Origin of the sequence: Vibrio sp. 1557, assembly GCF_033340175.1 — a bacterium.
GTDB classification, from domain to species: domain Bacteria; phylum Pseudomonadota; class Gammaproteobacteria; order Enterobacterales; family Vibrionaceae; genus Vibrio; species Vibrio alginolyticus.
The window spans coordinates 115,344-173,014 of record NZ_JAWOVZ010000006.1 but is presented as its reverse complement, the minus strand read 5'-3'; the positions used below and the strand labels follow the sequence as shown (position 1 = coordinate 173,014).

50 protein-coding genes and 1 pseudogene (1 of these 51 only partly in view) are annotated in these 57,671 nt (G+C 44.2%); 30 read left to right on the top strand and 21 right to left on the bottom strand.

What is annotated here, in order from left to right; genetic code table 11:
• A pseudogene (locus R7070_RS10700) lies at nt 1–2,647 on the top strand (cellulose synthase subunit BcsC-related outer membrane protein); it begins 1,123 nt to the left of the window's first position.
• A gap of 60 nt (nt 2,648–2,707) precedes the next feature.
• On the opposite strand, the gene R7070_RS10695 reads toward R7070_RS10700, so the two are convergent.
• From R7070_RS10695 to R7070_RS10685, 3 genes are all read right to left on the bottom strand, one after another.
• Nucleotides 2,708–3,562, bottom strand: coding sequence for a co-chaperone YbbN (locus tag R7070_RS10695; protein WP_017819961.1), 855 nt, complete (start codon nt 3,560–3,562; stop codon nt 2,708–2,710).
• 472 nt (nt 3,563–4,034) lie between these two features.
• Nucleotides 4,035–4,862: an SDR family oxidoreductase gene (locus tag R7070_RS10690; RefSeq protein WP_017819960.1), complete on the bottom strand. Its 828-nt coding sequence runs from the start codon at nt 4,860–4,862 to the stop codon at nt 4,035–4,037.
• Between the two features lie 44 nt (nt 4,863–4,906).
• Nucleotides 4,907–5,821: a TIGR01777 family oxidoreductase gene (locus R7070_RS10685; RefSeq protein WP_213905425.1), complete on the bottom strand. Its 915-nt coding sequence runs from the start codon at nt 5,819–5,821 to the stop codon at nt 4,907–4,909.
• Between the two features lie 255 nt (nt 5,822–6,076).
• Here R7070_RS10685 and R7070_RS10680 point away from each other — a divergent pair, with 255 nt between their 5' ends.
• The 6 genes from R7070_RS10680 to yfcE all read left to right on the top strand — a co-directional run bounded on the left by R7070_RS10680 (nt 6,077) and on the right by yfcE (nt 9,323).
• Nucleotides 6,077–6,811, top strand: coding sequence for a DUF1538 domain-containing protein (locus R7070_RS10680; protein WP_005382077.1), 735 nt, complete (start codon nt 6,077–6,079; stop codon nt 6,809–6,811).
• Entirely contained in the window at nt 6,808–7,599 is a 792-nt protein-coding gene (locus tag R7070_RS10675) for a DUF1538 domain-containing protein (protein ID WP_005382078.1), read from the top strand. Before R7070_RS10680 ends, R7070_RS10675 begins: the two co-directional genes overlap by 4 nt.
• A complete protein-coding gene (locus R7070_RS10670) occupies nt 7,589–7,939 on the top strand; it encodes a P-II family nitrogen regulator (RefSeq protein WP_005382084.1) in 351 nt (116 codons plus the stop codon). The genes R7070_RS10675 and R7070_RS10670 overlap by 11 nt, the downstream gene beginning before the upstream one ends.
• Nucleotides 7,936–8,343, top strand: a complete 408-nt coding sequence (locus tag R7070_RS10665; RefSeq protein ID WP_005382085.1) for a CBS domain-containing protein — start codon at nt 7,936–7,938, stop codon at nt 8,341–8,343. Before R7070_RS10670 ends, R7070_RS10665 begins: the two co-directional genes overlap by 4 nt.
• 149 nt (nt 8,344–8,492) lie before the next feature.
• Nucleotides 8,493–8,702: a hypothetical protein gene (locus R7070_RS10660; RefSeq protein ID WP_005382086.1), complete on the top strand. Its 210-nt coding sequence runs from the start codon at nt 8,493–8,495 to the stop codon at nt 8,700–8,702.
• A 75-nt stretch (nt 8,703–8,777) separates the two neighbouring features.
• Nucleotides 8,778–9,323: a phosphodiesterase gene (gene yfcE, locus R7070_RS10655; protein ID WP_017634822.1), complete on the top strand. Its 546-nt coding sequence runs from the start codon at nt 8,778–8,780 to the stop codon at nt 9,321–9,323.
• 39 nt (nt 9,324–9,362) lie between these two features.
• On the opposite strand, the gene R7070_RS10650 is transcribed toward yfcE, so the two are convergent.
• From R7070_RS10650 to R7070_RS10635, 4 genes are read right to left on the bottom strand one after another with little or no spacing between them, the layout of a single operon-like run.
• The gene (locus R7070_RS10650; protein WP_005382088.1) at nt 9,363–9,641 is read right to left on the bottom strand and encodes a SelT/SelW/SelH family protein; all 279 of its coding nucleotides are present in this window, start codon (nt 9,639–9,641) and stop codon (nt 9,363–9,365) included.
• 21 nt (nt 9,642–9,662) lie between these two features.
• Nucleotides 9,663–10,418: a sulfite exporter TauE/SafE family protein gene (locus R7070_RS10645; protein WP_182039206.1), complete on the bottom strand. Its 756-nt coding sequence runs from the start codon at nt 10,416–10,418 to the stop codon at nt 9,663–9,665.
• 46 nt (nt 10,419–10,464) lie between these two features.
• The gene (gene toxS / locus R7070_RS10640) at nt 10,465–10,980 is read right to left on the bottom strand and encodes a transmembrane regulator ToxS (RefSeq protein ID WP_005382091.1); all 516 of its coding nucleotides are present in this window, start codon (nt 10,978–10,980) and stop codon (nt 10,465–10,467) included.
• Between the two features lie 11 nt (nt 10,981–10,991).
• Complete coding sequence (locus R7070_RS10635) at nt 10,992–11,870, bottom strand: transcriptional regulator (RefSeq protein WP_017819958.1); 879 nt, start codon at nt 11,868–11,870, stop codon at nt 10,992–10,994.
• Between the two features lie 271 nt (nt 11,871–12,141).
• On the opposite strand from R7070_RS10635, the gene htpG reads away from it, so the two are divergent.
• From htpG to hemH, 3 genes are all read left to right on the top strand, one after another.
• On the top strand, nt 12,142–14,046 hold the full coding sequence (htpG, locus tag R7070_RS10630) for a molecular chaperone HtpG (protein ID WP_053303298.1): 1,905 nt from the start codon (nt 12,142–12,144) through the stop codon (nt 14,044–14,046).
• Between the two features lie 320 nt (nt 14,047–14,366).
• Nucleotides 14,367–15,011, top strand: a complete 645-nt coding sequence (gene adk / locus R7070_RS10625; RefSeq protein WP_005382094.1) for an adenylate kinase — start codon at nt 14,367–14,369, stop codon at nt 15,009–15,011.
• Between the two features lie 165 nt (nt 15,012–15,176).
• Entirely contained in the window at nt 15,177–16,139 is a 963-nt protein-coding gene (gene hemH / locus R7070_RS10620) for a ferrochelatase (protein ID WP_054575221.1), read from the top strand.
• Nucleotides 16,140–16,188: 49 nt separating this feature from the next.
• On the opposite strand, the gene R7070_RS10615 is transcribed toward hemH, so the two are convergent.
• The gene (locus tag R7070_RS10615) at nt 16,189–17,577 is read right to left on the bottom strand and encodes a peptide MFS transporter (RefSeq protein ID WP_005382097.1); all 1,389 of its coding nucleotides are present in this window, start codon (nt 17,575–17,577) and stop codon (nt 16,189–16,191) included.
• A gap of 333 nt (nt 17,578–17,910) precedes the next feature.
• Here R7070_RS10615 and rfaH point away from each other — a divergent pair, with 333 nt between their 5' ends.
• Nucleotides 17,911–18,411, top strand: coding sequence for a transcription/translation regulatory transformer protein RfaH (rfaH, locus tag R7070_RS10610; protein ID WP_005382098.1), 501 nt, complete (start codon nt 17,911–17,913; stop codon nt 18,409–18,411).
• Nucleotides 18,412–18,526: 115 nt separating this feature from the next.
• Here rfaH and asnB read toward each other — a convergent pair whose 3' ends face one another.
• The 4 genes from asnB to nagA all read right to left on the bottom strand — a co-directional run bounded on the left by asnB (nt 18,527) and on the right by nagA (nt 24,446).
• Nucleotides 18,527–20,191: an asparagine synthase B gene (asnB, locus tag R7070_RS10605; RefSeq protein ID WP_005384979.1), complete on the bottom strand. Its 1,665-nt coding sequence runs from the start codon at nt 20,189–20,191 to the stop codon at nt 18,527–18,529.
• Between the two features lie 230 nt (nt 20,192–20,421).
• Nucleotides 20,422–22,011: a cation:proton antiporter family protein gene (locus tag R7070_RS10600; RefSeq protein ID WP_005384981.1), complete on the bottom strand. Its 1,590-nt coding sequence runs from the start codon at nt 22,009–22,011 to the stop codon at nt 20,422–20,424.
• A gap of 81 nt (nt 22,012–22,092) precedes the next feature.
• Nucleotides 22,093–23,307 (bottom strand): DNA-binding transcriptional regulator NagC, encoded by a 1,215-nt coding sequence (gene nagC, locus R7070_RS10595; RefSeq protein ID WP_017634816.1) that lies wholly within the window; start codon nt 23,305–23,307, stop codon nt 22,093–22,095.
• A gap of 2 nt (nt 23,308–23,309) precedes the next feature.
• Nucleotides 23,310–24,446, bottom strand: coding sequence for an N-acetylglucosamine-6-phosphate deacetylase (nagA, locus tag R7070_RS10590; RefSeq protein WP_085569963.1), 1,137 nt, complete (start codon nt 24,444–24,446; stop codon nt 23,310–23,312).
• Between the two features lie 489 nt (nt 24,447–24,935).
• Here nagA and nagE point away from each other — a divergent pair, with 489 nt between their 5' ends.
• Together nagE and glnS are read left to right on the top strand one after the other, a co-directional pair.
• A complete protein-coding gene (nagE, locus tag R7070_RS10585; protein ID WP_042523155.1) occupies nt 24,936–26,429 on the top strand; it encodes an N-acetylglucosamine-specific PTS transporter subunit IIBC in 1,494 nt (497 codons plus the stop codon).
• Nucleotides 26,430–26,705: 276 nt separating this feature from the next.
• On the top strand, nt 26,706–28,376 hold the full coding sequence (gene glnS / locus R7070_RS10580; RefSeq protein ID WP_005382124.1) for a glutamine--tRNA ligase: 1,671 nt from the start codon (nt 26,706–26,708) through the stop codon (nt 28,374–28,376).
• A 222-nt stretch (nt 28,377–28,598) separates the two neighbouring features.
• On the opposite strand, the gene fcrX is transcribed toward glnS, so the two are convergent.
• Nucleotides 28,599–29,048, bottom strand: coding sequence for a ferric iron uptake transcriptional regulator FcrX (fcrX, locus tag R7070_RS10575; protein WP_005382141.1), 450 nt, complete (start codon nt 29,046–29,048; stop codon nt 28,599–28,601).
• Nucleotides 29,049–29,248: 200 nt separating this feature from the next.
• On the opposite strand from fcrX, the gene R7070_RS10570 reads away from it, so the two are divergent.
• Nucleotides 29,249–29,752, top strand: a complete 504-nt coding sequence (locus tag R7070_RS10570; RefSeq protein WP_005382144.1) for a DUF4442 domain-containing protein — start codon at nt 29,249–29,251, stop codon at nt 29,750–29,752.
• Between the two features lie 52 nt (nt 29,753–29,804).
• Here R7070_RS10570 and fldA read toward each other — a convergent pair whose 3' ends face one another.
• The 3 genes from fldA to R7070_RS10555 form a co-directional block, all read right to left on the bottom strand.
• On the bottom strand, nt 29,805–30,338 hold the full coding sequence (gene fldA / locus R7070_RS10565; protein ID WP_005382146.1) for a flavodoxin FldA: 534 nt from the start codon (nt 30,336–30,338) through the stop codon (nt 29,805–29,807).
• Nucleotides 30,339–30,386: 48 nt separating this feature from the next.
• Entirely contained in the window at nt 30,387–30,608 is a 222-nt protein-coding gene (locus tag R7070_RS10560; RefSeq protein ID WP_005393038.1) for a DUF2788 domain-containing protein, read from the bottom strand.
• A 112-nt stretch (nt 30,609–30,720) separates the two neighbouring features.
• Entirely contained in the window at nt 30,721–31,488 is a 768-nt protein-coding gene (locus R7070_RS10555; protein ID WP_017819953.1) for an alpha/beta fold hydrolase, read from the bottom strand.
• A 92-nt stretch (nt 31,489–31,580) separates the two neighbouring features.
• Here R7070_RS10555 and seqA point away from each other — a divergent pair, with 92 nt between their 5' ends.
• A complete protein-coding gene (gene seqA, locus R7070_RS10550) occupies nt 31,581–32,123 on the top strand; it encodes a replication initiation negative regulator SeqA (protein WP_005382149.1) in 543 nt (180 codons plus the stop codon).
• Between the two features lie 92 nt (nt 32,124–32,215).
• Nucleotides 32,216–33,862 carry a phosphoglucomutase (alpha-D-glucose-1,6-bisphosphate-dependent) gene (gene pgm, locus R7070_RS10545; RefSeq protein WP_025766986.1) on the top strand — a complete coding sequence of 549 codons (1,647 nt, stop codon included), beginning with the start codon at nt 32,216–32,218 and terminating at the stop codon, nt 33,860–33,862.
• A gap of 61 nt (nt 33,863–33,923) precedes the next feature.
• Here the strand turns inward: pgm and R7070_RS10540 are convergent, their stop codons facing one another.
• A complete protein-coding gene (locus R7070_RS10540; RefSeq protein ID WP_025766985.1) occupies nt 33,924–34,697 on the bottom strand; it encodes a DUF1853 family protein in 774 nt (257 codons plus the stop codon).
• Nucleotides 34,698–34,929: 232 nt separating this feature from the next.
• Here R7070_RS10540 and R7070_RS10535 point away from each other — a divergent pair, with 232 nt between their 5' ends.
• Nucleotides 34,930–35,688, top strand: a complete 759-nt coding sequence (locus R7070_RS10535; RefSeq protein ID WP_025766984.1) for a Nif3-like dinuclear metal center hexameric protein — start codon at nt 34,930–34,932, stop codon at nt 35,686–35,688.
• A 92-nt stretch (nt 35,689–35,780) separates the two neighbouring features.
• Here R7070_RS10535 and R7070_RS10530 read toward each other — a convergent pair whose 3' ends face one another.
• The gene (locus R7070_RS10530) at nt 35,781–37,070 is read right to left on the bottom strand and encodes a citrate synthase (RefSeq protein WP_005382163.1); all 1,290 of its coding nucleotides are present in this window, start codon (nt 37,068–37,070) and stop codon (nt 35,781–35,783) included.
• 396 nt (nt 37,071–37,466) lie between these two features.
• On the opposite strand from R7070_RS10530, the gene sdhC reads away from it, so the two are divergent.
• The 8 genes from sdhC (at nt 37,467) to sucD (ending at nt 47,176) form a co-directional block, all read left to right on the top strand.
• Nucleotides 37,467–37,859: a succinate dehydrogenase cytochrome b556 subunit gene (sdhC, locus tag R7070_RS10525; RefSeq protein WP_017634811.1), complete on the top strand. Its 393-nt coding sequence runs from the start codon at nt 37,467–37,469 to the stop codon at nt 37,857–37,859.
• Nucleotides 37,853–38,197 (top strand): succinate dehydrogenase, hydrophobic membrane anchor protein, encoded by a 345-nt coding sequence (gene sdhD / locus R7070_RS10520; protein ID WP_005382169.1) that lies wholly within the window; start codon nt 37,853–37,855, stop codon nt 38,195–38,197. Before sdhC ends, sdhD begins: the two co-directional genes overlap by 7 nt.
• A complete protein-coding gene (gene sdhA / locus R7070_RS10515; protein WP_005382172.1) occupies nt 38,198–39,964 on the top strand; it encodes a succinate dehydrogenase flavoprotein subunit in 1,767 nt (588 codons plus the stop codon).
• A gap of 15 nt (nt 39,965–39,979) precedes the next feature.
• Nucleotides 39,980–40,690 carry a succinate dehydrogenase iron-sulfur subunit gene (locus R7070_RS10510; RefSeq protein WP_005382174.1) on the top strand — a complete coding sequence of 237 codons (711 nt, stop codon included), beginning with the start codon at nt 39,980–39,982 and terminating at the stop codon, nt 40,688–40,690.
• A 171-nt stretch (nt 40,691–40,861) separates the two neighbouring features.
• On the top strand, nt 40,862–43,687 hold the full coding sequence (gene sucA / locus R7070_RS10505) for a 2-oxoglutarate dehydrogenase E1 component (protein ID WP_005382176.1): 2,826 nt from the start codon (nt 40,862–40,864) through the stop codon (nt 43,685–43,687).
• Between the two features lie 28 nt (nt 43,688–43,715).
• Complete coding sequence (gene odhB / locus R7070_RS10500; protein ID WP_005382177.1) at nt 43,716–44,924, top strand: 2-oxoglutarate dehydrogenase complex dihydrolipoyllysine-residue succinyltransferase; 1,209 nt, start codon at nt 43,716–43,718, stop codon at nt 44,922–44,924.
• A 213-nt stretch (nt 44,925–45,137) separates the two neighbouring features.
• Entirely contained in the window at nt 45,138–46,304 is a 1,167-nt protein-coding gene (gene sucC / locus R7070_RS10495) for an ADP-forming succinate--CoA ligase subunit beta (RefSeq protein ID WP_005382179.1), read from the top strand.
• Nucleotides 46,304–47,176 (top strand): succinate--CoA ligase subunit alpha, encoded by an 873-nt coding sequence (gene sucD / locus R7070_RS10490; RefSeq protein WP_005382181.1) that lies wholly within the window; start codon nt 46,304–46,306, stop codon nt 47,174–47,176. Before sucC ends, sucD begins: the two co-directional genes overlap by 1 nt.
• Before the next feature lie 119 nt (nt 47,177–47,295).
• On the opposite strand, the gene znuB is transcribed toward sucD, so the two are convergent.
• Nucleotides 47,296–48,081, bottom strand: a complete 786-nt coding sequence (gene znuB / locus R7070_RS10485; RefSeq protein WP_005382183.1) for a zinc ABC transporter permease subunit ZnuB — start codon at nt 48,079–48,081, stop codon at nt 47,296–47,298.
• A complete protein-coding gene (gene znuC / locus R7070_RS10480) occupies nt 48,074–48,862 on the bottom strand; it encodes a zinc ABC transporter ATP-binding protein ZnuC (protein WP_005382185.1) in 789 nt (262 codons plus the stop codon). Before znuC ends, znuB begins: the two co-directional genes overlap by 8 nt.
• A 78-nt stretch (nt 48,863–48,940) precedes the next feature.
• Between znuC and znuA the strand changes: the two genes are divergently transcribed.
• From znuA to R7070_RS10455, 5 genes are all read left to right on the top strand, one after another.
• Nucleotides 48,941–49,828 carry a zinc ABC transporter substrate-binding protein ZnuA gene (gene znuA / locus R7070_RS10475; protein ID WP_033906913.1) on the top strand — a complete coding sequence of 296 codons (888 nt, stop codon included), beginning with the start codon at nt 48,941–48,943 and terminating at the stop codon, nt 49,826–49,828.
• A gap of 202 nt (nt 49,829–50,030) precedes the next feature.
• Nucleotides 50,031–53,408, top strand: a complete 3,378-nt coding sequence (locus R7070_RS10470) for an AraC family transcriptional regulator (RefSeq protein ID WP_085569962.1) — start codon at nt 50,031–50,033, stop codon at nt 53,406–53,408.
• Between the two features lie 833 nt (nt 53,409–54,241).
• Nucleotides 54,242–54,469, top strand: coding sequence for a ferrous iron transport protein A (locus R7070_RS10465; protein WP_005382190.1), 228 nt, complete (start codon nt 54,242–54,244; stop codon nt 54,467–54,469).
• Nucleotides 54,469–56,745: a Fe(2+) transporter permease subunit FeoB gene (gene feoB / locus R7070_RS10460; RefSeq protein ID WP_053307516.1), complete on the top strand. Its 2,277-nt coding sequence runs from the start codon at nt 54,469–54,471 to the stop codon at nt 56,743–56,745. Before R7070_RS10465 ends, feoB begins: the two co-directional genes overlap by 1 nt.
• Nucleotides 56,742–56,972, top strand: coding sequence for a FeoC-like transcriptional regulator (locus tag R7070_RS10455; RefSeq protein WP_005426709.1), 231 nt, complete (start codon nt 56,742–56,744; stop codon nt 56,970–56,972). The genes feoB and R7070_RS10455 overlap by 4 nt, the downstream gene beginning before the upstream one ends.
• Nucleotides 56,973–57,080: 108 nt before the next feature.
• Here the strand turns inward: R7070_RS10455 and R7070_RS10450 are convergent, their stop codons facing one another.
• A complete protein-coding gene (locus R7070_RS10450; RefSeq protein WP_042523163.1) occupies nt 57,081–57,602 on the bottom strand; it encodes a YqhA family protein in 522 nt (173 codons plus the stop codon).
• Nucleotides 57,603–57,671: the final 69 nt, after the last annotated feature.

Genomic DNA, 57,671 nt, shown 5'->3' with positions numbered 1-57,671 from the left:
CGGCCTCAAAATGGGCAGCGCTAATCGAGACTTCTCAATATTGGGCGTATCTTGATCAAGGTGATGCCTTGGTCGAAAAAGGCCAGTTTAAGCAAGCAGAAAGCGCTTATCAAAAAGCGATTCAAGTAGATAAATCCCAACCTTATGCTTATTCATCATTAGGCTCTTTGTATCTGGTACAAGAAAATTATGCCGCGGCAGAGAAGGTTTTCAAACAAGCTTTGCAACTGGATAGCAGCAATAGCTCTGCATTGCGTGGTCGCTTAGATGTTCGTATTCAGCAGCAAGATTGGTCTGGCGCGGAAGCACTCGCGCGCAGTTACTCAGCCCCACAGCAGAAAGTGGTCGCTGAAAAAATAGCGAGCATCAAGTCGGAAGTTATTTTGACTCGTCTGCGGATCGCAATCGCTCAAAATGATCAGGCAACGATGAAAGCGTCCGTAGAGGAATTGATTGCGCTACAGCCAACCTCCCCATGGTTAAGGCTTGATATTGCTGACGTGGTTCATTCAATGGGCGACAAAGTACGCGCGGATACGCTGATGTCCGATTGGGCTACATCTAGTAATGACCCTGAAATGAAATTTGCTTACGCGCTTTATCTCGCGCAGGACTTCAACGTGAATGAGGCCATCGCTGAGCTAGAGAGTATCGCACAACATGATATGACAGACGCAATGCAGCGCAGCGCAATTTAACCCGCTTGAAGCTTGATGCTCAGTTGAGAGACATTCAAACGCGTTACTTAGCTTCTCCCGAATCAGTAATGGCGACATTACGTGCGCTAGAGTCGGATTATCAAGGTCAAATTCAACCGCTCGCTCGTCTAGTGAGTGCGTGGTTAGACATTGATGAAGTTAAGGAAGCTGAGAGGATTTTCCAAAACATTTCGCTTTCAGAAGATTGGTCAACCGATGACAAACTGGCTTACGGCAGCATGATGGTAAGCTTGAATCACTTTGAAGATTTTGATCGTTGGTACGCGGACTTAGCATTAAATTCCGCAACACAAGATTTAAGTGCTTCGGAAGCATTACAGCTTGATGAACTCAAAACCCGTCGACTGTTGAGTCAAGCGGATCTGATGCTGGTTAATCAACAGCCTAAGCTTGCGTTGGATTTGTATGAACAAGTTTCTTTAAAGCCTGAGCCATTTAAAACTCAAGCAGAAATTGGCATGTTGCAAGCTAGTGCTTTGACTGGATATGAAGCGACGTATCACGACATGCACCTCATTTTGAATAAAAAGCGCGATAGCTTAACTGCGGCACAGTTGATGACAGTGGCCGCGGTGTTTAATCAACAAGGCTATCGAAATGACGCTAATGCGCTAAATCAGTTGTTGGATGCGATGCCTGATGCTGACGCATTAGCATTTCGCAATAGCATGTCTATAGCAATGGAAAATCAACAGTGGGCGTTAGCTGAAACACGCGCCTATCAAGCCTTAAATCGTGACCGAATGGATAAAAATCGTGAACCTGAAGAGGCGAAAAAAGAACCCCTAAGCTTACGCGAGCTATATGATACTGCTGACGACTACTGGTTGACTCGTAACGTCAAATCGGACATCGATAAACTGCATGATCGGAGTGATGGGCATGTCATGATTGGCTGGGATTACAGTGCACGAGATGGCCGTAATACTTCGAATCAAGTGCCCATAGAAGCCCGAATCCCGATAGAGAGCTGGGATGGGCACCTATTGCTAAAAGCCGATTATGTTTCTATCGATTCAGGTCAGTTGGACTATTATGAAAAAACCACCGATTCTGACAGCACTTCGTTCCAAAATGACGCATCAGGTATGGCATTTGGAGTGGGCTGGCAGGCTGAAGATTGGTTGGTCGATATCGGCACGACACCAATTGGTTTCGACCATACCACATGGGTTGGTGGTGTGCGCATCAATGGGGACCTGGGTGAGTTCGGTTGGACGGCAGAAGCTTCGCGTCGCCCAGAGACCAGTAGCGCGCTTTCTTATGCTGGAATGTCTGTCCCTAGCGGCACGACTGACCCTCAAGGGACTAAATGGGGCGGAGTTGCTCGTACTGGTGTGAAGTTGAGCTCAAGTTGGGACATTGGTGGCCCTTACGGTTTTTGGAGTAGCTTGCAGTATCATGTTTTGACTGGTGAAAAGGTTGAGGACAACACTCGTTTAGGCGTGCTAGGTGGAGCGTACTACAAGTTAATTGCAACGGATGACCAGCGTTTAAGTATAGGTACGAACTTAATGTACCTTGATTACGACAAAAATCTGGGTGAGTACACGCTAGGTCACGGTGGCTACTACAGCCCGCAAAGTTACTTCTCGGTGTCTTTACCTATCAACTTTTATGGCCGATACAACAGTTCTTGGTCATATCAATTGAGTGCATCCGTCTCTAACTCTTGGACTAAGGAAGACGCGCCATACTTATCGACAGTAGCGGAGTCAGACAAAGGTGGTGGTTTTGGTACGTCGTTGCAAGCGGCGGTGGAAAAGCGAGTCAGCAAACGTTGGTATCTTGGTGCGTTAGTCGATGTACAACGTTCTGAGTTTTATACACCAAACCATTTCATGCTTTATGCCAAGTACACCTTTAATGATCGTTGGCAACCAATAGAGTATCCGCCAGCAGCACCAACGTTGTATAGCGACTTCTAACAAAAAACAAAGGCCGGAAATCCCGGCCTTTGTTGTCTTATTCCTAGAAGAATGCGGCGCTTAGTACAAAATTGAGTAAAGCTGGCGACGATATCTGCTTGCTAATGCGTTACCTTGACCTAGCGCACTGAGAATATCCATAAAAGTCTTCTTCACGTCACCGTCTTGGGCGCCCAAGTCTTTTTTAAGAATATTCCACAGCAGTTCCAACGCTTCTTCATCCCGACCAACTTGGTTGTATTGTACCGCCAATTCACAAGCGAGTTCGAAGTTTGCCATGTCTGCTGCGTATGCTTGTTCTAGTCGCTGTAACTCAGGGCTATCTGCAGCCTGCAAATGCAGCTCGAGCTTGGCTATTAGGCTCTTGTAGTAGTTATCTTGATACTCGAGAGGGATAGCGTTCAGTAGTTCTTGGGCAATATCAAATTGTTTGGTTTCTAGCAAACAATCAGCCATCGCGAGTTTCACATCACCACGCTCTTGCAGCTCTGGCGGCAAAGTGTGGATGATGCTCAAAGCCTGAGCATGCTCACCTTGCTGAAGAAGTTCACTGACTTGTTTTAATAGTTGCTCATCTGGGCTTGGCAAATGCTTTTGTAGCATGGTAGCAATGGCATCAATTGGCTGGGGGCCTCCCAGACCATCGACGGCTTGACCATTTATAAACAGCGCGATAGTTGGCAATACTTGCACGCCAAATTGAGACGCTAAAGCGGGCTGATCTTCACAATTTAGTAGAGCAAGCGTAAATGCACCGTTGTACTGTTGAGCAAGAGATTGCAACTCAGGGAGTATCTGTGCGCTTTCTGGCTGAGCGTTGGCCCAAAAGTGGATCAAAACGGGCGTGTTCATTGATCCTTCAAGCGTTTCGCGAAAGTTCTGTTCTGTTATCTCAACGATAAATGGGGATTGCATCAGAGTATCCTTGCCTTGTGTCTTGTCGTTGATATTAGATATGGAGTTGATTTAGGTGAAATTCAAGCGACATTCACCATCAATAATGAATCATTCTATTTTGAGAAAACGTGAGGTAATAGAGTGAGGTTATTGCTGCTCAGGTGTTAGATAAAAAGAAAACGCTGCCGAAGCAGCGCAATTCTAATGCTATTTGTTAGTGCGGTATCAAAATAGGATGAACATGGTCAACACTACACCCACACTAAGCCAGTTAAGCTGATTTAATGTCATTGTTGCCTCGCAGTAGTATAAACATTGCTACAAAACGTAATGGGTGGCGATACCAAATCTAAGCAACTCAATCACTTTGGGCGAAAGAATCCCCGCTGAATTGCGTAGAAATTGATTCGTTTAGTTGAGGTTTTTTTAACCTACATGTTCATAATGACATCACATTGTTACGGTGAAATTACATTTCGACAAAACTTTTTTATGCAGCCTGTCGCAAAATTTTATCAAGTGCACGGGTTGGTAATAGTCTTTTCAAGACTGCGAATAATTTAGTCGGTGTAGTAATTCGATAACGAATTTTCGGTGAAACGCTAGTTAATGCATGAAGAACTGGTGCGATGCAAGACTCTGCAGGCAAAACAAATCGATTATTAGACTTGTCGTTGTTGAGTCGCTCTCTTTGTCCTTCATAAGCATCACGATGGGGGCTAGATTCAATATCAACCCACTTCTCAAAGGCTCGTAATGCATTGTTTCTAAATTGAGTTTCGATCGGTCCTGGTTCTATCAATGCTACTTTGATATTCGTATCCGCAAGCTCTAGCCTGAGCGTATCTGTCCAGCCTTCTAAGGCAAATTTTGATGCATTATAGGCACCACGGTATTTCATTGCGGCAAAACCAAGAACAGAGCTGTTTTGTATGATGCGTCCTTCGCCTTGCTGGCGCATATGGGGAAGCACTTCTCTGACCAACTGGTGCCAACCAAAAAAGTTGGTCTGAAATTGATCTTGAAGAGCCTCGGTGGGTAAGTCTTCCAGTGCTCCGGGCTGACCATAGGCACCATTATTGAACACTGCGTAAAGCTTACCTTCTGCTAACTCTAGCGCTTGCTTCACGCCCGAAGAAATGCTTTCTGGGCTATTTAGGTCTAGATTGATGCAGGTTAGCCCTTCATTAATTAGGCGCTGGACATCTTGTTCTTTCCTACAAGATGCAATGACATTAAATCCCTTGTTTTGTAGGGCGTGAGCGCACACGTAACCGATGCCGGTTGAACAACCCGTAATGAGAATCGATTTTTTCATAATTTAATTTAAGACTCAGAAACATTGATTAGAGCCATCATTCATCAGCTCCGTTCATGAAGCAAGTGCTTGAGTGCTGGCTCTATTCTGGAGTAGCTAAATTTAAAGCCCAGTTCGGTGAGTTTTTTGGGTTTGGCTCTCATGCTATCAAACAACAAGCAGGAAGATTCTCCCATTAGGAGTTCCATCGCCCATTTAGGCGTGAACAAGATATGCGGACGTTTTAGCGTTTTAGCTAGTGTGCCGCTGAATATACGATTAGTCACAGGGTGGGGGGCGCACATATTGAATGCACCGTGGGCATGTGGTGTTTCAAGCAAGTACATGATGGCGCGGACCATATCTAGGATGTGAATCCAAGGCATGTACTGATTACCGTTCCCAAGTGGGCCGCCTACGCCAAGCTTGTAAGGTAATAGCATCTTTGCCAACGCACCACCATTAAGGCCGAGTACCACGCCAGTTCTCATTAGACAAACCCGAGTTTGTTCCGACTCTGCGCGCTTGGCTATTTGCTCCCACTTTGCACATACCTCGTGAGGAAAGCCGTCGCTATTAACATGTAAGCACTCATCAAACGGATGATCTTGTTGATCACCATAGTAGCCAACTGCCGAGCCACTAATAAAAACAGAAGGAGGTTCGGTACTAGCGTGGATCAGCTCAACAATTTGCTCGGTAATTTTCCAACGACTTTTGCAGATTTTTTCTTTTTGCTCGCTGGTCCACCTTTTATCCGCAATAGGCTCACCTGCAAGATTAATGACGGCATCAACGTGATTGAGATCGGCGAACGACTCGAGCGAGTCAAGGTATTCGATATTACCCAGATCAGCATGCTGTAGGCGTTGTTTTGCTCGCTCTGGAGAGCGTGTAAGTAGCATAACCTGGTGAGTTGATAGCAGCTTGAGCAACTCGGAGCCAATAAACCCAGTGCCACCTGTGAGTAATATCTTCATGTTATCTCTTTGAATGTTCACGTATTAGGACATTATAGTCGTTTTGTGCTTAGCTTGATCATCTCAACACCATTATTTCTGGGATAGTGACAAGCTGGCAGAGATACTATTAACTTCACATATTAGAAAATATGTAACTAAATGTTATAGATGGCGCTAGTGCATTCACGGTAGAAGAGTGAAATCTATGCCAGACTAGAAGTTATCGCTCATTGGAACGAGCGTAATCAGTTTGCACAATCAAGGAGGATAGGCATGGAAGCATTTGTTGCGCTTTTTCGAGCGCTCCTCAATAGTGCTCGTGACTTATTACCCATCATCATTGTTATCACTTTTTTCCAATTAGTCGTTTTGCAAGAGCCGCTGCCCAACCTGGTCTCCATTCTTTTTGGCTTGTTGCTTGTCGTTTTAGGATTAACCTTTTTTATCTTTGGTCTAGAACTTGGTCTTTTTCCTATCGGAGAGAGTATGGCTCAAGCCTTTGCAAAAAAAGGCAGCGTATTTTGGTTATTAGTCTTTGCGTTTTGTTTGGGGTTTGGCACCACGATAGCTGAACCTGCATTAACCGCGGTAGCGGAAGAAGCCTCAGAAGTTGCGGCAGAGGGCGGAATGATCGCTAACTCAGAGCAGTCCATGCAGGATTACGGAGAAGGACTTCGAGTAACAGTAGCTCTCTCAGTGGGGATAGCCATCGTTATCGGCGTTTTGCGTATCTTAAAAGGGTGGCCGATTCATTACATGATCATTGGTGGCTATGTAGGCGTTGTAATACTGACGTGGTTTGCACCTGAAGCCATTATTGGTGTTGCTTACGATTCCGGAGGTGTAACCACGTCCACCATAACAGTACCTCTGGTCACTGCACTGGGCGTCGGTTTAGCGTCTTCTATTAAAGGGCGTAACCCTATGGTGGATGGCTTTGGTTTAATCGCTTTTGCCTCGCTGTTACCGATGATGTTTGTGATGGTTTACGGAATGGTCGTAACATGATTTCAATTGATCATTTCCTAGACACTTTATTATCGACCGTTCGAGACGTCGTTCCCATCGCCAGCATTATTTTTGGTTTTCAGTTAGCGGTGTTAAGGCGTCCTGTTAGCAACCTTAAGAAAGTTTTGCTTGGGTTCGTTTATGTGATTTTCGGGCTAGCTCTTTTTTTACTTGGATTAGAAATGGCGTTGTTTCCACTTGGGGAGACGATGGCTGTGCAATTAACGGCGCCGGAGTTTTTACAAGAGTTCAAAGTATCTGTAGGGAAAGCCTTAATGTGGGTCGACTATTATTGGGTTTACACCTTCGCCTTTTTTATAGGCTTTAGTACCACGATTGCAGAGCCTTCTTTAATCGCTGTAGCGATAAAAGCAAACCAAGTCTCTGGAGGCAGTATCAGTATTAACGGCTTGCGCGTAGCCGTTGCGTTTGGGGTGGCAATTGGTATTGCATTAGGGAGTTACCGGATTGTCGTGGGCGATCCCATTCATTATTACATCATCGCGGGTTACATCGTCGTTGTGATTCAAACGTTTTACGCTCCCAAGCTTATTGTTCCACTCGCCTACGATTCTGGAGGCGTAACAACTTCTACTGTCACTGTCCCACTTGTAACTGCATTAGGGTTAGGGCTTGCTTCGACCGTCCCTGGAAGAAACCCAATGATTGATGGCTTTGGCTTGATCGCGTTTGCCAGTCTATTCCCTATGATCTCTGTGATGGGCTATGCGCAAATAACCCAGTGGCTGAATAAAAACGTCTCGGAGGAAGAAGAAAATGCGCTTTAAATTGATACTTGCGTTTGTTGAAGACAGCAAAACAGACAAGGTGTTGGACGCTGCACGCGATGCTGGTGCGACCGGTGCAACAGTGATTAACAATGCTCGCGGGCAAGGTTTAAATCAAAAGCGAACGTTTTTTGGTTTAACGCTAGAAGTGCAAAAAGATGTGCTGCTGTTTGTGGTCGAGGAACATCTCTCTCGACACATATTAGAAACCATTAATGAGGTTGGTGAATTTGACAGAGAGTCGGGACAGGGGATTGCTATTCAGATCGATATTGAAGATGCAGTCGGTGTCGCGCATCAAGTCGAGACATTGACCAAAGTAGTCGAGGATGAATTATGAGTGATCAAACGATAATTAGAGTTCGAGATGTTATGGCGGCAACGTATGTAATGGTTGATGGACTGATGACCGTATACGAAGGCATAACGCTAGCGAAAAAATACCAAGTCAAAGCGCTGGTGGTGAAAAAGCGAGATGATAATGATGAATATGGCATCGTGTTGATGAATGATATCGCCAAAAAGGTGCTGGCGAATAATCGTTCTCCTCAGCGCACAAATATTTATGAAATCATGACCAAGCCCGCTTTGTGTGTCGAACCAGATATGAACGTAAAATATTGTGCACGTTTGTTTGAGCGATTTGGCATAAGCAGAGCGCCGGTCATTGAAAGTGGCGAGGTCATTGGGATGGTGAGTTATAACAATATTGTCATCAACGGTATGGTGCGAGAAGAAGTGTAATAGGTTGATATAAATGAAAAATCAACGAATTTTTTCTCAAGTCAGCGACTGTTACAAAGAACTAAAATATTTAATATATGTTAGGTTGCATATGTGTTAATTCACCATTATTCTTTGCGCCCTAAGCCTAATGTCGAGGAATCTGTATCATGCCTTTAGTCTCTTGCCCCGTGTGTGAGAAACAAATCTCAAAACGCGCTCATGCATGTCCAGGATGCGGAGAGCCCGATCCGCTGCACCATCTAGCCAAATCAAAATTTATGTCGATGGTGTTTTGGATACTGGTGTTGGTTGGAACAGCGTATGCAGCATGGTTCTATGTTTTGCCTATGGTCATTGAATCATTGCGCTATCAGTAGTATTCAAACCGTCGTAGGTTGAGCTGCTAAAAAAATGCCGTAGAATGACCTCATACTTTTTGAGGAGACAATGTCGTGAAACTATTTTTTGCCTCAGACCTGCATGGCTCTTTGCCAGCAACTAAAGAAACCATTGAGCTATTTCTGGCCTCTGGTGCGCACCACCTGATTTTGCTAGGAGATACGCTAAACCATGGGCCGCGAAACCCTATTCCGGAAGGCTACAACCCTCCACAGGTAGCAGACTTATTGAACCAATACAGTGATCAAATTATTTCTGTACGTGGCAACTGTGATAGTGAAGTGGACCAAATGCTATTGAAGTTTCCAATGATGATGGATTACTCATGGGTGCTACTTGAATCTGGCAAGAGAATCTTTTTGACTCATGGTCACTTGTACAACTCTGAAAAACGGCCGCCACTGCGCGAAGGTGATATCATCGCCCACGGTCATACACATGTTCCCGTCGCAGAGATGCAAGACGGAGCCATTATATTCAACCCAGGCTCGATGACATTCCCACGTAATGGCTTACCGAGAAGCTTTGGTACTCTAGAAGACAATAAGCTAACGGTAAAAACGCCAGAAGGCGAAGTATTAGCACAAACCATGATTTAACGGTTTTACTAAGTAAAAAAATAGGGAGCGAATTGCTCCCTATTTTGTGTCTGAATGTCCTAAATCGCGTTCTGGGTCGATAATGTCTCTAACGCGCTGTTTTAGCACCTTGGCTTCAGGAAAGCCGCTGTCTTTTTTCCGTTCCCAAATTTGTTGGCCATTACAGAAAATTTCGAAGCGACCACCTGTGTCTGGGTGTAAGCTGATTGTTTCTATTTCTTCGCTAAAAGTATGCAGTAATTCTTGCGATAGCCAAGTTGAACGCAACATCCAGTTGCACTGGCGGCAGTAATAAATATCAATGATTGCTTTATCCATGAAACTTTCCTTTTAATCTTTTTAAACCAGCAACTTGATGCCCACGGCAAACGTGAGAATTTCGAATGCAACTTTAATCACTCTGTTACTGTATCGAGTCGCGGCCCATGCGCCTAAACTGCCGCCTAGAAATGAGCTTAACAATAAAACAGGCAGCCAAGCCCAGTGAATAGGGGCCCCTGCCTTTACGACGGCAATGCCTCCAATGCCATTCCAAAACAGGCCGACACAAATCATGGTGTAAGCAACGGCTTGTTTGTAGTCGTAACCAAACCAGCGCACCAAAAATAGTGTCACGAGCAAACCAGAACCTGCGGTAAGAGATCCGTTGATAATGCCGATAAACAGTAAGCCAATTCCACCAATAACCCAACCAATAGGATGACGGTTGCGTATTACTTCAGCTTGGCCTAGCGATGTCTTAAATCGCGAGTAGATACCTAGCGCTAGGATCATCGTACCGAGCATCTTTTCCGCGATACCATCAGGGATCTGTACAATTAAGTTAGCCCCTAAAATCACGCCAATACTACCGGACAAGATAAGGTAGAGCGCGATTTTCCATTTAATAGTGCCTGATCTTAAATGCGTGCTTGCTGCGCCTAAGCCTAAAGCGACCGAAGCCACTTTATGTGTGCCTAGCGCAACGGAGAACGGCAAGCCGAGAAAGATGAGTAAAGGGAATTGAAGCAAGCCTGCTCCGCCACCAGAAAGTGAAGCCAGCGTGTTGGCGATTAGTGAACCGAAAAAGAGAGTAGTGGTATCTAGCCAATCCATAAGTAAAACAAAGGGGGCGTCTTGCCCCCTTATCATCCAATCAAAATTAGTTTTTAAACAGTACCGAAGAACCGTGGTTCAAGCTAGTGAGCAATAGTGTTTTTTCGTTCACGACGTCAATACGACGACTTTGCTCCGCATCTAGCTTAAAAATTTGAGTAATCAAACGTAGCTGTGCTTCGGAAAAGTCTTTTGATTGAGAAGATGAAATATCTTTAAACTCCGAAGGCGAGACCAACAAATAGTTGTCACTTACTTCCCAGCGGCCTTTTTCCGAGATATTTATCGTTGATTCTGCGGTTGAACCTTGAGCGAATAGTTTTATATTTGCTACGCGAATATAGTCACCATTAGGGAGATATTTCACGTTTGATTCAACATTAACTCGGCGTAGTGGGCCGACAGTATCGTCAGGCAAGCTGTCTGTAATGACTGTCACCATGGTCGACTGCCATTCGTTTGCTGTGAGGAGCTGCTCCACTTTTAGGTCACTTCCCCAATACAACCAACTACTGAAAAGAACGGATACGGCCAAAACCGCAGATGCTAATTTAATCTTCATATTGGCCTCCTTTATTTGCAGATGTCTGTTGGATCGTTTTGACCTGCGAAAATACGCAGTGTTACGTTCTCGTAAGAGTGGTTACTGTCATGAATGTAGTTCAGAATCAGCTGGTTATTTTGTCCACCAGTGGCAATCACTTCAACTGGCAACGAGTCTTCTGCATGGTGCTTCACGTAGCGCTCAATGCATTGCTCTATTGAAGGCAACCAGTTGTTGATTTGAGGGTGATTTACAGGTGTCATCACTGGTACATTTTGATACTCACCAATCTGACGGAATTGGGATTCCGCAGGGTTCGTGAATAACAATACGCAAACAGGAAGCAGCAGAGACAAAAAGATAATGACACGCGGTAGCCAGTTAATCGTGTTAGATGCTGGCTTCGGCTGAGTTTTAGTCGGCTCTACTTGAGGCTCAAGATCAGCAGTAGTATCGGTCACTATCTCTGTTGGTGGTGTATCGCTCGCTTCTAACTCCACTGCTGGCGCTTCGTGTTCAGAAGCGGTTTCTTCAACGTCAGTGTTAGAGTCAGTAGAAAATGGGCTCAAGCGTTCCACTGAACAAATGAGTTGGTAGCCACGTTTAGGTACCGTTTTAACAAACTCTGGAGATTTTGTTGAATCCTTCAACATCTTACGCAGAGTAGAAATCGCTTGAGTCAGGCTTGAGTCATCCACCTCAAAACCTTGCTCACGCCAAACAAACTCGTGAAGCTCGTTACGGGTTAAAACTTCGTTTGGTCTCTCTGCCAACATCAGAAGTATACGGCTTTCGTTGCTTCCTAATCGTACAACGTCGTTGCCGTTTTGTTGGTCAGCGAGCGAATTACTATTTGGATCAAAGGTGAACCTTTGAGCAAGTAGAAATTTGGTGCCAATGTTAGTCATTTAGTTCTTCTTAGATGGATGATGTTGTAATTATGGTGATTTATGTCACAAAATTACCGGGGCGCTTGGAGTGCGCACGACATTTTAGATGCTTTTAGACGGGTAGGATAATTAAAATTTTCTAAAAAAACACCGTTTTTAGCAATATTGACCTTGAATTTACATTTGTCAGCCACATGTTAAATGACATCTCGGTAAGGTGATTTCAAGGGGAAAGTCACAAACTTGTCCCTATGAAAAAGCCAATTAGTTTAGATGTTATGGAGCACACATGAGCGAAACCGTATCTCAAAATAAAGAAACTCGTGGTTTTCAATCAGAAGTAAAACAACTACTGCATTTAATGATCCATTCTCTTTATTCAAATAAAGAGATCTTTTTGCGCGAGCTGATCTCTAACGCATCAGATGCATCAGACAAACTGCGCTTTCAGGCGTTATCTAACCCAGATCTATACGAAGGTAATGCAGATCTTTGCGTGAAACTGTCGTTTGATGAAAGCGCAAATACCTTAACCATTTCTGATAACGGTATCGGTATGAGCCGTGATGATGTGATTGAGCACTTAGGAACAATCGCAAAATCTGGAACAGCCGAGTTTTTCTCAAAGCTATCTGAAGAGCAGAGCAAAGACTCTCAGCTTATTGGTCAGTTTGGTGTTGGTTTCTACTCGGCATTTATCGTTGCTGACGCCGTTACCGTGCGCACTCGCGCTGCGGGTCTAGCCGCTGATGAAGCGGTACAATGGCACTCAGCGGGTGAAGGTGAGTACACCATCGAAAACATTACCAAAGAGTCACGTGGTACCGACATCATTCTTCATATGCGTGAAGAGGGTAAAGAGTTTTTGAATGAGTGGCGTCTACGTGACGTTATCAGTAAGTACTCTGATCACATCGGCATTCCTGTTTCAATCCAAACTGTCGTTCGTGATGACGAAGGCAAGGAAACAGATGAGAAAAAGTGGGAGCAAATCAACAAAGCCCAAGCACTGTGGACGCGTAACAAATCTGATATTTCAGAAGAAGAGTATCAAGAGTTCTACAAGCACGTATCACATGACTTTGCCGATCCCTTGGTCTGGAGTCATAACCGTGTAGAAGGTAAAAACGACTACACGAGCTTACTATACATCCCATCGAAAGCACCTTGGGATATGATGAACCGCGACCACAAATCAGGCTTGAAACTGTACGTACAGCGCGTATTCATTATGGACGATGCAGAGCAATTTATGCCGTCATACTTACGCTTCGTACGTGGTTTAATAGACTCAAACGATTTACCGCTAAACGTATCGCGTGAGATTTTACAAGACAATAAAGTGACTCAGTCTCTACGTAATGCTTGTACTAAGCGCGTGCTAACGATGCTCGAGCGTATGGCCAAGAATGACGAAGAGAAATACCAATCATTCTGGAAAGAGTTTGGTCTTGTGATGAAAGAGGGCCCTGCGGAGGACTTTGCAAACAAAGAGAAAGTTGCAGGTTTATTGCGCTTTGCTTCAACTGAAGTGGACTCTTCTGAGCAAACTGTGGGCTTGGCGTCTTACGTTGAGCGCATGAAAGAAGGTCAAGATAAGATCTACTACTTGACGGCAGACAGCTATGCAGCTGCGAAAAACAGCCCTCACTTAGAACAGTTCAAAGCGAAAGGCATTGAAGTTATCTTGATGTACGACCGCATTGATGAGTGGCTGATGAACTACTTAACTGAGTTTGATGGTAAACAGTTCCAGTCAATCACTAAAGCTGGGCTTGATCTAAGTCAGTTTGAAGATGAAGCAGAAAAAGAGAAGCAAAAAGAAACCGAAGAAGAGTTCAAGTCGGTTGTAGAGCGCACGAAGTCTTACCTAGGCGATCGTGTGAAAGAAGTTCGTACGACCTTCAAACTCGCATCTACGCCTGCTGTTGTGGTAACGGACGATTACGAAATGGGCACTCAAATGGCGAAGCTTCTTGCGGCAGCTGGTCAAGCTGTGCCGGAAGTGAAATACATCTTTGAGCTAAACCCTGAGCACAAATTGGTTAAGCGTATGGCTGACGAAGCCGATGAAGAAGCGTTTGGTCGCTGGGTTGAAGTTCTGCTTGGTCAGGCAATGCTAGCGGAGCGAGGCTCTATTGAGGATCCAACAGAGTTCTTAGGAGCCGTTAATCAACTTTTGACTAAGGTGTAATAACCTCTGCAAATCAAAAAGCTCGCATTTCGCGAGCTTTTTGTTTGTTGTCGCAAAATTTTGCATCTCAAGTGCTGAGTTAATAATCAATAGGGCGTGAAAGAGGGTACTGTTAACATTCTTTAGTCTTAATACACTCTTTGCTCAGAGAACCTGTGATAGAATCTGCGACTTGAATGTGAGTAATAAGGCGTGTATTTTTGCTCGCCTATATACGTTATACCGAAACTTATCGTTGCAGGTGCTTCTCAGGTTTGATGTCTAAGAGGTCAGCTATTGTGAGCTTCGGTATAAATCTTAAATATTAAAGAGGATAAATCATGCGCATCATTCTTCTAGGTGCTCCAGGTGCAGGTAAAGGCACACAAGCAAACTTCATCATGGAAAAATACGGTATTCCACAAATCTCTACTGGTGATATGCTTCGTGCTGCTATCAAAGCAGGTACAGAGCTTGGTAAACAAGCTAAAGCTGTTATTGACGCTGGTCAGCTAGTTTCTGATGAAATCATCCTTGGTCTTATCAAAGAGCGTATCGCTCAAGAAGACTGTGCAAACGGTTTCCTACTAGATGGTTTCCCACGTACTATCCCTCAAGCTGACGGCCTAAAAGAAATGGGCGTAGACGTAGACTACGTTATCGAATTTGACGTTGCAGACGATGTGATTGTTGAGCGTATGGCTGGTCGTCGTGCTCACCTTCCTTCTGGTCGTACTTACCACGTGGTTTACAACCCGCCTAAAGTGGAAGGTAAAGATGATGTAACTGGTGAAGATCTTGTTGTTCGTGATGACGACAAAGAAGAAACAGTACGTGCTCGTCTAGGTGTTTACCACGAGCAAACTGCACCGCTAATCAACTACTACGGCAAAGAAGCTGAAGCAGGCAAGACTAAGTACCTTAAGTTTGATGGTACTAAGCAAGTAGCTGAAGTTAGTGCGGATATCGAGAAAGCACTATCTTAATTTGCTGAAGTCAAAAATTTAATATTTTGATATATTGAAAGCGGCCCAAGTGGTCGCTTTTTTAGTTTACTCGTAAACATATATCTAATTAACCTCAGCTCGGCTATTCGTTACTTCGAGGTTACTTAAATATATGAACCAAGCCGTTTACCTGAATAGGATGTTATGAAAGAGAATAATAAACAGGGTGTACTCCTAGTTAACCTGGGAACTCCTGACGCACCAACCGCTCCTGCCGTAAAGCGCTTTTTAAGTCAGTTTCTTCATGATCACCGAGTGGTAGACATGACTCGATGGCTTTGGTGTCCACTATTGCACGGCGTTATCCTTCCTATCCGAGCTCCTAAAGTTGCCAAACTCTATCAATCAGTATGGATGGAAGAGGGCTCGCCGTTGATGGTGTACTCTAAACGCCAAACGGAAAAGTTGGCACAAAAGCTTGATATACCTGTAGAGCTTGGTATGACGTATGGTAACCCAGGTTTACAATCAGGCTTTGAAGCCCTATTGGCGCAAGGCGTTGATGAAGTCATTGTTTTACCTTTGTATCCGCAATACTCGGGCACAACAACGGCAGCGGTTTCTGACGGAATCACTAAAGCATTTAAAAACCTGCCTGTGATGCCAAGCTTTAGCTTTATTCGTGATTATTACAATCACCCGAAATATATTGAAGCGTTAGCGCATTCAGTTCGTGAACATTGGCAAAAGAATGGTCAGGGAGATTACCTGCTGTGTTCTTATCATGGTATTCCAAAACGCTATGCTGACAATGGTGATGTTTACCCACAGCATTGTGAAGAGACGACTCGCTTGCTTGGGGAAGCGTTAGGTTTAAGCGAACAACAAATTGGCATGACGTATCAGTCCCGATTTGGGAGAGAAGAGTGGCTTCAACCTTATACCGATAAGACCCTAGAGGCACTTCCTGCAAAGGGTGTGAAAAATATTAATGTTGTGACCCCCGCATTTTCGTCAGATTGTTTAGAGACGTTGGAAGAGATCTCGGAAGAGTGTAAAGAGATTTTCCTTGAAGCTGGTGGCGAAAACTTTACCTACATCCCTTGTTTGAACGATAGTGAACTTCATATCGAGATGATGGTTGAGTTAGTTCAATCTAAACTTTAGATACAAAAAAGGGTCGCAATAGCGACCCTTTCTACGTTTAGTTGAGCGATCAAGCAACTTGTACTTGCTGCTCTTCTACTTGCTCTGCCGTGCTGTGCGTATTTTCAGCGCCATGCATCCAGCGAACGAGTGTATTAGAGAATAGGAGCAAAATTACGCCACTTACGGTTGCGCTGACCGCAATACCACTAAAGATAGCCATAGCGCCTAACTCGCCTACGTGAGAGCCCACATAGCCCGCAACATAGTTAGCAATCGCATTACAGCCAAACCATGCACCCATCATAAGTGAAGCTAAGCGAAGCGGTGCTAATTTAGTCACCAATGAAAGACCAATTGGTGATAAACACAGCTCGCCTAATGTGTGGAAGAAGAAAGCGCCGACCAACCATAACATCGATGTTTTTACTGTTGTATCTCCACCTTGTTCTAGCACTGCGCCAACCATACAAAGGAAACCAATCGCCAAGAAAAATAGTGCCATCGCAAATTTCACTGGCGAAGTAGGTTCACGTTTACCCAATTTTACCCAAAGGACAGCCAGAACTGGCGCTAGAGTAATAATGAAAAATGGGTTTAGTGATTGGAACCACGCAGCAGGAACTTCGAAACCACCAATCATGCGATCAGTATATTGTTGAGTGTAGATGTTCATCAGACCACCAGCTTGTTCAAAGCCTGCCCAGAAGACAATAGTGAATAAGCTCATGACCAGAATTACTTTTAGTCGATTCACTTCTTCTTTGGTGAGTGGCTGCTTCGTGGTGGCGTTTTTGTTGTTTAGATCTCGTTTCGCCGCTGGTTCGCGACCAATATCACCAAGCCATGATTGAGCCAGTACCATTTGCATCACTAGGCTAACCAGCATACCCACACCAGCGGCAACAAAGCCAGCTTTCCAACCGTAAGAGGTTGTCACAGAGCCAGAAACGACGCCGGCAAGTAATGCACCTAAGTTGATACCCATATAAAAGATAGTGAATGCGCCGTCACGACGGTTGTCACCTTCTTGATAAAGGTCGCCAACCATGGTTGAGATATTTGGCTTAAAGAGACCGTTACCAGTGATAAGTAGGCCAAGACCTAAATAGAAACTGTGTAGCGAACCAATACCTAAAGCATCAGCAGGAAGTGCAAGAGTAAACTGGCCGATGGCCATTAACGCGCCACCAAGCAAAATTGAGCGACGTTGACCTAAATAGTTATCTGCTAGGTAACCACCGATAAGAGGCGTGATATACACAAGCCCTGTGTATATGCCGTATAGGTCTAATGCGTCTTTGGTTGACCAGCCAAGGCCGCCATTCATTGTTGTATCAGTAAGGTAAAGCACGAGAATGGCACGCATTGCGTAGTAAGAAAAGCGTTCCCACAGTTCTGTACCGAACAATAAGAACAGGCCACGTGGATGACCAAAATATTGATGTTGGTTTGACATAAGCTCTTCTAATAATAGTTATTACATTTTTTAACGACTTCTACGTATACAATGCAATTCAACGAGTGACAAATAATAAAATTTTGCCATTCAACTATTTTTGTTTGTTAAGTGGCTGTTTTTGATTGGATTTGCAGATTATATGATGGTGTATTGGTTGTGTTACAAACTTAATTTCCATTTTTGCCTATGGACTTCTTTGTCGTAAGTTGCTGAAAAATGTCGTTAATGCGAGCGATGTATAATCATACTTTTATAGATAAACTGAATATCAATGACTCAACTTTGGCTTAATGCTAGGATAAAAACAAAATAGAATTGGCTAGTAAAAAGATGAAACGTTGGTATCTACTTTATTGTAAACGTGGGGAGCAGGTTAGGGCGAAACAACACCTTGAAAATCAAGGTGTAGAGTGCTTTTATCCAACTGTAGAAGTTGAGAAGATTTTGCGCGGTAAAAGACAAAAAGTCGAGGAACCGCTGTTTCCTTGTTACGTATTCGCTTACTTTGATTATGAGCAAGGGCCAAACTTCACCTCAGTCCGCTCTACTCGAGGTGTTGTTGACTTTGTGCGTTTTGGTGCTCAACCGAAAGAAGTTCAAGGTGACTTGGTCTTCGAATTGATGCAGCTAGAAAAGTGTTGTAATGACAATACCGTTTCTGAATGTATGCCAAAACCAGGCGATCAAATTAGAGTTAAAAGCGGTCAATTTGCGGGCATAGATGCCATCTTCCAAGAACAAGATGGTGAGAAACGCTCAATTATGCTAGTTCAGATGATCACCAAGCGTGTGCCTGTCAGCATAGACAATAGTGATTTAGATTTAAAATAGCCTAATTCCATCAAACATAAAAAGAGGTGCAAAAGCACCTCTTTTTGATCGTATCTAATTTTCTGTCTGTTTTAAAAGGATTGGACGAACCGACCCTTATCTTTATCGTAGAGAATTAGTATGAGTCGTTGTGAACGGTCTGTACTGCACGACCTGATGGGTCAACACAGTTTTGGAACGATTCATCCCATTCAATCGCCTTCGCTGAAGAACACGCTACTGAAGGGCCTCCTGGTACACACTCTGCTGCTGATGGAAGTGGGAATAACTCTTCAAAGATTTCACGGTACACGTAGCCTTCTTTTGTCGTTGGCGTGTTGTATGGGAATCGATATTGAGCTGTTTCCATCTGCTGGTCTGTCACTTTCTGTTCTGCTACTTCTTTCAGCGTATCGATCCAGCTGTAGCCAACGCCATCAGAGAACTGCTCTTTTTGACGCCATGCGATCGATTCTGGCAGGTAGTGCTCGAAGCACTCACGAAGGATGTGTTTCTCCATTTTACCGTTGCCACACATCTTGTCTGCTGGGTTCAAGCGCATTGCTACATCAATGAACTCTTTATCTAGGAAAGGTACGCGTCCTTCAACTCCCCATGCTGCCAGCGACTTGTTAGCACGAGCACAGTCGAACATGTTCAGAGCAAGCAGTTTACGCACTGTCTCCTCGTGGAACTCTTTCGCGTTTGGCGCTTTGTGGAAGTAAAGGTAGCCACCAAAGATTTCGTCAGCGCCCTCACCAGACAATACCATCTTGATACCCATCGCTTTGATCTTACGACCCATTAAGAACATAGGTGTTGATGCGCGGATAGTCGTCACGTCATACGTTTCAATGTGGTAAATCACGTCACGAATCGCGTCCAAACCTTCTTGAATCGTGTACGTCATTTCGTGGTGAACGGTACCAATTTGGTCGGCAACTTCGCGAGCTGCTTTCAGGTCAGGCGCGCCTTCTAGGCCAACAGCAAAAGAGTGCAGTTGAGGCCACCAAGCTTCAGACTTTTCATCATCTTCAATACGCATCGCTGCAAAGCGTTTTGCTACCGCAGATGTAATAGAAGAATCTAGACCGCCTGAAAGAAGTACACCGTAAGGCACGTCAGTCATTAGTTGGCGTTTAACAGCCGCTTCTAGCGCTTCAGTCAATTCTTCTTTGCTAGTGCTGTTACCTTGTACTGCTGCGTACTCGTTCCAGTCACGAACATAGTAACGTGTTGGCTCAGTATCTTTAGAGCTGTAGTAGCTACCAGGAGGGAATTCACTTACTGTTTTACATACTGGAACAAGAGCCTTCATCTCTGATGCCACATAGTAGTTACCATGCTCATCGTGACCTTGATAAAGAGGGATAATACCAATATGGTCACGGCCGACTAAATACTCATCTTTTTCTTCGTCGTAGAGCACAAAAGCGAAAATACCGTTTAGTTCTTCAAGGAGATCTGCACCCATATCTTGGTAAAGTGCAAGAATGACTTCACAGTCTGAATCGGTTTGAAATTCGTACTTTCCTTCGTAACGAGCACGAATTTCTTTATGGTTGTAGATTTCACCATTGACGGCAAGGATGAGCTTCTTATCAGGGCTGTATAGCGGCTGTGCACCACTATTTAGACCAACAATCGCCAAGCGCTCGTGCGCTAAAATAGCACGCTCTGAAGAGTAAATCCCAGACCAGTCTGGGCCACGGTGACGAAGTTTTTTCGACATCTCTAATGCGATAGGGCGCAATGCGGCTGCATCGCTTTTAATGTCTAAAATGCCAAATACTGAACACATACTACATCCTTACTAAACTAAACAATTTCTAATCGGTATGGTTTAAATTTGCCATTACTAATAAAAAAAGCAACGTTTTGTGATTAAAAAAATGATAAAAGGCCTTGTTGTATGGAAAATATTTAACTCAACCGTTGTTTTGGTGAATGAGATCAAGGTTTGGTATAAAAACTATACAAAAAAGGCTTTCTATCAATAGAAAGCCTTCCGAAAAATATCAGTGCTGTTGCTTATTTAATTGGTGTGAATTTAGGTTGAAGTTGTTTACAGACGTGTCGAGCAAAACCGCTACCAGCTTCACTATAAATATTGAATGCTGCGTCAACGCCATTTTCAAGTAAGCCTTCCAATTGATCTGGGTATTCGGCGATAGCGGCAATTTGCCCCTTATATTTTCTGCGTTTAAGCTGCTCAAGTGCTGTTTGGTTACCTTGATGATGTGGCATTGCAAGCAGAACCAGTTTTACATGACCTGTATCTAAAATTCGCTCCCAGAAATCCGGGTCGGTGGCATCACCAGAAATCACATTTCTTCCTTCTGAACGATGATGATGTGCAGCGTCTTCACGAATTTCTATACCCAATGAAATTTTGCCATAGCGTGAACGTAGCTCATCATAAGCGCCCGTTCCAATACGCCCCATACCTAAGATCAATACTTGGGCATGACCTGGGTTGATGAGTTGGTCGCGTTGATTGAGCTTTTCTACCGCTGTCTCTTGCAGCCACTTACCTGAATGTTGATAAATTTTATGGCTAAGGCGGTTAAGTGGCGCGGAAATTACAAAGGATACCGACACCGCAACCGCAATCGCAGCAAGCATATCACTTGGCATCCAGCCCATTTTATAGGCCAACCCAGCAACAATAAGACCAAACTCACTGTAGTTAAATAGTGATAAAGAGGCGAGCAAAGAGGTACGTACTCGAAACTTAAAATGATTAATAGTGACGAAGTACAAGAGTCCTTTGATTGGTAGCAGTAAGATAAATAGCAGGGCGAGAACGACGCCATTCACGCTCAATGAGGCGGATAAACCAATGTTCAAAAAGAAGCAGACTAAAAAGAGCTCCTTCATATTGAATAATGACTTGGATAGTTCTGAGGCTTTTGGGTGACCTGCGAGTAGCATGCCTAAAATTAGCGCGCCCAAGTCTGGTTTCATCCCGACCAACTCGAATAGCCCAGCACCGACAACAAGCGCGAAGAAAATACCGAATAGCACCAGCATTTCGCCGTGGCCAACTTTATCGAGCAGCTTATAGAATAGGGGACGAAGGAAAGGCAGTGCGAACAAACCGATGGCATACCATTCTGGGACTTTTCCGGTTGAAGCAGTCAGGAATACTACGGCAAAAATATCTTGCATAACCAAGATACCGATCGCGAGTGTGCCGTAGGTCGCGTTCATTTCGCCTTTTTCTTGCAATGCTTTTACGGCAAAAACGGTACTAGAGAACGATAGTGCAAAAGCTAAAAGCAGGATTTGGCTGCCGTCCATACTGGCTAGCGAAGTCAAGCCCAGTAGTTTTAAGCCGGATAACGCTAGGGCAAAAAAAGCGGTAGAGAGTATGTTGTGGGCGGTTGCCCCTCCCCATATTTCTTTGGACAGCAGGGTTTTTACATCGAGTTTGAGTCCAATAGTAAACAGAAGAAGAGTAACACCAAGATCTGCGAGAGTGACAATAACGTCATTGCTTTGGTAACCAAATGCATGCAAGCCAAATCCAGCTAGTAGAAAACCAACGAGGGGAGGGAGGCTGCATTTAAGCGCAATAAAACCAGCTAAAAAAGCGGCTGTAATTAGAATAATTTCCATACTGTTGAGCTGTATTCCTGATATACAAAAACGGGCTGTGAAAACACAGCCCGAGATTGTAACTCAATTGGTTGTATAAACTTAGTCTTCCAGTAACTTTTGTAACAAAACTCCGTTTAGCATAGCGCGTTTAATCATCGCAAATGCGCCCATCGTTGGCTGCTTATCAATGTGAGAAGCCACGATAGGGAGGTCGTTATGGAAAGTTTTAAGAGATTGATTCTCTACGTTGCGTTGAATTGCAGGGAAAACAATATCTTGTGCTGCAGTAATATCGCCAGCAATTACAATTTTCTGTGGATTAAATAAGTTAACCGTAATCGCAATCGCTTTACCTAGCTGGTTGCCCACTCGCACTAAACTCTGTTTCGCAAGTTCATCACCATTCATTGCGTGCTGACATACCGATTCAATTGTGATGTTTTCAAGGTCGGTTAAGCTTGATTCGTATCCTTGAGTAATCAGTTGCTTCACTCGTTGAATAATCGCTGGGTTTGCAGCTACGGTTTCTAAACAGCCAAAGTTTCCACATTGGCATTGCTCACCAAGCGGGTCGATTTGGATATGACCAATTTCACCGACGTTGCGGTTAAAACCAAGAAAAACCTGGCCGTTAACGATAATACCTGCGCCAGTACCGCGGTGGACGCTAACCAAAATAGAATCCTGGCAGTCTTGGCTTGCTCCAAAGTAGTGCTCAGCCAACGCCATGCCACGTACGTCGTTGCCAACAAAGCATGCTGTATTAAACTTCTCTCCAACAATTTCACCGAGAGCAAGATTATCGATATCGGTATTAGGCATGTATTCGACCACGCCAGTTGTTGGGTTAACAAGGCCCGGTAAAGTGATGCCGATAGCGATGAGTTGATCAATTTTGTCTTCGCAACGGCTTACGAAATCTTTTAATAAATCGATAAGTCCTGCGATTAAGTCTGCTTGGTTAGTGTAGTGCAGTTCATGCTGATCTTCTGCCAGCGCGGTACCACCTAAATCGTATAAACTGAACTGTACGTAATCTCGACCTAAGCGAACGGCAATCGAATGAAAAGGTTTGACTTCAGTAGTCAAAGAGATCGCACGACGACCACCAGTTGAAGCTTGTTGGGCGACCTCCTTAATAAGGCCGCGCTCTAAAAGTTGGCGGGTTATTTTGGTAACACTAGCAGGCGCGAGCTGACTCACGTCCGCGACTTGAATACGGGAGATAGGACCTTGCTGATCAATCAGCCTATATACCGCAGCGCTGTTAAGCTGTTTTACTAAATCTACATTACCAATCTGTCCGCCATTCATGCTTAATTTTGCTCGTATTGTCCGTTAACAACCGTCGCTTTTACTTTAAAGTCACGATCGAAAATAGTCAGGTTTGCAACCATCCCTTTTCGAACTCGGCCAAGGCGATCCTCAACACCAATTGCTGTTGCTGGGTATAACGTGGCCATTCGTAGAGCTTCGTCTAAAGCGATCCCCGCGTGCTCAACTGAATTCTGAACTGCTTCAATCATTGTCAAAGCTGAGCCGCCTAGCGTGCCATTTTCATCAACACACTTACCATCTCGGTAATATACTTTCTTACCGACAAAAATAAAGTGATCAATGTTAGCACCTGCTGGAGCTGTGGCATCCGTCACCAAAACAAGCTTTTCACCTTTGATTTTATGAGCAATTCGGATGTTTGCGTAGTCGACGTGAAAACCATCAGCAATAATGCCAGCATATACGTCAGGAGTATCGTAAATTGCACCAACAACTCCTGGTTCACGACCAACCATTGGTGTCATTGCATTAAAGAGGTGTGTAGCAAAAGTAATGCCTGCTTCAAAGCTTTTACGTGCTTCGGCGTAGGTTGCATTTGTGTGGCCAATTGAAACCACGATGCCAGCAGCCTTTAATCGCGCAATATGCTCTGGGTCGTTATGCTCAGGTGCTAGTGTTACTTTCGCTACGATTTCGGCGTTTGCGCAGATAAGGTCGATCATGCTTTCGTCTGATGGGCGAATAAAATCGACGTTATGGATGCCTTTTTTCGCGACGTTAAGGTAAGGACCTTCGAGGTGTAAACCAAGCGATTGATTTTGATACTTGTTGTGGTACTCACGAGCTGCGGTAATTGCAGTTCGCATATCTTCATCAGATGACGTAATGAGTGTTGGCAGGAAGCTAGTACAGCCAGATTTGAGGTTTGCCTGGTGCATGATTTGCATGGTTTCAGGGGTAATTGCATCGTTTAGCATTACACCGCCACAACCGTTCAACTGCAGATCGATAAAGCCTGGACTTAGATTAGCGCCTGCAAGGTCTTTTACTTCGATGCTTTGAGGTAGCTCAGAAACCGGCACAATAGATTGAATAAGATCGTTTTCGATGATGACCGCATGATCGGTAAGAACATCACTACCGGTATAAATTTTACAGTTACTTAGCGCGTACATAGTCAGCTAGTCCTTATAGATGAGAATTCAATTTCTATATCGTTATCTAAGTAGAGACTGCTTCAGTCATATGGGTACTTAGTTTGTATCACTGAATTAGATAACGAGTCACATACAGCAAGTCGCGTTTTATCGATGTTATTGTCATAGTAACTAGCTGAAAAGTAATAATTGTATAGTTTTTTATGATTCTTTTTCAGAGCAAAGTTACAGTGATTTACCCGCCTAGATACCAAAATAACACTGATTCTGCCTTGCATAAAGTGCGAGAATATTATCTTTAAAACGCCATTTTTTCGTATAATAAAATAAGTTTTATGATCTCGCTAGCAAAAACCTTCCGAAAGGGCAAATTGTGGTGATTATGATCACAAACGGTGAGCTTTTAATTTGCGGAGCAAAATTAATATCATAAACTTAGGATGACTAAATTGGACGGCTGAAATAAGTCATTCAACATAACATCTAATCCTATAGGGGGAACTTAAGGTGAACATTCTCGGATACTTCCAGAAGGTGGGTAAGGCGCTTATGGTGCCGGTTGCCACACTTCCTGCAGCAGCAATACTCATGGGTATTGGCTACTGGATCGACCCAAATGGCTGGGGCGCAAACAGTGCACTTGCTGCATTTCTTATTAAAGCTGGTGCAGCGATCATTGACAATATGTCAGTATTGTTCGCTGTTGGTGTTGCTTACGGAATGTCTAAAGACAAAGATGGCGCCGCTGCACTTTCAGGTTTCGTGGGCTTCTTAGTTGTCACAACGCTTTTGGCCCCTGGTGCAGTATCACAAATTCAAGGCATTGACCCAAGTGAAGTACCTGCTGCATTTGGTAAAATCAATAACCAGTTCGTCGGTATCTTGGTTGGTATTGTTTCTGCTGAGTTGTACAACCGTTTTTCTCACGTAGAGCTGCACAAAGCACTGGCGTTTTTCTCTGGCAAGCGTCTTGTACCGATCCTAACGTCTTTTGCTGGTATCGTTATTGCGTTCATCCTGATGTACGTTTGGCCATCAGTTTACGGCGGTCTGGTCAGTTTTGGTGAAAGCATTCAAGGTATGGGTGAAGCAGGTGCAGGTGTTTACGCATTCTTCAACCGTCTTCTAATTCCTGTTGGTCTGCACCATGCACTAAACTCAGTGTTCTGGTTTGATGTTGCTGGTATTAATGACATTCCAAACTTCCTTGGCGGTGCGAAATCATTAGCTGAAGGCACGGCAACGGTAGGTGTTACGGGGATGTACCAAGCGGGCTTCTTCCCAATCATGATGTTTGGTTTACCAGGTGCTGCTCTAGCGATGTACCATACTGCGAAATCAAAGAATAAAGAGAAAGTGGCATCTATCATGATTGCAGCTGCGTTTGCTTCATTCTTTACAGGTGTAACAGAACCACTTGAATTTGCATTCATGTTCCTTGCTCCAGGACTGTACGTTCTTCACGCAGCGCTGACTGGTCTATCAGTTTATATCGCGGCATCAATGCAGTGGATTGCAGGTTTCGGTTTCTCTGCTGGTTTAGTCGACTTAGTATTGTCGACTCGTAACCCGCTAGCGGTAAATTGGTACATGCTCATTGTACAAGGTCTTGGTTTCTTTGCGGTTTACTACTTCGTGTTCCGTACCGTGATTGTTAAGTTTGGCCTTAAAACACCGGGACGTGAAGATGATGAAGAAGCTTCATCTAACGTGGCTGGATCAAGCAATTCTTCAGAGCTTGCTCGTCAGTACTTGAAAGCACTTGGCGGTCATGACAACCTAAGTTCTATCGATGCCTGTATTACTCGTTTGCGCCTTTCTGTGAAAGATATGAGCATTATCAATGAGAAAACTCTGAAAGATCTTGGAGCTATGGGAGTTGTGAAGCTAGGTACAAACAACCTACAAGTTATCCTTGGTCCACTAGCAGAGATTGTTGCTGGTGAGATGAAGAATGTATCTAAAGATGAAGACTTAAGTGGTGTTCAGTTACCAGCTTAACTGTTTAATAGTGGTGCGATTGTTTGTTATTGGTATTGCAAACAATTGATACTACAACATCGCAAAAGGCCTCCGCAGGAGGCCTTTTTTCGTTTAGGCCCTTTGAATCTGCTTTGCTTTCACGCCAACTCGATAAATATTGTCGTTTTAGAGCGAGTTCTTGTTGTCTAATTGCTTAGAATTGTGGATCATTAGGAACAATGTACTCTGTGAAACCATACTTGGATACAGGGTTCCGTTTTCTCTGACAATACTAATATTTTTGAGGTGCTATAGATGAGTGAAGCTGATGCTCGTCCATCAAACTTTATTCGCCAGATCATTGATAAAGATCTAGCGGATGGTAAACACACTAGCGTGCATACTCGATTCCCGCCGGAGCCAAATGGCTACCTGCATATCGGTCATGCTAAGTCTATCTGTTTGAACTTCGGTATTGCTCAGGACTACCAGGGTCAATGTAATCTGCGTTTCGACGATACAAACCCTGAAAAAGAAGACATCGAATACGTTGAGTCTATCAAGAAAGATGTAAACTGGTTGGGCTTTGAGTGGAGTGGTGAAGTATGTTACTCATCAAACTACTTCGATAAGCTTTACGAATATGCAATTGAATTGATTAACAAAGGCTTAGCGTACGTAGATGAGCTAAGTCCAGAGCAAATTCGTGAATACCGCGGCACACTAAAGGCGCCAGGTAAACCAAGTCCATACCGTGACCGTTCTGTTGAAGAGAACTTGGCGTTGTTTGAAAAAATGCGCGCTGGTGAATTTGAAGAAGGTAAAGCGTGTCTTCGTGCTAAAATCGACATGGGTTCTTCATTCATGGTCATGCGCGATCCAGTTTTATACCGTGTGCGTTTTGCTACGCACCACCAAACTGGTGATAAGTGGTGCATTTACCCAATGTACGACTTTACGCACTGTATTTCTGATGCATTAGAAGGCATTACGCACTCTATTTGTACGCTTGAATTCATGGATAACCGTCGTCTGTACGATTGGGTTCTAGACAACATCACGATCGAAAGCCGTCCACATCAATACGAGTTCAGTCGTTTAAACCTTGAATACACAGTGATGTCTAAGCGTAAGCTTAACCAGCTAGTTACTGAAAAACTGGTTAATGGTTGGGATGATCCACGTATGCCGACTGTCTCAGGTCTGCGTCGTCGTGGCTTCACACCTGCATCTATTCGTGAGTTTTGTAAGCGTATTGGTGTAACGAAGCAAGAAAATATGATCGAGTTTAGTTCATTAGAATCTTGTATTCGTGATGACCTAAACGAGAACGCTCCGCGTGCAATGGCTGTACTGGATCCTGTTAAAGTTGTTATCGAAAACTTTGAAGCAGGCGCAGTAGAAAACTTGACAGTTGCCAACCACCCAAATAAACCTGAAATGGGCGTGCGTGAAGTGCCATTCACGCGTGAATTGTGGATTGAGCGTGAAGACTTCCGTGAAGAAGCGAACAAAAAGTACAAGCGTTTAGTGCTAGGTAAAGAAGTTCGTTTACGTGGTGCTTACGTGATCAAAGCTGAGCGCGTTGAGAAAGATGCCGAAGGCAACATCACAACGATCTTCTGTTCTTACGATGCAGATACGCTAGGTAAAAACCCAGCAGATGGTCGTAAAGTGAAAGGCGTTATTCATTGGGTGTCAGCTGATAAAGCTCTTCCAGCGGAAATTCGCCTGTACGATCGTTTATTTACGGTGCCAAACCCAGGCGCAGCGGAAGATTTTGCTTCTACTATCAATCCTGAATCATTAGTTGTGATCAATGGCTTCGTCGAGCCTAGCCTAGCTTCTGCAGAAGCAGAAAAAGGTTACCAGTTTGAACGTATGGGTTACTTCTGTGCAGACTCGAAAGACTCTTCAGCAGATAATCTAGTATTCAACCGCACGGTTGGTCTACGTGATACCTGGGCAAAAATTGAGAATCAATAATCTCAATTAATGCTGAGAACGATGAAAAAATGCCAGCAAACGCTGGCATTTTTTATACCTAATCCCACAGAGTGCTATATAGATGTGCAAAACTGTGGAGAAAAAAGATGGGTGTTTAGTAGCTTTTGTTCTGTAACCAAAGTACTGACGTCTAAGGTACTGACTTCTAGAAACAAAAAACGCCAGCATGTGCTGACGTTTACTTTTTAAATTAACAAACCCTTATTTTTTCGGTTTGTGTGCATCTGGATTGTCTTTACAACCACCATCGCTACACTTGCCGTACAAGTATAAGCTGTGGTTTGTTAGTGTGACATTGTACTTAGCTGCAATCTCTTTTTGACGTTCTTCAATAAGATCGTCAGAAAATTCAATTACCTCACCACAGTCTAGGCACACTAGGTGGTCGTGGTGATGTTGAGTCGATAATTCGAAGACTGACTTTCCACCTTCAAAGTGGTGACGAGTTACAATACCAGCATCGTCGAACTGGTTTAGAACTCGGTAAACAGTTGCTAGGCCAATTTCTTCACCTAGATCAATCAACTTTTTGTACAAATCTTCAGCACTGATGTGCTGGCAGTCTGGCTGCTGAAGTACTTCTAGAATTTTTAGCCTCGGAAGGGTTACTTTTAAACCCGCATCCTTCAGCGCCTGATTATTATCTGACATATACTTTCCCGTTGGATCATCTGCAGCGATTTAACAGAATTCAATCTTCCTACCATTATAGGATAAGCGTTCGGAACATTAAACCACGAACTTCAAAGGGTTAATAGAATCTTTTTGTAAATTAGAAACAGGTCCATTATATTACAGCTCTGACCAGTTACAATTGTGTAACATTAAGCTTGGAGAGGGCAGGGATAGCGATGAATAGGCGACTAGCGAAGATATACAAACCAGGAATTGTAAAGTTCGCACTCAATATTTGGCCTCCTTTTTGGGGGGCGGGTATTAAAATCTTACATATTTCTCAAGACTTCCGTACTGTAAAGGTACGTTTAAAGCTTCGCTGGTGGAATAAAAATGCCAATCGCACCCAATATGGCGGCAGTATTTTCTCTTTAACTGATCCTATTTACTCGTTGATGCTGATGGGGATTCTACGAGAGGAATATTATGTGTGGGATAAAGAGGCAAGCATTAACTTTATTAAGCCGGGGCAAAGTGATTTGTTTGCAGAATTTGAGGTCACTGAAGGGATGCTGGAAAACATTTATCAAATGACACGGAATGGAGAAAAGTGCTTTCCTGAGTTTATTACTCATGTAAAAGATAAACAGGGGAATGTGGTTTCAGAGGTTCAACGCAAGCTTTATGTAAGAAAGAAACCTCAGTATCGCGAAGAGGAAGTACTTACCGATGCTGTGTGACAATACATACAAAAAGACCTCCAAGTGGAGGTCTTTGCATCATTCAATTTGATTAGCCTTCTAGCTCAGCTAAACACATCTCTTCATAGATCTGTTTAACCCAGCTTTCAACACGCTCGTCAGTCAATTCTGGTTGGCGGTCTTCATCAATACATAGACCTACGAATTGGCTTTCGTCACCTTCAACAAGTGCTTTAGACGCTTCAAATTCGTAGCCTTCTGTCGAGGTATGGCCAAGAATTGTGCCGCCTTTAGATTCAACGATATCACGGACTGTGCCCATCGCGTCACAGAAGTATTCTGCGTAGTCTTCTTGGTCGCCACAGCCAAAGATAGCCACTAGCTTAGTAGAGAAGTCGATTTGCTCAAGTTCAGGGAAGAAGTCATCCCAATCACATTGTGCTTCGCCGTAGTACCAAGTTGGGATACCTAGAAGAAGAAGATCGAAGTTATCAATGTCTTCTTTGCTGCTTTTCGCGATGTCTTGAACGTGAACTAGATGTTTACCTAGTTGCTTTTGAATCATCTTTGCAACGGCTTCAGTATTACCTGTGTCGCTACCGAAGAAGATACCTACACTTGCCATAGAGTCTATACCTTTACATTGTTTGTTATTGGCGATGCTACTAAGGGTTTAACCTAACCCTGAGCCTTCCCAAGTTAGCTGAATTACACCTTTTGCAATAAAGCCAGCACAGCCTAGGAAAAGGACTAACCACACAATACGACGACCAAAAACAGGTACATTGCCTTGCTTTAGCACATCTTTTATCGCCATCCCGATGAAAAAAAAGATAGCAGCAAAAAGAAGATCGAGCCCAATAGACTCGAGCATATCCATATAGTCGTAAAGCATTTTAGCCCTTCATGCCGAAAAATCTTGGGCGCACTATACCACTGTTAAACGGTAAAGTTAATGCACTACAAGAAGGGTTATTTCAATAATCTAGTGTTGCTTTTCGAATTTGTTAACTGGAAATGTATTTTCGAATGACTCTCATTACTTCTGTCGGTTTCTCGGCGTGTAACCAGTGACCAGTGCCAGCGATAATGTGTGCTTTAGCATGGTTAAATTGTCGCTTCACTGCCGGCTGATGTTCTGGCATTAAGTAGTCAGAGTCGCCGCCTTTGATAAATAAAGTTGGGATATCTGTTGGTGTGATTTCTTGCCAGCCAATAATTTGGTCATAATTCTCAAAAAGGCTCGGTACGTTAAACCGCCAATCCATCTTATCGCCATTTTTGTACAGTGATTTAGAGAGAAATTGTCTTACACCATCGAGTTCAATATGTTGAGCTAGGATATCCATGGCTTGCTGTCGATTTGCTGGTTTTTCATTAATAACAGCATGTAAGCCGTTAAAAACATTATCGTGACGGTTCGTAGTGTAGGCTACAGGCGCCATGTCGAGAACGACTAACTGCTTGACTACATTTGGAGCAATGTCCACAAGAGCCATCGCGACTTTTCCGCCCATGGAGTGACCAATAACAATAGATGGCTCAACGTTTAAGTGCTGAAGGAGCTGAGCCACATCTTTTGCCATATCGGTATAGTTATGGACTTCGGAGTGGAAAGAGAGGCCGTGATTTCTCAGATCAATACTGATCACCGTGTGATCTTTAATAAGATCGCGGGCGAGTAGACCCAGATTACTTAAACTACCAAACAATCCGTGAATCAAAACAACTGTTTGGCCTTGGCCTTCCTGCTTATAGTTGAGTAATGCTGACATTTTATCTTATTCGTGATGGGTTTAACGTGGAGTATCCGCGTGGATCTCGTTATAATCCCCCAGAGTTTAAACATTGAGAATGTGAAAAGCGAATGAAAACAATTGAGGTTGATGAGGATCTATACCGTTATATAGCTAGTCAAACTAAGCATATCGGTGAAAGCGCCTCGGATATTTTGCGACGCCTTTTAAACCTTGATGGTCAGTTGCAGGAAGCTAAAGCCGCGCCTGTAGTAGAGAAGCCACAAGGGATTGTAGTAAGTAAAGATGCGGGTAAAACGGAATCTGTTGATGTAGTGAAAGAAATGCGTTCGCTGCTTATTTCTGATGAGTTTGCCGGTCTAAAAAAAGCGATTGATCGCTTTATGTTGGTATTATCGACCTTACATAAATTGAATCCAGAAGGTTTCGCCCAGGCTACGAATGTAAAAGGACGCAAACGCGTGTACTTTGCAGATAATGAAGAAACCTTGCTAGCAAACGGTAATACGACCAAGCCAAAAGCCATTCCTGGCACACCGTTTTGGGTTATCACGAATAACAATACAAGTCGTAAAAGACAGATGGTTGAACAAGTGATGGCACACATGGGGTTCCAACCTGACTTAATAGAAAAAGTAACAGGTTCAATCTAAGAAACCTGATAGAAGCCTCATAATGCGTCGCAGTGAGCGGATATTATGAGGCTTTTTTAATTTTATTTGTATTGAAAGAAAGGATGTCAAACATGGCTATGCACCCTCGTGCTGGGCAAAAAGCGCAGCAGGAAGATCTTCACAATATCCCAGCACTCGTTGCTAACTACTTCTTACTTCAACCAGACGCGGCAAACGCAGAACACAAAGTTCAATTTGGTACTTCTGGCCACCGCGGTACTGCAGACAAGCACACTTTTAACGAAAACCACATTTTAGCGATCGCTCAAGCGGTAGCAGAAGTTCGTGCTGAGCAAGGCACAACTGGCCCGTTGTTTGTGGGTAAAGACACGCATGCGCTATCTGAGCCTGCTTTTTCAAGTGTGATTGAAGTATTGATTGCAAATGGTGTGAAAGTGATTGTCCAGCAAGACAACGGTTACACGCCAACACCGGGTATTTCACACGCGATTCTGACTTACAACATCAAACACGATGAAAAAGCAGACGGTATCGTTATTACCCCATCACATAACCCACCACAAGACGGCGGAATCAAATACAATCCGACACATGGTGGTCCTGCAGAAGCTGAGTTGACTCAAGCTATCGAAGATCGTGCGAACGAATTGATTGCTGAAGGTTTACAAGGTGTTAAACGCCTACCACTAGCAGAAGCAAAAGCATCGGATCTGTTTGTAGAGATGGACTTGGTGAAGCCATACATTGATGACCTGGTGAACGTTATCGATATGGAAGCAATCCAAAAAGCGAACCTGAAGATTGGTGTAGATCCATTGGGTGGCAGCGGTATCGATTACTGGCGTCAAATTGGTCAGGCATACAACCTAGACCTAACGCTAGTAAGTGAATCGATCGATCCTTCTTTCCAATTCATGTCGCTAGATAAAGACGGCGTTGTGCGTATGGACTGTTCTTCTCCTTACGCAATGGCGGGTCTATTGGCACTGAAAGACGAATACGATTTAGCATTTGGTAACGATCCTGACTACGACCGTCACGGTATCGTTACGCCAAAAGGTTTGATGAACCCGAACCACTTCTTAGCCGTTTGTATTGACTACTTGTACCGTCATCGTGACGCGTGGGGTAAAGACGTCGCTGTTGGTAAAACACTAGTTTCAAGTGCGCTGATTGATCGTGTTGTTGCGGATCTAGGTCGTGAGCTATGTGAAGTGCCTGTTGGTTTCAAATGGTTTGTAGACGGTCTGTACACTGGTAAGTTTGGTTTCGGCGGCGAAGAAAGTGCTGGTGCGTCTTTCCTTCGTAAAGATGGCACGCCTTGGTCAACAGACAAAGATGGCATCTTGCTATGCCTTCTAGCAGCAGAGATCACTGCGGTAACGGGTAAGAACCCTCAAGATTACTATGAAGAGCTAGCGGCGAAGCACGGTGAGTCGAAGTACAACCGTATTCAAGCTGTAGCAAATGGCCCACAAAAAGACGTATTGAAGAAGTTGTCACCAGAAATGGTTGCGGCTGAAACTCTAGCAGGTGATGCTATCACTGCTCGTCTAACGCATGCACCAGGCAATGGTGCTGCGATTGGCGGCCTTAAAGTAACGACAGCTAACGGTTGGTTCGCTGCTCGTCCATCAGGCACAGAGGACATCTACAAGATTTACTGTGAAAGCTTCAAAGGTGAAGAACATCTGAAACAAATCGAAGCTGAAGCACAAGAGATCGTTAATCAAGTGTTTGCAGCCGCTGGTTTGTAAAACATCCAATGGTCAATGTATCTAGCAAAGGGTTGATGTGAAAACATCAACCCTTTCATGTTTAAGTGCCCCGAACCGCTTTATCTCCGGGCCATGAATCTGGTACCACAAACCAGAATTGACCGTCCTCCGTTTGTGCATGTACAAATCGGTCTGAAGGCTTTTCAATGGGTCGAGATAAATCGTCCATACCAATCGCCCAGCATGGTTTGTGTAAATGATAAAGTGGCTTACCGATTAACTCCCATTGGCTCTGGTAGCACCAGTAACCACTAATCTGACTTGGGTTTAGTTCATAACCCAAGCACTCGCTAGGAGTTGGCTCTGGAGTAAACGGATTAATATAGAGTCGTCCTTGCATCAATAGATGCTCTTGTGGGGCGTCGTTTAACGGAATTATTTTTTGAAATTCCGGGCGATCGCTCATTTTCAATTGATGAGTAAGCATTCTATTCAGTTTTGTATGCAGCTGGTCGTGAGCATTCGGACCATACCAAACGCCGTTATAAAGAAGATAAAACTTAATCGCCACTTCCCAGTGTTCTATTTGATTTGATTCTGTATTCCGCAACACCAAATCTATAGCACCAATGGTCTTACCTTCGATGTCGTTTAACTGAACCTCTTCAGCGATAACCTGATATCGTTCTGAACTAGAGAGAACTGCAGTGCATAAGTGCTGATATAAAAAGCCCAATCTTGGATTACCATTGTATTGCTCAGTGTTCTTTAAAGGCGTTACCGTAAGATCCTCTAAGGTTGCAAACGGAGGGCGTAACTTGAAAAGAGGAGGTGAAGTGGCGATCCATTGGTAAAAGCGTTGCAGTTGGTTCATCCGTATCCCTAAATGTATGGTGAGGCGACAAGCTTTGTTATTGTAACTAAATTTGCTTTTGAGGGTAGGGTGGCTAGCATCGATATTAGGGTTCGAGATACACTTTAAATACCTAAATGATATCAAGGTGCCAGATGTCAAAACGTTGTTGTATCAACTAGGTTGCACACTCTCGGTCTGATTTCATCGAGAGGTTATTTAGGTTTACATGCGCTAGAAATTGGAAGTAATAATGAATAACTTAAAGCTAGAACAGATTCTTAATGACAAACTGTCACCGCAGTTAATTAAAGATTACGCACCAAACGGGTTACAGGTAGAAGGGACGCCAGCCGTAAAGCGTATTATCACTGGCGTAACCGCCTCTCAAGCCTTAATCGATAAAGCGATTGAGCTTAATGCAGACGCATTGCTTGTTCATCATGGCTATTTTTGGAAAGGTGAGCCTGAGCCAATTCGTGGCATGAAAGGTAAACGAATTCGTAGCCTGATCAAAAATGATATCAACTTATATGGTTATCACCTTCCTCTAGATATTCATCCAGAGCTAGGCAACAACGCTGAATTAGCTCGCTTACTTGAAATCGAAGTAGAAGGTGGGCTTGAAGGGCACCCTCAGTCAGTTGCTATGTTTGGGCGCTTGAAAAAGCCGATGTCTGGTGTTGAATTTGCGAGTAAGATCAACCAAGTTCTTGAAAGAGAGCCTCTGCATATCGCTCCAGAGAATACTGATAAGATGATTGAGACAGTCGGCTGGTGTACTGGTGGAGGGCAGGATTTCATTGAACTTGCTGTACAGCACGGGCTGGATGCATTTATCTCTGGAGAAATTTCAGAGCGCACCACTTATACTGCTCGTGAAATGGACATTCATTACTTTGCTGCAGGTCATCATGCTACTGAGCGTTATGGTGTTCAGGCCTTAGGCAAATGGCTAGCGGATGAATATGGCCTACATGTGGAGTTTATCGATATTGATAATCCGGTTTAGCGTTCTCCATTAATAACGTTAAACGCAAAAAAGAAAAAAGGGTTGAGACGAAAATCTCAACCCTTTTGTTTGTCTATCTTCGTACTAAAAGATCATTCACGTTCGTGAAGTGGAGAAAACTCACGTTGTGTTTCGCCAGTGTATAGCTGACGAGGACGACCGATGCGGTTCAGTGGATCGCTGTGCATTTCGTTCCAGTGAGCAATCCAGCCGATGGTACGAGAAATCGCGAAGATAACCGTAAACATAGAAACTGGAATACCAATCGCTTTAAGAATGATACCTGAGTAGAAGTCTACGTTCGGGTACAGCTTCTTAGACACGAAGTACTCATCAGAAAGTGCAATGCGCTCAAGTTCCATTGCAACGTCTAGCAGAGGGTCTTGAATGTTTAGCTCTTTGAGAACTTCATGACACGTTTCGCGCATTACTGTCGCACGTGGGTCGTAGTTCTTGTAAACGCGGTGACCAAAGCCCATTAAGCGGAATGGGTCATCTTTGTCTTTCGCGCGGTCTACATATTCAGGGATGTTATCGACGCTGCCAATCTCTTCTAGCATTCTCAAGCAGGCTTCGTTTGCGCCACCGTGAGCAGGCCCCCAAAGGGATGCAATACCAGCGGCAATACATGCAAATGGGTTCGCACCAGAAGAGCCAGCTAGGCGAACAGTTGATGTCGACGCATTCTGTTCGTGATCCGCGTGTAGAGTGAAAATCTTATCCATCGCACGGGCAACCACAGGATTTACTTCATACTCTTCGCAAGGGTTTGCGAACATCATATGCAAGAAGTTCTCTGCGTAGCTAAGGTCGTTACGAGGGTAAATAAATGGCTGACCGATAGAGTATTTGTAACACATCGCCGCCAGTGTTGGCATTTTTGACAGCAGACGGTACGCTGCAATTTCGCGGTGTTCGTCGTTGTTAATGTCAAGAGAGTCGTGATAGAAGGCTGCAAGTGCTCCAACTACACCACACATTACCGCCATTGGATGAGCATCGCGTCGGAAGCCATGGAAAAAGCTTGCGATTTGCTCGTGTACCATTGTGTGACGAGTAACGGTCGTTTTGAATTGCTCGTATTGTTCTCGGGTAGGGGCTTCACCATAAAGAAGGATGTAACATACTTCTAAGTAATCTGCGTTATTGGCTAATTGATCAATCGGGAAACCGCGGTGCAAAAGAATACCTTTGCCGCCATCGATGTACGTGATTGATGATTCACAAGATGCAGTGGCAAGAAAACCTGGGTCAAAAGTAAAGTAACCATTGGCTCCCAGCTTACGAACGTCAATTACAGGTGTACCTAGCGTACCGTCCATAATTGGCAGTTCGATTGGCGCTTGACCTTCAACATGAAGGGTCGCTTTCTTATCCGCCATAACAATCTCCTTTGTTTATTATTTAATCCGTCCAGGATGTTTATGTGCCATTTTTGTACTGTTGTTAAAGCTTAAAGTCAATTTTTCTCCATCTTTGTGTGCACTTGTTATGATTTTTCTCATGAAAATCGTTAAAAATCTGTTCTATGTAGCATAATTTGTTACACCAATTGTATTAGAATGTTGCTCGCCGTATATTGGCAAAGAAAATTTTAGTTAAATCCTTATAAATTCGGGGCTAGAAACAAAGAGTGAGGTTTGTTGCTGGATTCCGTTTGTTAACAACTTGTTTACAATTATCTGAGTGGTTACTCGCGATATTTGTTAAATAGATGTTAACTTTTGTACGTTTGGAAGCTGAAATTGGTTATAACAATAAATGCTCAATGGAGCTGAGTGAGCAAGCCCGTGAAAGAAAGAAAGTCAAGACCTGTTAATTTAGATTTACAGACCATCCACTTTCCTATCACAGCAATCGCATCCATCCTACACCGTGTGTCTGGGGTAATTACGTTTGTTGCGGTGGGTATATTACTGTGGTTACTATCCATTTCTCTGTCATCCCCAATGGGTTTTATGGAAGCCGCTGACATCGTCGATAGCTTCTTCGTAAAATTCATCCTGTGGGGAATTCTTACTGCACTTGCCTACCACATCGCAGGTGGTATCCGTCACTTATTGATGGATCTAGGTCACTTTGAAGAACTAGATTCAGGCACGATGAGCGCTAAAGTCGCGTTTGGTGCAACAGCAGTATTATCATTATTGGCGGGGATCTTGGTATGGTAAAACACGTATCTTCATTTGGTCGTAATGGTGTACACGATTTCCTACTAATTCGTGCAACTGCAATCATTATGACGCTATACACGATTTATCTGATTAGCTTCTGTGCATTTTCAGATATCTCTTACGCATCTTGGACCCAATTCTTTGGTGGTACCTTCACTAAAGTATTCACCATGTTGGCACTTGTCTCGATCCTGATTCACGCTTGGGTTGGTTTGTGGCAAGTATTAACTGATTACATTAAGTGCGCGAAACTACGTGGCGCACTACAACTTGGTGTTATTGCCGTGCTATTCGGCTATGTCTTCTCTGGTCTATTTATTCTGTGGGGTGCGTAAGTGTCTATTCCAGTTCGTGAGTTTGATGCCGTAGTAATCGGCGCTGGTGGTGCAGGTATGCGCGCTGCACTACAAATTTCAGAGCAAGGCCTATCATGTGCTTTGTTGTCAAAAGTATTTCCAACACGTTCTCATACTGTGTCTGCACAGGGCGGCATTACCGTTGCTCTGGGTAACTCGCACAAAGACGATTGGCAATGGCACATGTACGATACCGTTAAAGGTTCCGACTACATCGGTGACCAGAACGCGATTGAATACATGTGTAAAAATGGTCCTGAGTCAGTTATCGAGCTTGAAAAAATGGGTCTTCCATTCTCTCGTTTTGATAACGGTACCATATACCAACGTCCATTCGGTGGCCAATCTAAAGAGTTTGGTGGTGAGCAGGCTGCTCGTACAGCCGCTGCTGCAGACCGTACTGGTCACGCACTTCTTCACACGCTTTACCAGCAAAACGTAAAACACAAAACAACCATCTTCTCGGAGTGGTACGCTTTGGATCTTGTGAAAAACCAAGACGGCGCAATCATGGGTTGTACTGCGATTTGTATGGAAACGGGTGAAATCTGTTACTTCAAATCGAAAGCAACCATTCTAGCTACAGGTGGTGCAGGTCGTATTTACGCATCGACCACTAACGCGCACATCAACACGGGTGATGGCGTTGGTATGGCACTTCGCGCAGGCGTTCCAATGCAAGACATGGAAATGTGGCAGTTCCACCCAACAGGTATTGCTGGCGCGGGTGTTCTAGTGACGGAAGGTTGTCGTGGTGAAGGTGGTTACCTTCTAAATAAAGATGGTGAACGCTTCATGGAGCGCTACGCACCAAACGCGAAAGACCTTGCTGGTCGTGACGTGGTTGCTCGTTCAATGATGATTGAAATTCGTGAAGGCCGCGGCTGTGATGGTCCTTGGGGTCCACATATCAAGTTGAAACTTGATCACCTTGGTAAAGAAGTACTTGAATCACGTCTACCAGGTATCTGTGAACTGTCTCGTACATTTGCACACGTTGACCCAGTGAAAGAGCCAATTCCAGTAATTCCAACTTGTCACTACATGATGGGTGGTGTACCTACTCAAGTCTCTGGCCAAGCAATTAAGCAGAAGGCCGACGGTAGCGAGATGGAAGTACAAGGCCTTTACGCATGTGGTGAGATTGCTTCTGTATCGGTACACGGTGCTAACCGTCTGGGCGGCAACTCATTACTAGACTTGGTCGTATTTGGTCGTGCTACTGGCTTGCACCTTGGCGAAACGCTAGCAGCGCAAGCAGAAGCTCGTCCTGCAACAGAATCTGATATTGAAGCGTCTCTAGCGCGTACTATGCGTTGGGAAAACAGCACTGGTGGTGAAGATCCAGTTCAGATTCGTAAAGACCTACAAGCATGCATGCAAAACAGCTTCTCGGTATTCCGTGAAGGCGATGCGATGGCAACCGGTCTAGAAGAGTTGAAAGTGATTCGCGAACGTTTGAAAGATGCGCATCTAGCGGACAAGTCTTCAGAGTTCAACACGCAGCGTATTGAGTGTCTAGAACTTGATAACCTGATGGAAACCGCGTTTTCAACTGCCGTTGCAGCAAACTACCGTACAGAGAGTCGTGGCGCACATGCTCGTTTCGATTTCCCTGAGCGTGATGATGAGAACTGGCTATGCCACTCTATCTACAATCCGGAAACAGAAGCGATGACTAAGCGTGATGTGAACATGACGCCAACGCATCGTGAAGCTTTCCCGCCGAAAGTACGTACATACTAAAGGGAGGATACGACTATGAAATTAAACTTCTCTTTATACCGTTACAATCCGGATGTGGATACCAAGCCTTACATGAAAGAGTATACCCTTGAGGTAGACGAAGGCTCAGACATGATGGTGCTTGATGCATTGATTCTGCTAAAAGAGCAAGATCCAAGCATCGCGTTCCGTCGCTCATGCCGTGAAGGGGTATGTGGTTCTGATGGTTTGAATATGAATGGTAAAAACGGCCTAGCGTGTATCACACCGTTATCTGCTCTACAAGGCGATAAGATAGTTATTCGTCCACTACCAGGGTTACCTGTCGTGCGCGATCTTATCGTTGACATGACGCAGTTCTATGATAACTATGCGAAAGTTAAACCATTCTTGATTGATGATGGTGCATTACCACCATCACGTGAGAACCTACAATCGCCTGATGATCGTGCGCATTTAGATGGATTGTACGAATGTATCATGTGTGCATGTTGTACAACGTCTTGCCCATCATTCTGGTGGAACCCTGATAAATTCATCGGCCCAGCTGGTCTTCTCGCAGCGTACCGTTGGCTAATTGATAGCCGCGATACGGCAACAGATGAACGTTTGTCTGATCTTGATGATGCATTTAGCGTTTTTCGTTGCCATGGCATCATGAATTGTGTAAGTGTTTGTCCTAAGGGATTAAATCCGACGAAAGCCATCGGTCACATTAAGTCGATGTTGGTTAATCGTTCGGTTTAATTTACTCGCTCTTAGGAATGTCGCAGTGTTGCGGATCACCCGATATGACCGCTTCACTGCTTCAGTAATATTCGAGTAAAGAATACAAAAATTGCCGACCGTATTTTTAGTCGGCTCTTATAGCTCGGCAAAGACCGAAGCAAACGTGAAAACTACTGGTTAAGGGAAAATATGCACAACGGCGTGATGAAGGCATGGCTCGAGTCTTCACACTTGGCTGGCGCCAATGCAACGTATGTAGAGGACCTCTACGAACTGTATCTAAGTGATCCCGATCTGGTAAGTGAGGAGTGGAAACGTGTTTTTGAAGGCTTGCCTAAGCCATCAGAAGAAGTGGCAGAACAACCACATTCACGTGTCCGTGACTACTTCCGACGACTCGCTAGAGAAACAAAGCATTACAATGTCCAAGTTAGTGACCCAGATGTCGATGCAAAACAAGTAAAAGTTCTACAGCTAATCAACGCATACCGTTTCCGCGGGCATGAAGCTGCAGAATTAGACCCACTAGGTCTATGGCAACGCCCAACAGTGGCGGAGTTAGACCCTGCTTTTCATAATCTTACCGAAGATGACTTCGAAGAAACTTTCAACGTAGGTTCTTTTGCTGTTGGGCAAGAAACCATGAAGTTGAAAGATATCTATGAAGCCCTCAACAAAACTTATTGCGGTTCCATCGGTGCTGAATACATGCACATGACTGACACAGAGCAAAAGCGTTGGATTCAGCAACGCCTTGAGTCTGTCGTAGGCCAGCCATCATTCAACAAAGATGAGAAGCGCACATTCCTAGAAGAGCTAACAGCCGCTGAAGGTTTGGAGCGTTACCTCGGGGCGAAATTCCCAGGTGCAAAACGTTTCTCTTTAGAAGGTGGTGATGCGCTGATTCCGATGACGAAAGAGTTGATCCGTCATGCGGGTACAAGTGGAATGCGTGAAGTGGTTATCGGTATGGCTCACCGCGGTCGTTTGAACATGCTGGTGAACGTACTTGGTAAGAAACCTCAAGACCTGTTTGATGAGTTCGCCGGTAAACACGACGAAACTTGGGGTACGGGTGATGTGAAATATCACCAAGGTTTCTCTGCTGATTTTGCGACTCCTGGCGGTGATGTTCACTTAGCACTTGCATTTAACCCGTCGCACCTAGAAATCGTAAACCCAGTAGTCATGGGCTCAGTTCGAGCACGTCAAGATCGCTTGGGTGATAATCAAGGTAGCAAAGTGCTTCCTATCACCATCCACGGTGATTCTGCAATCGCTGGTCAGGGTGTGGTTGCCGAAACGTTCAACATGTCTCTTGCTCGTGGGTTCCAAGTTGGTGGTACGGTACGTATCGTCATCAACAACCAAGTAGGCTTTACGACGTCTAATCCTCGTGACACGCGTTCTACGATGTACTGTACCGATATCGCGAAGATGGTGCAGGCGCCAATTTTCCATGTAAATGCAGATGACCCAGAAGCAGTTGCTTTTGTTACTCGCATTGCATTGGATTACCGTAACGAGTTCAAGCGCGATGTCGTGATCGATCTTGTATGTTACCGTCGCCACGGCCACAATGAGGCGGATGAGCCAAATGCGACTCAGCCTTTGATGTACCAGAAAATCAAAAAGCATCCTACACCACGCAAATTGTATGCAGATGTTCTGATCGACAAAAATGAGTCAGATATCGAGACGGCGACTCAGTTAGTCAATGAGTATCGCGATGCATTAGATCGCGGTGAAGTGGTTGTTAAAGAATGGCGTCCAATGGCGTTGCACTCTGTAGACTGGTCCCCTTACTTAGGGCACGAATGGGATATGGAGTGGGATTCAAAATACGACAAGACACGCCTTATTGAGCTAGGCAATCGTCTGTGTCAGTACCCAGAAAGCCATAAACTGCAAAGCCGTGTTAATAAGCTATACAACGATCGTCTAGCAATGATGACCGGTGAAAAAGCTATTGACTGGGGTATGGCTGAAACATTGGCGTATGCTACATTGGTTGACGATGGCAAGCGTATTCGTCTTTCTGGTCAGGACTCGGGGCGTGGTACTTTCTTCCACCGTCACTCGGTTCTTCATAACCAAACCGATGCAAGCACTTACATTCCATTAGCGAATATTCATGACAACCAAGGGCCATTCCAAGTCTTTGACTCAGTATTGTCAGAAGAAGCTGTGTTGGCGTTTGAATACGGTTACGCAACAGCCGAACCAGGTGGTTTAACTATCTGGGAAGCACAGTTTGGTGATTTTGCCAACGGTGCACAAGTTGTTATCGACCAGTTTATCTCGTCAGGCGAGCAAAAGTGGGCGCGTTTGTGCGGTCTTACTATGCTTCTACCTCATGGTTATGAAGGTCAAGGTCCTGAGCACTCATCTGCACGTTTAGAGCGTTACCTTCAGCTTTGTGCTGAGCAAAATATGCAGGTTGTGGTTCCTTCAACACCGGCTCAGGTGTACCACATGATTCGTCGTCAGGTTGTACGCCCAATGCGTCGACCTCTCATTGTAATGTCGCCGAAATCTTTGCTGCGCCACCCTCTATGTACTTCAACGATTGAAGACTTGGCGGATGGTACATTCCAATCTGCAATTCCAGAAGTAGATGATTTAGAACCAAGCAAAGTGAAACGTGTCGTGTTCTGTGCTGGTAAGGTTTACTTTGACCTACTAGAGCAGCGCCGTAACAACGAGCAAGACGATGTTGCTATCGTGCGTATTGAACAGCTTTACCCATTCCCAATGGAAGAAGTACAAGCAGCAATTGCTCAATACACTAACGTTGAAGACTTCGTGTGGTGTCAGGAAGAACCTCAGAACCAAGGTGCTTGGTACTGTAGCCAACATAACTTCCGTGCCGCTATTCCTGCAGGTGCAAATCTTAAATACGCAGGTCGCCCAGCTTCTGCTTCGCCAGCAGTTGGCTACATGTCGGTGCACTTGAAACAACAAAAAGCGTTGGTTGAAGACGCTCTGAACGTGAACTCAAAAACTTCGAATTAAGAACTAGAAGTTAAAGGAAGAAACAGATATGACAATTGAAATTCTGGTTCCAGATTTACCTGAATCAGTTGCTGATGCAACCGTAGCGACATGGCACAAACAACCAGGCGACGCAGTAGAGCGTGACGAGGTTTTGGTTGACATCGAAACAGACAAAGTTGTGCTAGAAGTTCCAGCTCCGGAAGCTGGCGTTTTAGAAGCTATTGTTGAAGCAGAAGGTGCGACAGTACTTTCTAAACAAATCATTGCTAAATTGAAGCCAGGCGCAGTTGCAGGTGAACCAACTGCAGACAAAACAGAAGGTACTGAAGCATCTCCTGATAAGCGTCACAAAGCTGCGCTTAGCGAAGAAAGTAATGACGCATTAAGCCCAGCAGTGCGCCGTTTATTGGCTGAACATGGCTTAGAAGCAAGCCAAGTGAAAGGTACTGGTGTTGGTGGTCGTATTACGCGCGAAGATATTGAAGCGCATCTTGCGAACGCTAAATCTGCGTCAAAAGAAGACTCGCCAGCAGTGGTTGACGTGCCGGCAGCGGCTCGCAGTCAGAAGCGTGTTCCAATGACTCGCCTTCGTAAGACAGTCGCTAACCGTCTGCTAGAAGCGAAGAACAACACGGCAATGCTAACGACGTTTAACGAAGTGAACATGAAACCAATCATGGACCTTCGTAAGCAGTACAAAGATCAGTTCGAAGAGCGTCACGGTATTCGTTTGGGCTTCATGTCTTTTTACGTGAAAGCAGTAACAGAAGCGCTTAAGCGTTACCCAGAAGTAAATGCTTCGATTGATGGCGATGACATTGTTTACCACAACTACTTCGACATTAGCATGGCGGTATCAACGCCACGTGGTCTAGTTACACCTGTCCTAAAAGACTGTGACAAGCTTGGTTTCGCTGATGTTGAAAAAGGCATCAAAGAGCTGGCTATTAAAGGTCGTGATGGCAAGCTAACGGTAGACGAGCTAATGGGCGGTAACTTCACTATCACAAACGGTGGTGTGTTCGGTTCACTAATGTCTACACCAATCATCAACCCACCTCAATCAGCGATTCTTGGTATGCATAAGATCCAAGAGCGTCCGATGGCAGTGGATGGCAAAGTTGAAATCTTGCCGATGATGTACCTAGCGTTATCTTACGATCACCGCCTAATTGATGGTCGTGAATCAGTTGGCTTCCTAGTAACGATTAAAGAGTTACTAGAGGACCCAGCACGTCTCCTATTAGACGTTTAATATCGCTAAAACGTCTAGTTATCGTAGGTAGCTAGACGTTAAAAATTTCAATGGCTAGACTAGCTCAACGTTTGGCCTTCATTTGAATCCTTCAGTATGAGAACTCATGATGAAGGATTGATTTGAGAAGACCCTACAGACGTACAAGCAGCCAAGACTGCAGCGTTATGGAAATAATAAATCCCTTAAGGGAAAAACAAACGGAATATCGAAATGAATTTGCATGAATACCAAGCCAAACAGCTGTTTGCAGAATTCGGTTTGCCTGTGCCAGAAGGCTACGCGTGTGATACACCACAAGAAGCTTTTGAAGCCGCAGGCCGTATTAGTACAGCCAAGAAAGTAGTTAAATGTCAGGTTCACGCTGGTGGCCGTGGTAAAGCGGGTGGCGTAGAGCTACACGATACAAAAGAAGGCGTTAAAGAGTTTGCACAGAAGTGGTTAGGTAAAAACCTAGTGACTTACCAAACTGACGCTAACGGTCAGCCAGTAACAAAAATCCTTGTTGAAGAAGCTTCAAATATTGCGAACGAACTATACCTAGGTGCGGTAGTTGACCGTGCTAGCCGTAAGATCGTTTTCATGGCTTCTACCGAAGGTGGTGTGGAAATTGAAAAAGTTGCGGAAGAAACGCCGGAACTCATCCACAAAGCAGCAATTGACCCACTAGTAGGTCCACAAGCTTACCAAGGTCGTGAGCTAGCGTTCAAACTTGGTCTTGAAGGCGACCAAATCAAACAATTCGTTAAGATCTTTATGGGTCTTGGCACTATGTTTTCTCAGTACGATCTTGCTCTGCTAGAGATCAACCCACTTGTGATTACTGGTGAAGGCAACTTGCTATGTCTTGACGGTAAGATCAACATCGACTCAAACGCACTGTATCGTCAGCCTAAGCTTCGTGAAATGCACGATCCTTCACAAGAAGATGAGCGTGAAGCACACGCAGCTCAGTGGGAGCTGAACTACGTAGCACTAGACGGTAACGTTGGCTGTATGGTTAACGGTGCAGGCCTAGCAATGGGTACGATGGATATCGTAAACCTACACGGCGGCAAACCAGCTAACTTCTTAGATGTAGGTGGCGGCGCGACGAAAGAGCGTGTTGCTGAAGCATTCAAGATCATCCTATCTGATGACAATGTGAAAGCGGTACTTGTTAACATCTTCGGTGGTATTGTACGTTGTGACATGATCGCAGAAGGTATTATCGGCGCGGTTAAAGAGGTAGGCGTAAGCGTACCTGTTGTTGTTCGTCTTGAAGGCACTAACGCTGACCTAGGTCGCGAAGTTCTTGCTAATTCTGATGTTGATATCATTGCTGCTGAGTCGCTAACTGATGCTGCTCAGAAAGTTGTTGCTGCTGCGGAGGCTAAATAATGTCTGTATTAATTAACAAAGACACTAAAGTAATCTGTCAGGGGTTCACTGGTGGTCAAGGTACTTTCCACTCAGAGCAAGCTATCGCATACGGTACGCAAATGGTTGGCGGTGTGTCTCCAGGTAAAGGTGGCCAAACTCACCTAGGTCTTCCTGTATTCAACACAGTTCGTGAAGCAGTAGAAGCGACTGGCGCAACAGCGACAGTCATCTACGTACCAGCACCTTTCTGTAAAGATGCAATCCTAGAAGCGATTGACGCGGGTATCGAGCTAATCGTAACGATTACTGAAGGTATCCCTACTACAGATATGATCGACGTAAAAGTGAAGCTAGAAGAAACTGGCGTTCGCATGATTGGTCCTAACTGTCCGGGCGTTATCACTCCTGATGAGTGTAAGATCGGTATCATGCCTGGTCACATCCACAAGAAAGGCAAAGTAGGTATTGTATCTCGTAGCGGTACTCTAACTTACGAAGCAGTTAAACAAACCACTGACGAAGGTTTCGGCCAGTCTACTTGTGTTGGTATCGGTGGTGACCCAATCCCGGGTTCAAACTTCATTGATATCCTAAAACTGTTCCAAGAAGACCCTGAGACAGAAGCGATCGTTATGATCGGTGAGATCGGTGGTACTGCAGAAGAAGAAGCAGCAGCATACATTAAAGAAAATGTAACGAAGCCAGTGGTTTCTTACATTGCTGGTGTAACTGCGCCTCCTGGTAAGCGTATGGGCCATGCTGGTGCGATTATCTCTGGTGGTAAAGGTACTGCTGAAGACAAATTTGCTGCACTAGAAGCGGCTGGCGTTAAAACTGTGAAATCTCTAGCAGAGATTGGCCAAGGTCTACGTGAAGTGACGGGTTGGTAATCGACCACACTGCTTAATAAGTATTAAAAAGCCTGCGACTTCGCAGGCTTTTCTTTTTCCGTTTCCGTGGATTTATGTTTGTTGTTAGCAAGGTCTTTCGCGTTTAATACTCAATGCGATTATGCTTTGCTTTTAATCAGCTGGCTCAGCATAAATAAGGATGTTGCGCTGATCACTACGGAAGGGCCGGCCGGTGTATCGAAGTGCCATGATAGGCTAAGCCCCATCAGTACTGCCACAGAGCCAATAATGGATGCGAACAATGCCATTTGCTCTGGTGATGAAGAGACTTTACGTGCTGTTGCGGCTGGGATAATTAGGAGCGAAGTCATGATCAACGCGCCAACGAACTTCATACCTACTGCGATTACTACACCCACCATTAGCATTAACACCAATCTAACTAAGTCTGTATTCACGCCCTCAACAGCGGCAAGTTCTTCACTGACAGTGCTAGAAAGCAGTGGGCGCCAGAAGACGTACAAACACGCGCTTACCGCAACAACACCTGCGTAAATAAACATCAGATCTTGTGGAGAGACGGCAAGTAAGTCCCCAAATAGGTAGCTCATTAAATCGACGCGCACGTTTTCCAAAAAGCTAACCGATACTAAACCGATAGAGAGTGCACTGTGTGCCAAGATACCTAACAACGTGTCTGTAGCCACAAGTTGTTGCTTTTGCAGAGTGACAAGCAAAACGGCCAGAGCTAAACAGCAGACGAGTAGCGCAAGGTAGAGATTTACGTTGAGCAAGAAGCCCAGCGCTAGGCCCATTAACGATGCATGAGCTAGGGTATCTCCGAAGTAAGCCATTTTACGCCAAACGACAAATGACCCAAGTGGACCGGCAATGATCGCGATACCAATACCAGCAAGGATAGAAGGTAGGAGAAACTCAATCATGATGGTGATGTCCGTGTTTATGGTGGGAGCATGATGTCGCATCACCGCTTACTGGCGTTCCGGATAAATCGTGATGATGGTGCTCATGGTCGTGATGATAAAACGCGAGAGACTCTCTCGCTGCATTGCCAAATAGTGCGATGTAAGAAGGGTGCTGAGTAATAGTGGCAGGTGAACCTGAGCAGCAAACATGGTGATGCAGACAAATAACATCGTCCGTTTTCGCCATCACTAAATGTAAGTCATGCGACACCATAAATACGCCACAATCAAAGCGATGACGAATGCTCTCAATTAAGTCATAGAGATCGATTTGACCTTGGATATCCACACCCTGAGCTGGTTCGTCTAATACCAACAGCTGAGGACGCTGAAGCAGAGCGCGCGCCAGTAACACTCGTTGGTTTTCACCACCGGATAAGCGATGCATATTACTATTAAGTAAATGTTCAGCGCCAACAAGCCTTAATGCATCAATGCACTCCTGCTTACTGTATTTTCCTGCTAAATTTAGGAAGCGGGTTACATTCAATGGAAGGGAGTCATTGAGCTTCAACTTTTGAGGAACGTAACCAATTTTCAGTTTTCTTTGTCGGTTCAACTTGCCGCTAGTCGGCTTTTGAAGACCTAAGATAACTTTGACTAACGTTGATTTTCCCGCTCCATTGGGACCAATTAGGGTAGTTATTTTGCCCTTTTCTAATTCCATACTAATGTTATCGAGAACTCTGCGGCCATCGAACTCGACGCATAACTGCTCAAGATGGACTAAGGAAGACATGAATGAAACTCATTTGCAAATCAATAATGTTATAATGTAACATTATCTCACTTTCCACGCCATATCCCAAGTAAAACTATGAAAAGAGCATTAATTCTTGCTGCCTCAGCAATGTTAACACTGCCAGCACAGGCGGTAACGGTACTGACGAGTATCAAACCTATTCAGTTGTTAGTAACAGAGCTTACTCAAGGAGTAACTTCACCAGACGTGCTATTGCAGTCTAACACATCACCCCATGACTATGCTTTGCGTCCATCGGATGTTAAAAAGGTCGCTTCGGCTGATTTGGTTATCTGGTACGGACATGATCTTGAACCGTTTCTAGAGAAAGTTGTTTCGGATAGATCGAATACTTTGACTATTAGTCAAATTCCAAATCTAGAATTGCGTGAATTTGATAGTGAGCACAACCATGACCATGATGGGCACGATCATGGCTCACATGATCCGCACTTTTGGCTAGGTGTAAGCCAAGCACAACAAGTGGCCAAGGCTGTTGTGAATCAACTTGTATCACTTGATCCGGAAAATGCAGCTCAATATCAAGCGAACCTCAAAAAGTTTGAACTCGAGCTAAAAGACACTGACCAACAGATAAAGCAGAAGCTGGCACCAGTAAAAAACAAAGGTTACTTTGTATTCCATGATGCTTACGGTTATTTCGAAGATCGTTATGAACTAAATCAAATGGGGCATTTTACTGTGAGCCCAGAACGCAAGCCAGGAGCGAAGACCTTAATTCAAATTCGTCAAAAGCTAAGTGGTGGAGATGTGGCTTGTGTATTTTCTGAACCTCAGTTTACCCCGGCTGTCGTTCAGAGCGTAATGAGAGGCAGTGATGTCGCTAAAGGCGAGCTTGACCCGTTAGGGAGTACAATTGAAGCAAAACCTGGCAGTTACTTTACTTTTCTCAACAATATGGCGAATAGTTTTGAGCAATGCTTGAACAAAAAGTCAGATTAAGTGCTGTCGTAATGTAGGAGTAGTCTTTTTAACGTGATCCAGTAGTAAGAATTACAACCTTTGGTAAGGCGAGCCTTTTCTCAGAAAGTAATTGAGATATCATTACCAATAATTATCAGCTCAAAATAACCGTATCAATCCATGTTTTACAAACGATGAACGGTCACTTTCAGAGCACAAATTGATACAAAAGGTTTTCGTCTTGCTACGCCAATTAGCCCTTGCTCTGTTGGGCTTTGTCTTATCCTACCAAGCATTTGCGCTTCATAATGCAAATGCAATCTTTTACCCTTTGCCAACTCAGGCAAAGGGTACTTTTATCGCGGCTAAAAAGTTGTTCTTGGGTGAAAAGGGCGGTTTGTGGATTCATGACGTACACGGGAGAGTCCTGTTTTACGATGGTCAAACTATATTGCCTAAATCAGGTAGCTTCCTACAAACGTCGGCCAAGCAGTTGGCCTATCATAAAGGTGCTTTTTGGACCTTTATTGAAAATGAGGTCTATCGAACTTATCCAAATCAGGAGCGACGTTTAGTCTTTAGTTTAAATCCAGGCTCACAAATAAGAAAAATAGGGTCTTCAAAGAACTATATTTGGGTGAGTGATGGCGCGCATTTCTATACCTACAATATCGACACTAGCGAGTTAAACTCTTTCTCTCTATTGCAGCTCTATCAACATAGTAATAATAGCTACGTTTACATTAATGATGCGGTGCTAGTTGAAACGAAGTGGGCACTAGCAACGACTTCCGGCTTCTATCTTTCTGAAGGTGATAAGTTTGACCATGTCGCTGCCTCAGGTCAAAACTACATTGAGAAAGTCTATTATTCACACACGCGAAGAGAAATTTTGATAGGTACATTGCGTGGCGCTTTAATTTTCAACATTTACCAGCCTGATAAAGAAGTGATTAGAATTGGCGGCTCACATGTTTTGACATTCGCAGAGACAAATCAAGAGTACTGGGTGGGGACAGAGCATGGCCTTTATTTGTACTCATTTTTTTCAGGTGAGGTCACCGAAGTCGCGCCTGCAAGTTTTCTTGAGTTAGAGTTAGATAACACGAAGATTTATTCGTTGTTGAGTGACAATATGGGAGGGATGTGGATTGCGACTAACCAAGGTATTCGTTATTACTCGCTATTTAGTAAAAAATTTGAACGAGTGACCTTTAGTAGTTATGACTCACACACCCTATCAGGACGAATTCGGCAAACTATTGAAGGTCCTGATGGTGCGCTTTGGTTTGCTGATGACCGAAAGATTTATCGTTCAGGAAAGAGTGGGATTAACCAAGTCTTAGAGTTGGAGTCGCAGATCAATGAATTTGCGTTTCAAAACGGCATGCTTTGGCTTGCAACCTCAAAAGGGCTGGAAATATTTGAGCTAAATGGTCTCAACAAGATTACATTTCCTTATTTACAGGTTATGGCCGGACATGCCGTAGAGCATGTGACCGTTGATGGTGATGACCGTCTTTGGGTATCAAGCGGATACCATCTTTACAATGTTGATACTGCTGCACAAAGCGTACGAAACTTTGGAAGTGAGTGGCTAGTAAGTCAGTATTTGCCTGCTAAGGTTACGCGCCTATATGATACTGAAGATGCCCTATTAATAGGCACCGATCATGGCGTATACCAATACAGTAATGACAACATCCAGTTTATCCGTTTTTCAGAAAAGTTTGGTGAATCATTAGACATGACCACGGCGGTTGATGGCAGCCAGTGGTTTGCTTCATCTTATGGTGTGTTTAAAACTGATACACGAAGCGATGAAAAACGTGTTGTTGAAATGAGTGAGCCCAACGCCAGACCTGCTTGCTTGATCAGAGACAGGCAAGGTGTATGGTTAGCTTCCTCTGTCGGTTTAAGCTATTACCACCTTTCGGGTGAGTTAGTGAAACATTACGCATCGTCATCAGGCTTAATGAACAATGAGTTCCTCCCTGGTATTTGTAGCGTTATACAGCAGACAGAAATTGGTGAGCGAGAGCTTGTTCTGGGGTCGAAGTACGGACTCGTAAAAGCAGAAGCATCCAAGCTGCTTGTATCTAATCCCCCAGAGTCTAAGTTTATTGTTAGCCAAGTTGTGCTTGAAAATGAAGTTCTGCAAGTTGGTAGTGCCGATCTGAATGGGATCACACTGCCATATGGATCTTCGCTGAGTTTTTTATTCGGTGTGATGCCAAAACCAGACAGTCAAAATTTGTACTATCGATTGAACAACGATGACCCATGGCAAACGTTAGAGGGGGGCCAACTGACACTCGAGCACCTTAGTTCCGGTGAATATCACTTGCAGGTCAGTAATGAGTCTCAAGTTGCCGCTGGAGTCGTTGGTTTAGAATCTCACTTTATCGTCCTTCATCCTTGGTATCTATCGCGATTTGCTATTTTAGGCTTTGTCGTAGCTAGTATTGCGGTCGTCGCATTACTTGTTTTCTGGCGCTCTCGCTACGTTGTACAGGCTAACCGTGATCTAGCAGCTCAAGTGACTCTCAAAACGAATCAGTTAAGACATCAAAGTAGAGTGTTGCTTACGAGCAACCAGCAATTACGTAAACAGATTCAAGTTAGAAACCTACTCGTAGACCATGTAGCTCTATCCATAAAATCAAGCGTCGACTTTATTGTGGCGAAACTACCTATGCCTCTGGATACTGCGACAGAGGATCATTTGGCTAAAACGAATTGGCAGTTAAATGAACTCAAAAGTGTTCCAAGTGATGTAAGTGGTGGGAGTCAGAACTACAACTTGAGTCAGATAACTCAGTCAGTGGTTGATGTATGGCAAGATGACTTTGCAAAAGCGGGTATTTTGGTAGAGCTAGAAGATGAGAGTAAGCAGAGCCGGGTTGCTCTGGAAAGCTTTAATCTTGATGTTATTTTCAATAGCATTTTTGCCAATATCATCAAGCGCTCTTTCCGGGGTCAAACGGTTAGAATTATGCTAGAAAAGGGGCATGATATTGTGTCATTGAGCTTTCTTGATTACGGGACGCAATTACCTAATAAAGTCGCGACTGGGCTTCCATCTAACTTAAATCACTCTGAGTTGAGTATTGACCACCTTGCCCAACTAGTGACAACGAGTGGTGGTTATTTGGCTGTCTTCTCTTCTGATGCTCAAAACAAAGTCGAGATTACATGGCCATCTGCGAAGGAAAGTAGTTATCTGGATGAACCGCAGCAAGAACTCAATCCTGTAACTATTGCAGAAGATCAAGTCACACCAGAGAAAGAGTGGTTGCAAAAAGTCTATCAATTAGTGGCAGAGCATTACCATGATCCTGAATTTGGCACTGCGTCAGCCGCTAAAATGCTGTATATGTCTGAACGCTCTTTGCAGAGACGTTTTAAATCTGCCTCGTCAAGAACGTTAAAAGACTATGTCACAGAGGTTCGTTTAGAAACGGCGTGTGAACAGTTATTGGCGGGTGAGAAAATCAGTGAAGTCGCCTTTAACTGTGGCTTTAATGATCCATCTTACTTTAGCCAAAAGTTTAAGCTGCATTTTGGTTTGCCCCCTTCCAAGTTTGCTTTGACTCAAGAAAGCCAAGAAATTAACTAGAAAACCTTCATTATACGCTCCCTAGTTAATAGTTAAGATGCTGGGGAGCTGCATACAGTGCTCTATTATTGCTGCAGTTGCTAACGCAGTAAGTTTCATTGTTTCTTCATCACATCTAGCCTACAAATCCATTCTCAACACGTAAGCACGATCACGTTCTATCTGTTAGTCGCGATGTTCATAGCAATAAGCATAAATGGCTTCAAGAGAATGATTTACTGATAGTTGCAACAAATAAATGACAGTTGTATTGCTGTATCAAAAGAGCGTGGTTCATTTGGGGGAGTGATGGCATGCGACATTCGTGAAAACGAAAACTGTGTTGAAAAGATGAATAAGGTAAAGAAGTTTTGAAAGAGGTGAAAAAAAATATCGTGGTATAGCCGGGGGGACTATACCACGGGTGTCAAGGACACCTTCGCTTGCTGCCGGAGTGACATGTTGCCATGCCACCTCTGGAATTTATTAGAGAGGTTGCCCTCTCGATGGAGTAACTATACGAGAGGTTACTTATTTTTCTTATAAAAATAACGCCATGTTTATATGAGAAAAGCGACAACGTTTGGTTTTTTACTTAAGCCATTGTTTTAATTTGAATTTTTTGTTTTCTGTCTTGGTTTGTGACATTTTTGTTTCGTTAGGTGTCATTTGTAATTGTTAATTTTGACGTAAATAACGAGAGGAAATTTACGAAGTTAACGTTTGAAAGCGTGAAAACATTTACGGAATCTTTGATTTCACACAAGGATTGAAGGGGTATAGGGGAGTAATATTGGCAACCTAAACTTATTAAATAATAATATTTCTCATTAGCAATACTCTTAAGGGCCACTATGAAGTTATCAGAGATTAATCCTGGCGATACGGTGACGATTCGGTTGTTAGATGGTCTTTCATCAGATATCAGAAAGAAACTCATGGTAATGGGGCTGCTTCCCAATACAGAAGTCAAAGTGATTCGACGTGCGCCAATGGGCGATCCTTTACAAGTCGAAGTCCGTGGTGTGTCTGTCGCATTGCGAGAAACAATTGCTCAGAAAATTGAAGTGGAGCGAGTGTAATGCAATATCAAGTGCTAACCGTAGGTAACCCTAATAGTGGTAAAACGACGCTATTTAATGGTTTAACTGGCGCAAAACAGCAAGTTGGTAACTGGGCAGGCGTCACGGTTGAAAAGAAAACGGGACAATTCAAGCATGCTGGGGATGAGTTTTTGCTCACTGACCTTCCGGGTATTTACTCATTAGACAGTGGTAATGATAGTAATAGTATTGATGAATCCATCGCATCGCGTGCGGTTCTAACTCATCCTGCTGATCTCATTATTAACGTGGTGGATGCTACAAGTTTAGAGCGCAGCTTATACATGACGCTGCAACTTCGCGAACTTGGTCGCCCTATGATTGTTGTCCTCAACAAGATGGATGCGCTAAAGCGTGAACGTCAGATGATTAACGTTGCAGAGCTTGAGAAAACGTTAGGTTGTCCGGTTGTCAGTTTATCTGCAACCAATAAAACTCAAGTGGCAGAGTTTAAAGAAAAGCTCCATAAATCCATCGTTCAAGGAGTGCCACTTAAAGAATTGTCTTTGCATTACGGTGAGAAGATGGAGTCGGCAATTCAAACGGTTTCCGCACTTTTTAACGACCAAAACGTCGCTCATCGTGCACTAGCGATTCGTGCGCTTGAAAAAGACACAATGGTGCTCAATAGTCTTTCTGATATTGATAGAAGCAAAGTCTTGGAAGTCATTACGACGTTAGATTTGGATATCGATTTGCATGTCGCGGATACTAAGTACACGCATCTGCATGAACAGTGTAAAAAAGTTCGCCGAAGCGAAGGCAAGTTAAGTCGTAGTGTGACTGAAAGACTCGACCAGTTTATTTTGAACAAGTGGATTGGAATTCCTTTCTTCTTTGTTGTTATGTACCTGATGTTTATGTTCTCGATTAACATCGGTAGTGCATTTATCGACTTTTTTGACATTGGTGTGGGCGCATTATTGGTTGATGGTGGGCATCACTTGTTAGACGGTCATTTGCCTGTGTGGTTAGTGACGGTTCTTGCTGATGGTATCGGTGGTGGTATCCAGACGGTTGCAACCTTCATTCCGGTTATCGCGTGTTTGTACCTCTTCCTAGCGGTACTTGAGAGCTCAGGTTACATGGCTCGTGCAGCATTCGTACTAGATAAAGTGATGCAGAAGATCGGCCTACCGGGCAAAGCATTTGTACCGTTGGTTCTTGGTTTTGGCTGTAACGTACCGTCAATCATGGCAACTCGTACTCTAGACCAAGAACGTGAGCGTAAACTGGCTGCCTCTATGGCACCATTTATGTCATGTGGTGCTCGTCTGCCTGTATACGCGCTATTCGCTGCGGCATTCTTCCCAGGTTCTGGCCAGAACATTGTATTCGCACTTTACCTACTTGGTATTGTGGCAGCGATCTTCACAGGTCTTTTCCTTAAGCACACGCTTTACCCAGGTAGCAGCGACAGCCTAGTGATGGAAATGCCAGATTACGAGCTTCCGACGCTACAAAACGTGGTGATCAAAACTTGGCAAAAGCTAAAGCGCTTTGTACTTGGTGCAGGTAAAACCATCGTTATCGTTGTTGCTATTCTGAGTTTCTTCAACTCATTGGGTACTGATGGCAGTTTTGGTAACGAAGACAGCGAAAACTCGGTGCTTTCTAAAGCTGCGCAAGTTGTTACTCCAGTATTCGCGCCAATCGGTGTTCAAGAAGATAACTGGCCAGCGACGGTTGGTATCATTACCGGTATCTTCGCAAAAGAGGCGGTAGTTGGTACGCTTAACAGCCTATACACCACGCCAAGCGACGGTGAAGACGCAGAATTTGATCTAATGGGCAGCCTAGAAGAGGCAGTAATGAGTATCCCTGAAAACCTAGCCGGTTTGAGCTACTCAGATCCACTAGGCATTGAAGTGGGTGACTTAACTGACTCAAATGCCGTTGCCGAAGAACAAGAAGTCGATGCTTCTATCTTCGGTAACATTAAATCGCAGTTTGCTTCTGGCAATGCCGCATTTGCTTACCTAATCTTTATCCTACTGTACACACCTTGTGTGGCGGCGATGGGGGCTTACGTACGTGAGTTTGGTCATAAGTTCGCACGCTTTATCGCGGTTTGGACAATGGGCTTGGCTTACCTATGTGCGACGTTCTACAACCAATTGACGCATTTCGCAGATAGCCCAGTGACAAGTGGCATTTGGATGGCAGTGATCGTAGCTATCTTCTTTGGCACATACCGTGTGTTCAAACGAGTTGGTAAGAAACAAAACGGTGCATTAGAGGCGCAAGTAGCATGATTTTAAAAGAGCTTTATCAATACATTGCAGACAAAGGAACCGTTTCCCAGTCAGATCTGGCTAAGCAGTTTGGGATGAGTGAAGATGGTGCTGACGCGATGTTAAGTGTGTGGATTAAGAAGGGCAAAATTAGCCGCCTAGTTGACACCAATAAAGCTCATGACGTGACTCGAGTTCGCTACTCAGTGACTAAACAAGATGGTTTGTCTCTGACAGTCACCATGTAGCGACTATCAAAATTAGTCACCTAAAAATTATCACGTAAAAACGACAAAGCCGCATCAGCAATGATGCGGCTTTTATTTTGCTGGTTATTGTTTGTGAATACAGCGAAATTAATGTTCTTCAGAGTGTTTAGTCGCGCCTAACCCTAGGAACTTCAAACCAAGACTTAAAACTAAAATCGAAATAGGTAATGTTAAGATCGTCCAATCTAAGCTGTCGAAGTTAATCAGCACGAGCTCTAAGAATTTCACAAACAAGATCACGATGATGACTTCAGCCAAAATGTTTTTTAGATGGCCGATGTTTGGGGTTCTGATCCAATGCAAAACCGACTGCTCTTGTGTTTTCGCTTTAGCTTTGTTGGAAATAAATAGTGTGTAGATGCCGTGAGCAAAGATGAACAAAACTAGTGCGACAAGAAATGTATCCAGTGACTTGATCAAATAAGCGATCGCGATGTCTGCTTTATCTAAATGTGCGAGTGCTTCTGGAGGTGTTTGATTAAGAATGAAGACCGCAAATGCTGAATAGGTTTTTGCTGCACCCATAAGAAAAAGCAAGAATGAAGCAGCCATAGAACAGATGATGGCGATCCAGCTGACGTATCGGAATGTGTTGAAGACTTGTTTCATGATGACCCTCTCTAACTGAGCGGGCAGTCTAAACAAGTTTTATTTTAGTGATAATCCCAGAAAAATGAG

Bases quoted from the DNA above. Each gene is read 5' to 3' on its own strand.
- R7070_RS10695 (WP_017819961.1), bottom strand. From the start codon at position 3,562: ATGCAATCCCCATTTATCGTTGAGATAACAGAACAGAACTTTCGCGAA.
- R7070_RS10690 (WP_017819960.1), bottom strand. From the start codon at position 4,862: ATGAAAAAATCGATTCTCATTACGGGTTGTTCAACCGGCATCGGTTAC.
- R7070_RS10685 (WP_213905425.1), bottom strand. From the start codon at position 5,821: ATGAAGATATTACTCACAGGTGGCACTGGGTTTATTGGCTCCGAGTTG.
- R7070_RS10680 (WP_005382077.1), top strand. From the start codon at position 6,077: ATGGAAGCATTTGTTGCGCTTTTTCGAGCGCTCCTCAATAGTGCTCGT.
- R7070_RS10675 (WP_005382078.1), top strand. From the start codon at position 6,808: ATGATTTCAATTGATCATTTCCTAGACACTTTATTATCGACCGTTCGA.
- R7070_RS10670 (WP_005382084.1), top strand. From the start codon at position 7,589: ATGCGCTTTAAATTGATACTTGCGTTTGTTGAAGACAGCAAAACAGAC.
- R7070_RS10665 (WP_005382085.1), top strand. From the start codon at position 7,936: ATGAGTGATCAAACGATAATTAGAGTTCGAGATGTTATGGCGGCAACG.
- R7070_RS10660 (WP_005382086.1), top strand. From the start codon at position 8,493: ATGCCTTTAGTCTCTTGCCCCGTGTGTGAGAAACAAATCTCAAAACGC.
- R7070_RS10650 (WP_005382088.1), bottom strand. From the start codon at position 9,641: ATGGATAAAGCAATCATTGATATTTATTACTGCCGCCAGTGCAACTGG.
- R7070_RS10645 (WP_182039206.1), bottom strand. From the start codon at position 10,418: ATGGATTGGCTAGATACCACTACTCTCTTTTTCGGTTCACTAATCGCC.
- toxS (WP_005382091.1), bottom strand. From the start codon at position 10,980: ATGAAGATTAAATTAGCATCTGCGGTTTTGGCCGTATCCGTTCTTTTC.
- R7070_RS10635 (WP_017819958.1), bottom strand. From the start codon at position 11,870: ATGACTAACATTGGCACCAAATTTCTACTTGCTCAAAGGTTCACCTTT.
- htpG (WP_053303298.1), top strand. From the start codon at position 12,142: ATGAGCGAAACCGTATCTCAAAATAAAGAAACTCGTGGTTTTCAATCA.
- adk (WP_005382094.1), top strand. From the start codon at position 14,367: ATGCGCATCATTCTTCTAGGTGCTCCAGGTGCAGGTAAAGGCACACAA.
- hemH (WP_054575221.1), top strand. From the start codon at position 15,177: ATGAAAGAGAATAATAAACAGGGTGTACTCCTAGTTAACCTGGGAACT.
- R7070_RS10615 (WP_005382097.1), bottom strand. From the start codon at position 17,577: ATGTCAAACCAACATCAATATTTTGGTCATCCACGTGGCCTGTTCTTA.
- rfaH (WP_005382098.1), top strand. From the start codon at position 17,911: ATGAAACGTTGGTATCTACTTTATTGTAAACGTGGGGAGCAGGTTAGG.
- asnB (WP_005384979.1), bottom strand. From the start codon at position 20,191: ATGTGTTCAGTATTTGGCATTTTAGACATTAAAAGCGATGCAGCCGCA.
- R7070_RS10600 (WP_005384981.1), bottom strand. From the start codon at position 22,011: ATGGAAATTATTCTAATTACAGCCGCTTTTTTAGCTGGTTTTATTGCG.
- nagC (WP_017634816.1), bottom strand. From the start codon at position 23,307: ATGAATGGCGGACAGATTGGTAATGTAGATTTAGTAAAACAGCTTAAC.
- nagA (WP_085569963.1), bottom strand. From the start codon at position 24,446: ATGTACGCGCTAAGTAACTGTAAAATTTATACCGGTAGTGATGTTCTT.
- glnS (WP_005382124.1), top strand. From the start codon at position 26,706: ATGAGTGAAGCTGATGCTCGTCCATCAAACTTTATTCGCCAGATCATT.
- fcrX (WP_005382141.1), bottom strand. From the start codon at position 29,048: ATGTCAGATAATAATCAGGCGCTGAAGGATGCGGGTTTAAAAGTAACC.
- R7070_RS10570 (WP_005382144.1), top strand. From the start codon at position 29,249: ATGAATAGGCGACTAGCGAAGATATACAAACCAGGAATTGTAAAGTTC.
- fldA (WP_005382146.1), bottom strand. From the start codon at position 30,338: ATGGCAAGTGTAGGTATCTTCTTCGGTAGCGACACAGGTAATACTGAA.
- R7070_RS10560 (WP_005393038.1), bottom strand. From the start codon at position 30,608: ATGCTTTACGACTATATGGATATGCTCGAGTCTATTGGGCTCGATCTT.
- R7070_RS10555 (WP_017819953.1), bottom strand. From the start codon at position 31,488: ATGTCAGCATTACTCAACTATAAGCAGGAAGGCCAAGGCCAAACAGTT.
- seqA (WP_005382149.1), top strand. From the start codon at position 31,581: ATGAAAACAATTGAGGTTGATGAGGATCTATACCGTTATATAGCTAGT.
- pgm (WP_025766986.1), top strand. From the start codon at position 32,216: ATGGCTATGCACCCTCGTGCTGGGCAAAAAGCGCAGCAGGAAGATCTT.
- R7070_RS10540 (WP_025766985.1), bottom strand. From the start codon at position 34,697: ATGAACCAACTGCAACGCTTTTACCAATGGATCGCCACTTCACCTCCT.
- R7070_RS10535 (WP_025766984.1), top strand. From the start codon at position 34,930: ATGAATAACTTAAAGCTAGAACAGATTCTTAATGACAAACTGTCACCG.
- R7070_RS10530 (WP_005382163.1), bottom strand. From the start codon at position 37,070: ATGGCGGATAAGAAAGCGACCCTTCATGTTGAAGGTCAAGCGCCAATC.
- sdhD (WP_005382169.1), top strand. From the start codon at position 37,853: ATGGTAAAACACGTATCTTCATTTGGTCGTAATGGTGTACACGATTTC.
- R7070_RS10510 (WP_005382174.1), top strand. From the start codon at position 39,980: ATGAAATTAAACTTCTCTTTATACCGTTACAATCCGGATGTGGATACC.
- sucA (WP_005382176.1), top strand. From the start codon at position 40,862: ATGCACAACGGCGTGATGAAGGCATGGCTCGAGTCTTCACACTTGGCT.
- odhB (WP_005382177.1), top strand. From the start codon at position 43,716: ATGACAATTGAAATTCTGGTTCCAGATTTACCTGAATCAGTTGCTGAT.
- sucC (WP_005382179.1), top strand. From the start codon at position 45,138: ATGAATTTGCATGAATACCAAGCCAAACAGCTGTTTGCAGAATTCGGT.
- sucD (WP_005382181.1), top strand. From the start codon at position 46,304: ATGTCTGTATTAATTAACAAAGACACTAAAGTAATCTGTCAGGGGTTC.
- znuB (WP_005382183.1), bottom strand. From the start codon at position 48,081: ATGATTGAGTTTCTCCTACCTTCTATCCTTGCTGGTATTGGTATCGCG.
- znuC (WP_005382185.1), bottom strand. From the start codon at position 48,862: ATGTCTTCCTTAGTCCATCTTGAGCAGTTATGCGTCGAGTTCGATGGC.
- znuA (WP_033906913.1), top strand. From the start codon at position 48,941: ATGAAAAGAGCATTAATTCTTGCTGCCTCAGCAATGTTAACACTGCCA.
- R7070_RS10465 (WP_005382190.1), top strand. From the start codon at position 54,242: ATGAAGTTATCAGAGATTAATCCTGGCGATACGGTGACGATTCGGTTG.
- feoB (WP_053307516.1), top strand. From the start codon at position 54,469: ATGCAATATCAAGTGCTAACCGTAGGTAACCCTAATAGTGGTAAAACG.
- R7070_RS10455 (WP_005426709.1), top strand. From the start codon at position 56,742: ATGATTTTAAAAGAGCTTTATCAATACATTGCAGACAAAGGAACCGTT.
- R7070_RS10450 (WP_042523163.1), bottom strand. From the start codon at position 57,602: ATGAAACAAGTCTTCAACACATTCCGATACGTCAGCTGGATCGCCATC.